General features: G+C 64.3%; 53 protein-coding genes (2 of these 53 cut by a window edge). 27 read left to right on the top strand and 26 right to left on the bottom strand.

Annotation, left to right across the window (positions count from 1 at the left end; genetic code table 11):
- Positions 1-873: the 3' portion of an acyl-CoA carboxylase subunit beta gene (locus tag HK108_RS00775; RefSeq protein WP_139470250.1), read on the top strand. It extends 708 nt beyond the left edge of the window; the window shows 873 of its 1,581 coding nt (coding positions 709-1,581); its start codon lies off the left edge, out of view; it ends in the stop codon at positions 871-873.
- Positions 870-1,250: a hypothetical protein gene (locus HK108_RS00770; protein WP_229663885.1), complete on the top strand. Its 381-nt coding sequence runs from the start codon at positions 870-872 to the stop codon at positions 1,248-1,250. Before HK108_RS00775 ends, HK108_RS00770 begins: the two co-directional genes overlap by 4 nt.
- Positions 1,251-1,296: 46 nt before the next feature.
- Here HK108_RS00770 and HK108_RS00765 read toward each other — a convergent pair whose 3' ends face one another.
- From HK108_RS00765 to HK108_RS00755, 3 genes are all read right to left on the bottom strand, one after another.
- Positions 1,297-1,992: a TetR/AcrR family transcriptional regulator gene (locus HK108_RS00765; RefSeq protein ID WP_181270368.1), complete on the bottom strand. Its 696-nt coding sequence runs from the start codon at positions 1,990-1,992 to the stop codon at positions 1,297-1,299.
- A 60-nt stretch (positions 1,993-2,052) separates the two neighbouring features.
- Positions 2,053-2,850 carry a nitrilase-related carbon-nitrogen hydrolase gene (locus tag HK108_RS00760; protein WP_181270367.1) on the bottom strand — a complete coding sequence of 266 codons (798 nt, stop codon included), beginning with the start codon at positions 2,848-2,850 and terminating at the stop codon, positions 2,053-2,055.
- Positions 2,851-2,960: 110 nt separating this feature from the next.
- Entirely contained in the window at positions 2,961-4,157 is a 1,197-nt protein-coding gene (locus HK108_RS00755) for an MFS transporter (RefSeq protein WP_139907453.1), read from the bottom strand.
- A gap of 118 nt (positions 4,158-4,275) precedes the next feature.
- Between HK108_RS00755 and HK108_RS00750 the strand changes: the two genes are divergently transcribed.
- Positions 4,276-5,949: a DUF885 domain-containing protein gene (locus tag HK108_RS00750; protein ID WP_181270366.1), complete on the top strand. Its 1,674-nt coding sequence runs from the start codon at positions 4,276-4,278 to the stop codon at positions 5,947-5,949.
- A gap of 13 nt (positions 5,950-5,962) precedes the next feature.
- Positions 5,963-6,742, top strand: a complete 780-nt coding sequence (locus HK108_RS00745; RefSeq protein ID WP_172168825.1) for a GntR family transcriptional regulator — start codon at positions 5,963-5,965, stop codon at positions 6,740-6,742.
- On the opposite strand, the gene HK108_RS00740 is transcribed toward HK108_RS00745, so the two are convergent.
- The 6 genes from HK108_RS00740 to HK108_RS00715 all read right to left on the bottom strand — a co-directional run bounded on the left by HK108_RS00740 (position 6,628) and on the right by HK108_RS00715 (position 15,069).
- Positions 6,628-7,458 carry an aspartate/glutamate racemase family protein gene (locus tag HK108_RS00740; RefSeq protein ID WP_139469562.1) on the bottom strand — a complete coding sequence of 277 codons (831 nt, stop codon included), beginning with the start codon at positions 7,456-7,458 and terminating at the stop codon, positions 6,628-6,630. The genes HK108_RS00745 and HK108_RS00740 overlap by 115 nt on opposite strands.
- 13 nt (positions 7,459-7,471) lie before the next feature.
- A complete protein-coding gene (locus HK108_RS00735; RefSeq protein WP_181270365.1) occupies positions 7,472-8,989 on the bottom strand; it encodes an NCS1 family nucleobase:cation symporter-1 in 1,518 nt (505 codons plus the stop codon).
- A 333-nt stretch (positions 8,990-9,322) separates the two neighbouring features.
- Positions 9,323-10,813 (bottom strand): MFS transporter, encoded by a 1,491-nt coding sequence (locus HK108_RS00730; protein WP_229663884.1) that lies wholly within the window; start codon positions 10,811-10,813, stop codon positions 9,323-9,325.
- Positions 10,814-10,926: 113 nt separating this feature from the next.
- Positions 10,927-12,210 (bottom strand): MFS transporter, encoded by a 1,284-nt coding sequence (locus tag HK108_RS00725; RefSeq protein WP_181270363.1) that lies wholly within the window; start codon positions 12,208-12,210, stop codon positions 10,927-10,929.
- Between the two features lie 89 nt (positions 12,211-12,299).
- A complete protein-coding gene (locus tag HK108_RS00720; protein ID WP_139469566.1) occupies positions 12,300-13,679 on the bottom strand; it encodes an LLM class flavin-dependent oxidoreductase in 1,380 nt (459 codons plus the stop codon).
- Positions 13,680-13,737: 58 nt separating this feature from the next.
- Positions 13,738-15,069: an MFS transporter gene (locus HK108_RS00715; RefSeq protein WP_181270362.1), complete on the bottom strand. Its 1,332-nt coding sequence runs from the start codon at positions 15,067-15,069 to the stop codon at positions 13,738-13,740.
- A 312-nt stretch (positions 15,070-15,381) separates the two neighbouring features.
- Between HK108_RS00715 and HK108_RS00710 the strand changes: the two genes are divergently transcribed.
- The 3 genes from HK108_RS00710 (at position 15,382) to HK108_RS00700 (ending at position 17,831) form a co-directional block, all read left to right on the top strand.
- On the top strand, positions 15,382-15,912 hold the full coding sequence (locus tag HK108_RS00710; protein WP_181270361.1) for a flavin reductase family protein: 531 nt from the start codon (positions 15,382-15,384) through the stop codon (positions 15,910-15,912).
- 61 nt (positions 15,913-15,973) lie between these two features.
- Entirely contained in the window at positions 15,974-17,050 is a 1,077-nt protein-coding gene (locus HK108_RS00705; protein WP_181270360.1) for an Rv2578c family radical SAM protein, read from the top strand.
- A gap of 46 nt (positions 17,051-17,096) precedes the next feature.
- Entirely contained in the window at positions 17,097-17,831 is a 735-nt protein-coding gene (locus tag HK108_RS00700) for a DsbA family oxidoreductase (protein WP_181270359.1), read from the top strand.
- A gap of 108 nt (positions 17,832-17,939) precedes the next feature.
- Here HK108_RS00700 and HK108_RS00695 read toward each other — a convergent pair whose 3' ends face one another.
- Positions 17,940-18,596, bottom strand: coding sequence for a TetR/AcrR family transcriptional regulator (locus tag HK108_RS00695; protein WP_139469571.1), 657 nt, complete (start codon positions 18,594-18,596; stop codon positions 17,940-17,942).
- Positions 18,597-18,729: 133 nt separating this feature from the next.
- Between HK108_RS00695 and HK108_RS00690 the strand changes: the two genes are divergently transcribed.
- Together HK108_RS00690 and HK108_RS00685 are read left to right on the top strand one after the other, a co-directional pair.
- On the top strand, positions 18,730-21,138 hold the full coding sequence (locus tag HK108_RS00690; protein ID WP_181270358.1) for an ABC transporter permease: 2,409 nt from the start codon (positions 18,730-18,732) through the stop codon (positions 21,136-21,138).
- A 93-nt stretch (positions 21,139-21,231) separates the two neighbouring features.
- Positions 21,232-21,978 carry an MgtC/SapB family protein gene (locus tag HK108_RS00685; RefSeq protein WP_229663883.1) on the top strand — a complete coding sequence of 249 codons (747 nt, stop codon included), beginning with the start codon at positions 21,232-21,234 and terminating at the stop codon, positions 21,976-21,978.
- A 13-nt stretch (positions 21,979-21,991) separates the two neighbouring features.
- On the opposite strand, the gene HK108_RS00680 is transcribed toward HK108_RS00685, so the two are convergent.
- Positions 21,992-22,561, bottom strand: coding sequence for a TetR/AcrR family transcriptional regulator (locus tag HK108_RS00680; protein WP_139469574.1), 570 nt, complete (start codon positions 22,559-22,561; stop codon positions 21,992-21,994).
- 125 nt (positions 22,562-22,686) lie between these two features.
- Here HK108_RS00680 and HK108_RS00675 point away from each other — a divergent pair, with 125 nt between their 5' ends.
- Positions 22,687-23,871 carry an ABC transporter permease gene (locus tag HK108_RS00675; RefSeq protein ID WP_181270356.1) on the top strand — a complete coding sequence of 395 codons (1,185 nt, stop codon included), beginning with the start codon at positions 22,687-22,689 and terminating at the stop codon, positions 23,869-23,871.
- A gap of 105 nt (positions 23,872-23,976) precedes the next feature.
- Positions 23,977-24,804: an MBL fold metallo-hydrolase gene (locus tag HK108_RS00670; RefSeq protein ID WP_181270355.1), complete on the top strand. Its 828-nt coding sequence runs from the start codon at positions 23,977-23,979 to the stop codon at positions 24,802-24,804.
- Positions 24,805-24,850: 46 nt separating this feature from the next.
- On the opposite strand, the gene HK108_RS00665 is transcribed toward HK108_RS00670, so the two are convergent.
- The 5 genes from HK108_RS00665 to HK108_RS00645 form a co-directional block, all read right to left on the bottom strand.
- Complete coding sequence (locus HK108_RS00665; protein WP_229663882.1) at positions 24,851-26,026, bottom strand: fatty acid desaturase family protein; 1,176 nt, start codon at positions 26,024-26,026, stop codon at positions 24,851-24,853.
- A gap of 103 nt (positions 26,027-26,129) precedes the next feature.
- A complete protein-coding gene (locus HK108_RS00660) occupies positions 26,130-26,780 on the bottom strand; it encodes a response regulator (RefSeq protein ID WP_139469577.1) in 651 nt (216 codons plus the stop codon).
- A complete protein-coding gene (locus HK108_RS00655) occupies positions 26,777-28,057 on the bottom strand; it encodes a sensor histidine kinase (RefSeq protein ID WP_181270354.1) in 1,281 nt (426 codons plus the stop codon). The genes HK108_RS00660 and HK108_RS00655 overlap by 4 nt, the downstream gene beginning before the upstream one ends.
- Before the next feature lie 145 nt (positions 28,058-28,202).
- Complete coding sequence (locus HK108_RS00650; RefSeq protein WP_229663881.1) at positions 28,203-29,576, bottom strand: purine-cytosine permease family protein; 1,374 nt, start codon at positions 29,574-29,576, stop codon at positions 28,203-28,205.
- Positions 29,573-30,052 carry a YybH family protein gene (locus tag HK108_RS00645; RefSeq protein ID WP_181270353.1) on the bottom strand — a complete coding sequence of 160 codons (480 nt, stop codon included), beginning with the start codon at positions 30,050-30,052 and terminating at the stop codon, positions 29,573-29,575. Before HK108_RS00645 ends, HK108_RS00650 begins: the two co-directional genes overlap by 4 nt.
- Positions 30,053-30,363: 311 nt before the next feature.
- Between HK108_RS00645 and HK108_RS00640 the strand changes: the two genes are divergently transcribed.
- Positions 30,364-31,629, top strand: coding sequence for an SLC13 family permease (locus HK108_RS00640; RefSeq protein ID WP_181270352.1), 1,266 nt, complete (start codon positions 30,364-30,366; stop codon positions 31,627-31,629).
- Between the two features lie 28 nt (positions 31,630-31,657).
- Here the strand turns inward: HK108_RS00640 and scpC are convergent, their stop codons facing one another.
- Positions 31,658-33,163 (bottom strand): succinyl-CoA:acetate CoA-transferase ScpC, encoded by a 1,506-nt coding sequence (gene scpC, locus HK108_RS00635; protein WP_181270351.1) that lies wholly within the window; start codon positions 33,161-33,163, stop codon positions 31,658-31,660.
- A gap of 10 nt (positions 33,164-33,173) precedes the next feature.
- Entirely contained in the window at positions 33,174-34,523 is a 1,350-nt protein-coding gene (locus tag HK108_RS00630) for an MFS transporter (protein ID WP_181270350.1), read from the bottom strand.
- 178 nt (positions 34,524-34,701) lie between these two features.
- On the opposite strand from HK108_RS00630, the gene HK108_RS00625 reads away from it, so the two are divergent.
- Complete coding sequence (locus HK108_RS00625) at positions 34,702-35,634, top strand: LysR family transcriptional regulator (protein WP_181270349.1); 933 nt, start codon at positions 34,702-34,704, stop codon at positions 35,632-35,634.
- A 2-nt stretch (positions 35,635-35,636) separates the two neighbouring features.
- On the opposite strand, the gene HK108_RS00620 is transcribed toward HK108_RS00625, so the two are convergent.
- Positions 35,637-36,647, bottom strand: coding sequence for a formylglycine-generating enzyme family protein (locus HK108_RS00620; protein WP_373284063.1), 1,011 nt, complete (start codon positions 36,645-36,647; stop codon positions 35,637-35,639).
- A gap of 103 nt (positions 36,648-36,750) precedes the next feature.
- Entirely contained in the window at positions 36,751-36,894 is a 144-nt protein-coding gene (locus HK108_RS00615; protein ID WP_167443931.1) for a GPGG-motif small membrane protein, read from the bottom strand.
- Between the two features lie 219 nt (positions 36,895-37,113).
- Here HK108_RS00615 and HK108_RS00610 point away from each other — a divergent pair, with 219 nt between their 5' ends.
- Positions 37,114-37,857, top strand: a complete 744-nt coding sequence (locus HK108_RS00610; protein ID WP_181270348.1) for a 3-keto-5-aminohexanoate cleavage protein — start codon at positions 37,114-37,116, stop codon at positions 37,855-37,857.
- Positions 37,858-37,901: 44 nt separating this feature from the next.
- Entirely contained in the window at positions 37,902-38,690 is a 789-nt protein-coding gene (locus HK108_RS00605; RefSeq protein WP_181270347.1) for a fructosamine kinase family protein, read from the top strand.
- 2 nt (positions 38,691-38,692) lie between these two features.
- Here the strand turns inward: HK108_RS00605 and HK108_RS00600 are convergent, their stop codons facing one another.
- On the bottom strand, positions 38,693-39,496 hold the full coding sequence (locus tag HK108_RS00600; RefSeq protein ID WP_181270346.1) for a DUF4352 domain-containing protein: 804 nt from the start codon (positions 39,494-39,496) through the stop codon (positions 38,693-38,695).
- A gap of 159 nt (positions 39,497-39,655) precedes the next feature.
- Between HK108_RS00600 and HK108_RS19030 the strand changes: the two genes are divergently transcribed.
- From HK108_RS19030 to HK108_RS00585, 3 genes are all read left to right on the top strand, one after another.
- Positions 39,656-41,077 (top strand): sensor histidine kinase, encoded by a 1,422-nt coding sequence (locus HK108_RS19030; protein ID WP_229663879.1) that lies wholly within the window; start codon positions 39,656-39,658, stop codon positions 41,075-41,077.
- A gap of 171 nt (positions 41,078-41,248) precedes the next feature.
- Complete coding sequence (locus HK108_RS00590; protein WP_181270345.1) at positions 41,249-41,914, top strand: response regulator; 666 nt, start codon at positions 41,249-41,251, stop codon at positions 41,912-41,914.
- A gap of 108 nt (positions 41,915-42,022) precedes the next feature.
- A complete protein-coding gene (locus HK108_RS00585; protein ID WP_229663878.1) occupies positions 42,023-42,757 on the top strand; it encodes a phosphatase PAP2 family protein in 735 nt (244 codons plus the stop codon).
- Positions 42,758-42,833: 76 nt separating this feature from the next.
- On the opposite strand, the gene HK108_RS00580 is transcribed toward HK108_RS00585, so the two are convergent.
- Positions 42,834-44,690, bottom strand: a complete 1,857-nt coding sequence (locus HK108_RS00580; RefSeq protein ID WP_229663877.1) for an acyl-CoA dehydrogenase — start codon at positions 44,688-44,690, stop codon at positions 42,834-42,836.
- 174 nt (positions 44,691-44,864) lie between these two features.
- On the opposite strand from HK108_RS00580, the gene HK108_RS00575 reads away from it, so the two are divergent.
- From HK108_RS00575 to rraA, 5 genes are all read left to right on the top strand, one after another.
- Positions 44,865-45,092 (top strand): hypothetical protein, encoded by a 228-nt coding sequence (locus HK108_RS00575; RefSeq protein ID WP_172168744.1) that lies wholly within the window; start codon positions 44,865-44,867, stop codon positions 45,090-45,092.
- Positions 45,093-45,260: 168 nt separating this feature from the next.
- Positions 45,261-46,580: a dicarboxylate/amino acid:cation symporter gene (locus tag HK108_RS00570; RefSeq protein ID WP_181270344.1), complete on the top strand. Its 1,320-nt coding sequence runs from the start codon at positions 45,261-45,263 to the stop codon at positions 46,578-46,580.
- A 202-nt stretch (positions 46,581-46,782) separates the two neighbouring features.
- On the top strand, positions 46,783-47,223 hold the full coding sequence (locus HK108_RS00565) for a hypothetical protein (RefSeq protein ID WP_181270343.1): 441 nt from the start codon (positions 46,783-46,785) through the stop codon (positions 47,221-47,223).
- A gap of 83 nt (positions 47,224-47,306) precedes the next feature.
- Positions 47,307-48,329 carry a D-cysteine desulfhydrase family protein gene (locus tag HK108_RS00560; protein WP_181270342.1) on the top strand — a complete coding sequence of 341 codons (1,023 nt, stop codon included), beginning with the start codon at positions 47,307-47,309 and terminating at the stop codon, positions 48,327-48,329.
- A 38-nt stretch (positions 48,330-48,367) separates the two neighbouring features.
- Positions 48,368-48,835, top strand: a complete 468-nt coding sequence (gene rraA / locus HK108_RS00555; protein WP_101545050.1) for a ribonuclease E activity regulator RraA — start codon at positions 48,368-48,370, stop codon at positions 48,833-48,835.
- A gap of 12 nt (positions 48,836-48,847) precedes the next feature.
- Here rraA and HK108_RS00550 read toward each other — a convergent pair whose 3' ends face one another.
- Positions 48,848-49,363: a hypothetical protein gene (locus HK108_RS00550; RefSeq protein WP_181270341.1), complete on the bottom strand. Its 516-nt coding sequence runs from the start codon at positions 49,361-49,363 to the stop codon at positions 48,848-48,850.
- 181 nt (positions 49,364-49,544) lie between these two features.
- Here HK108_RS00550 and HK108_RS00545 point away from each other — a divergent pair, with 181 nt between their 5' ends.
- Complete coding sequence (locus HK108_RS00545) at positions 49,545-50,504, top strand: VOC family protein (RefSeq protein ID WP_139907418.1); 960 nt, start codon at positions 49,545-49,547, stop codon at positions 50,502-50,504.
- Positions 50,505-50,596: 92 nt separating this feature from the next.
- Here the strand turns inward: HK108_RS00545 and HK108_RS00540 are convergent, their stop codons facing one another.
- Positions 50,597-52,687, bottom strand: a complete 2,091-nt coding sequence (locus HK108_RS00540; protein WP_181270625.1) for a heavy metal translocating P-type ATPase — start codon at positions 52,685-52,687, stop codon at positions 50,597-50,599.
- A gap of 172 nt (positions 52,688-52,859) precedes the next feature.
- On the opposite strand from HK108_RS00540, the gene HK108_RS00535 reads away from it, so the two are divergent.
- Complete coding sequence (locus tag HK108_RS00535) at positions 52,860-53,921, top strand: 2,3-butanediol dehydrogenase (RefSeq protein ID WP_181270340.1); 1,062 nt, start codon at positions 52,860-52,862, stop codon at positions 53,919-53,921.
- Between the two features lie 123 nt (positions 53,922-54,044).
- Here HK108_RS00535 and HK108_RS00530 read toward each other — a convergent pair whose 3' ends face one another.
- Complete coding sequence (locus HK108_RS00530) at positions 54,045-54,758, bottom strand: CPBP family intramembrane glutamic endopeptidase (protein ID WP_181270339.1); 714 nt, start codon at positions 54,756-54,758, stop codon at positions 54,045-54,047.
- Between the two features lie 77 nt (positions 54,759-54,835).
- Complete coding sequence (locus HK108_RS00525) at positions 54,836-55,672, bottom strand: MerR family transcriptional regulator (protein ID WP_181270338.1); 837 nt, start codon at positions 55,670-55,672, stop codon at positions 54,836-54,838.
- Positions 55,673-55,981: 309 nt separating this feature from the next.
- On the opposite strand from HK108_RS00525, the gene HK108_RS00520 reads away from it, so the two are divergent.
- Complete coding sequence (locus HK108_RS00520; protein WP_180345667.1) at positions 55,982-57,427, top strand: GntP family permease; 1,446 nt, start codon at positions 55,982-55,984, stop codon at positions 57,425-57,427.
- Positions 57,424-57,671, top strand: partial view of a four-carbon acid sugar kinase family protein gene (locus tag HK108_RS00515; protein WP_229663876.1) — the 5' end (the start) only. Its footprint extends 1,159 nt past the window's final position; the window shows 248 of its 1,407 coding nt (coding positions 1-248); the start codon lies at positions 57,424-57,426; its stop codon lies off the right edge, out of view. The genes HK108_RS00520 and HK108_RS00515 overlap by 4 nt, the downstream gene beginning before the upstream one ends.

Raw genomic sequence — 57,671 nt, 5'->3', positions numbered from 1 at the left:
GAGGACGATGCGCTCAACTATGTGCGCGATCTGCTTTCGTTCCTGCCGCAGAACAACCTCGACCCGGCCGATGCCGACGAGTTCGAGTCCGATCTGTCGGTGACTCCCGAGGACGAGGCGCTGGATACGCTCATGCCGGATTCGCCTTCGCAGCCCTACGACATCCTCGACGTCGTCACCACGATCCTCGACGACGGCGATTTCCTGCAGGTCTCCGAGCTCTTCGCTCCGAACGTCGTCACCGGGTTCGGCCGCGTCGAAGGTGTGAGCGTCGGCGTCATCGCCAACCAGCCCATGCAGCTGGCCGGCACCCTCGACATCGACGCCTCGGAGAAGGCCGCACGCTTCGTGCGCCTCTGCGATGCCTTCAACCTGCCGATCCTCACCTTCGTCGATGTGCCCGGGTTCCTGCCGGGCACCGACCAGGAGTACGGCGGCATCATCCGCCGCGGCGCCAAGCTCATCTACGCCTACGGCGAGGCCACCGTTCCGCTCGTCACCCTCATCACCCGCAAGGCCTACGGCGGCGCGTACTGCGTGATGGGGTCGAAGCAGCTCGGTGCCGATATCAATCTCGCCTGGCCGAGCGCGCAGATCGCGGTCATGGGTGCCCAGGGCGCGGCGAACATCGTCTATCGCCGTAAGCTCAAGGCCGTCGAAGAGGCCGGTGAGGACGTCGAAGCGGCGCGTGCCGAACTCATTCAGGACTACGAGGATGCGCTGCTCAACCCGTACCTGGCCGCCGAGGAAGGCTACATCGACGCCGTCATCAAGCCGAGCGAGACCCGCAGCCGGATCGTGCGTTCCCTGCGTGCGCTGAAGAACAAGCACGTCGACGCTCCCGCGCGCAAGCACGGTAACATCCCCCTATGAGCGATGATCTGCAGACCGACGCCGAGGCGAACCTGCCCGGCGAAGTCGACGCCGAGGTGACCGGCCCCGGCGAGGACGCGGCCGCCGAGGAGGGCGCGGCCACAGCCTCAGACGGGGCGCTGCGGGTGCCCTCCGTGGAGGGACGCTCACAGGTGCGCGCCGATGACGGCGAACCGATCAGCGACGAGATGGCCAGTGCGGCGGCTGTGGCCGCGGTCGTGGCGATCCGTCAGGTGGCGATCGCCTATGCGGCCCAGCAGGCCAGCGCGGAGGCCGAGTCCGAAACCCGCAAGGGCGATCGGGCGGGTTTCCGGGCTCCACGCCGCAATGTGCGCAAGCGCCTCCCCCAGACCTGGGACCAGCACCTGGGTCGCTGAGGCCCCGCCGGCCCCGGCCCTCGACGGACTCACGTCTGCTGTTTCTCTAGTCGGCTTCTTCGCGGAAGAGCGCACGCAGTTCGTCGAAGAGTCTGTCGATCACTGGTCCCGGATCTCCGTCGACTCGTCGCATCCGGGTGAACGTCGCCTTGAGCGCCATCATCGCCAAGGCGGCGACGGCTTCGGCTCGCGGGGAGACTTCGATATCGTCGTCGGCATAGTCACCGGAGTGAGCCCCCATGACGTCCACCGGCGCCGAGGAGGTCCCGTCGAGTCGGCGTTGGATGATCTGCCGGAAGAGCCGTTCGTTGTTGCCCATCCGCGACACCTGCAGCGGTATCAGCGACGGGTCCTTTTTCAGCATGAGATGGTACTGGTGCATATCGTCGCGCTTCTCCATCCGAGTGGCGACGATGAATGCGAGCAGATGTTCGAGGTCGGCGACGAGACGCCCGTGGGGTCCCCCGGCTTCGAATTCCTCGATGGCCGGTTGGTCCTCTTCGTCGAAGACGGTGTCCGCGCGACCGAGCAGCGCCTCGTCCTTCGATGAGTAATAGTTGAAGAAGGTTCGTCGGGAGACTCCGCAGCGCTCACAGATGTCTTCGACGGTGACGTTGTGATAGCCCTTCTCCAGGGCCAGGTCGATGGCGGCACGGCGAAGAGCCTGCCCGCGTTCACGCTTCTTGCGTTCGCGCAGTCCCTCGACCGGCGGTGACGCTTGGACCTCTGAACCAGAACTCATGGGAACAGTATTGCAGTCGCTGCATTTTCACCGGAAATGCGTTGAGCGCCCGTCTCGAGCTCAGTACCCGAGTTTCGCGTTCGTGAGCACCGGAACCGTCTCCGCTGCGGTATCGGCGGCGCTGAGGTCGATCTCGACGATCTCGAGTCGTTCGGCACCGTCGAGTGAGTTCAGCACCTTCCCGAGGGGGTCGGAGACCAGACTGTGGCCGACCCCGGTCGGCCCCTTCTTCGGAACCGGGACGCCGGTCACTTCGGGATCGGCTTGGCCGAGGGCGGCGATGAACATATTCGAGTCCAGGGCACGGGCGCGGGCGAGGATCTCCCACTGTTCGGCCTTGCGCGGTCCCGCACCCCAGGAGGCGGCGACGACGGTCAGGCGTGCGCCCCGCCGACTGAGTTCGGCGAAGAGCTTCGGGAACCGGATGTCGTAGCACAGGGCCAGGCCGATGTCCTCGCCGTCGATGGTGAAGAGCACCGGCGACTCTCCCGCCTCGACGTTGTCGGACTCCTTGAATCCGAAGGCGTCGTAGAGGTGGATCTTCGCATAGTCGCTGCGCCGGCCGTCAGGGGAATAGACGGCGAGCAGGTTGATGACCTTGTCATCCGTGGCCGCGAATTCGCCGACGACGACGGTGATTCCGGTCTCGGCGGCGAGCTCGCTCAGCGCGGCCCGCCACGACTCGGAGTGCTCCTCGGCGATGGTGCGCAGGCCGGATCCGAACGCCGACATCGTCGCTTCGGGGAAGACGACGAACCGTGCGCCTGCCGCGGCGGCCCGGCGGGAATAGAAACGGACCTTCTCAAGGTTGTCGGCCACCTCGGTGGTGGTGTTGATCTGAGCGAGCGCGAACTTCATTCTCATCCTCCAGTCGTTCCCTCCACCCTATCTCCCCAATTACTACCTGACGGGGGCCCAGCAACCTGGCGCGAGGTTGCTGGGCCCCCGTCAGGTAGCAATTAGCGGGATCAGGTGAGGTATTCGCGGCCGGGGCGACCGCCTCGGCGACGTCCGTGCACCCACACGTACACGCCGATGGCGACCACGACGAGCCCGGCACAGACCAAGAACATTCCGTTTCCGCCGGTGAACGGGTAGAGGAATCCGAGGACGACCGGGCCGATGCCGGACCCTGCGTCGAGGAGGAGGAAGAACGACGCCGTGGCCACGGGAACGCGGCTCATCGGCACGGATTTGACGGTGATTGCCTGCATGCACGGCATGAGGGAGCCGAAGCCGAGGCCGATGAGCACTCCGGCGAGGACGATCCCCGTCATCGTCGGCCACAGCGCCAGCAGGACATTGCCGGCGATATCGGCGATGAAGACGGGGAAGATCACCGCATTGTCGCCGAAGGTGTCCTGCAGCCGACCCACGAACAGACGGGCGAACAGGGAGGCCACGGCGAAGGCGACGAAGAACAGGGACGCGGCGGAGGCGACGCCGTGTTCGGCCGCATAGCCGGCGAGGAACACCAGCGCCGCCGCGTAGGCGATGCCGGCCAGAAGCATGACCGAGCCGATCCGCAGCCCGTCCCGATCGACGAGGGTGCCGAGTTTGAGATGCCATTTCGTGCGCCGCTGATAGTCGCTGATCTCCTGCAGGGGCAGCCGGATGAGGAAACAGCAGATGAGGGCGAGGACGGACATGAACGCCGAGGCGACGAAGAGCATGACGAAGTCGAACTCGCGGGGCAGAATGACGCCGAGGTACGGTCCGAGCGCCGTCGACAGGGTCGTCGCCGTGCCGAAGTATCCTGTGCCCTCTCCCCGGCGGGAGGCCGGGATGATGCTCTGGATGGCCGTCATGATCGCCGTGTTCCCGGCACCGAAGGCGATTCCGTGGACGATGCGCAGCGTAAGGAGCAGAGTGAGGTCGCCGGCGAAGATATAGGCCAGGGAGGCGAGCACGGAGACCGCCATGGTGATGATGAGCAGTTTGCGCCTGCCGATGAAGTCGAGATACTTCCCGGTGAGCACGCGAGCGACCACGGCACCGACGACGAACGATGAGGATGCGAAGCCGGCTGCGGCCTCGCCGGCGGAGAACCGCGCCACCGCGTACCCGGCCATCGACGTCATGAGCAGGTAGAAGACCATCGACATCGAGAGGTTGAGCCCGATTCCGACGATGAAGTCCTTCGTCCACAGCTTCGCTCGTGCCACTGGAGATCGGTCTCACTTTCTGCTGCCTGCGGGGAACAGTGACACATTAGCGGGTTCGCGACGATTGCGTGGTCCGGTCCACCGCGGATGTGACCCAGCTCGCGATAGGGTGGTCATCATGACTGTGAAGAGAACCTCCTCCGCCGTCGATGCGGTCGCTGAAGACTACGTCGATGACATGCTCGCCCTCTCCCCCTCTCTCGCCCTCTACCTCGGACTCGACGGTGCACAGGGCTTCGACGACTTCTCGCCGGCCGGACTCTCCGCGCTCAATGACGTCACCGTCCGGACGCTGGCTCGCCTCGATGATGTCGCGGACTCCTCCGACCTCGACGATGTCGACCTCGTGACCATCGATGCGATGCGTGATCGCCTCGGCGTCGACCGGGACTACTTCGCCGCCGGGATCAAGCACGCCAGCCTCAATGTCATCGAATCGCCGCTGCAGCAGGTCCGCGACGCCTTCGACCTCATGCCCACGGAGACCGTGGCCGATTGGGAGACGGTCTCGACCACCCTGGCTGCCGTGCCCGGCTCGCTGGCCGGATACCAGGAGTCCCTGGCGATGGCGCGTGACAACGGTCGCGTCGCCGCCCGTATCCAGGTCGAGAAGGTCATCGAACAGGCTCGCGCCCTGGCCGAGCCCGGCAGCAACTTCGATCGTCTCGTCGCCGGTGCCGATGTTCCCGACGCTCTGCGTTCGGATCTCGACACCCACGCCGAGGCGGCCCGCAAGTCCGCCTCGGACCTGGCCGAATTCCTCGGCGAACAGGTGCTGCCCGCCGCCGGTGACGACGAAGCGTGCGGTCGCGAAGCATACGCGCTGTATTCCCGGGACTTCCTCGGTGCCGAGGTCGACTTCGATGAAACCTATGCCTGGGGTCTCGAAGAACTCGAACGCATCGATGCCGAGCAACGCGAAGTGGCAGAAAAGATCATGCCCGGCGCCGACCTGTTCGAGGTCATGGACGCTCTCAACAACGACCCGCAGCGGACCCTGCACGGCACCGAAGCGCTGCGGAACTGGATGCAGGGTGTGGCCGATGAGGCGATCCGCGAACTCGGCAAGTCCCATTTCGACATTCCCGAACCCGTGCGCACGATCGAATGCATGATCGCGCCTTCGGCCACCGGCGGAATCTACTACACCGGCCCGACCGACGATTTCTCCCGACCCGGCCGCATGTGGTGGTCGGTGCCCGAAGGCGTCACGGACTTCGCCACCTGGCAGGAGAAGACCACCGTCTACCACGAGGGTGTGCCCGGCCACCATCTCCAAGTCGGTCAGGCCACCTATGTCTCCGACACCCTCAACCGCTGGCGCCGCCTCATGTGCTGGGTATCCGGCCACGGTGAGGGGTGGGCGCTGTACGCGGAGAAGCTCATGGCCGATCTCGGGTTCCTCGACGATCCCGGCGACTATCTCGGCATGCTCGATTCGCAGCGGCTGCGTGCCGCCCGTGTCGTCCTCGACATCGGCTTCCACCTCGGCCTCGAGGCACCTGAGAGCCTCGGCGGCGGGATCTGGAACCGGGAGAAGGCGTGGCAGTTCCTCACCGACAATGTGGCCATGGACCGGTCGTTCCTGGCCTTCGAGCTCGACCGCTACCTCGGCTGGCCCGGGCAGGCACCGAGCTACAAGATCGGTCAGCGACTGTGGGAGCAGTACCGTGACGAGGCGAAGGCTGCGGCGGGTGCCGATTTCGATCTCAAGGACTTCCACACCCGGGCGCTGGGTCTCGGCTCGGTCGGGCTCGATACTCTGGGCCGTGCCATGAAGCGCTCACAGTGAGGTGAGGGACCGGATGAAGTCTGCCGAGAGTCCCCAGTCGGAGACCATGCGGGTCACCGAGGCGCTGCGCAATGAGATCATCGAAGGCCACCGTCGACCGGGTTCACGGCTCGTCGAACGCAACCTCGCCACCGAGCTCGGCGTCTCACGGGTGCCCATCCGCGAGGCGCTGAAGAAGCTCGCCTCGGAAGGGCTGGTGACGAACCGGCCCAACACCTGGTCGACGGTCAGGGAGTTCTCCCCCAGCGACATCGCCGACCTCAACGAGGTGCGCACGGTCTTCGACGTCCTCTCGTTCGAACTCGCCGCTCAGCGCCATACCCGCGAGGGCCTGGCCCGACTGGAGGCCACGATGCTCAAGGGCAGAGAACTCGCCGATGCCGGGGACGTCGCCGGTGCCCATCGCTGTGCCGCGGAATTCCACGCCATCGTCACCGAGCTCTCGGGCAATGAGCTCCTCGGCGAGATCGGTGCCCTGCTGGATTCACGGATGCGGTGGCAGCTGAGTCAGCATGATGACCTTGCCGTCGTCGCCACCGAGCATGCCGAGCTCTTCGACGCCATCGCCCGCCGGGATCAGACGTTGGCCGGGTCGCTGGCCGGTCGTCATCTGGGAACGAGTCAGGAGCAGCACGACAAGCATTCGAAGCGGTTGGCCGAGACCGGGCCCGAAAAAGCTCAGGCCGACCCTGCCGCCGCCGATCCCGCCGAACCTGCTGCGGCCGAGTCCGTCGCGGTGCCTGCCGCGGAGGATGCAGAGCCTGCCGCAGCGGATCCGGCCGACGTCGACTGACCGAGCGGCCAGCCGCTGAGCTTCTTCTCACGGGCAGGCGCATAGGTGCGCACCTTCGACGTGCTCAGCCCCAGACCGACGAGAGATTCGGCCACGCGCACGGCGGCAGCGACCCCGTCGACGACGGGCACGGCACAGCGCTCCGTGATCGTCGCCCCGAGCTCGGCCATCCCACCGCAGCCGAGCACGATGACCTCGGCACGGTCACGGTCGACCGCCTCGGCGGCCTGATCGGTGATCGCTTCGATCGCAGCCTGCGGATTCTCCTCGAGCTCGAGCACGGCCATTCCCGATGCCCGCACGGACACGCAGTGGGAGTCGAGACCGGCCAACAGCAGTCTGTCCTCGATGAGCGGGAGGGTCCGGTCGAGCGTGGTGACGACGGAATAGCGGCGGCCGAGGAACATCGCCAGGGCGGCCCCCGCCTCGGTGATGTCGACGACGGGCACGTCCAACAGCTCCTGCAGGCCCTCGCGGCCGTGCTCTCCGTACCCGGCCTGGATCACGGCGTCGAATTCGCCGGGATATTTCAGGACGGCGTCCATGACGCCGAGCGCCGCGAGATGGCTTTCGACGTTGCCTTCGCAGGATTCGGCTCCGAATTCGGGGGTCAGACCGATGATCTCGGTTCCCGCCGAGGCGGCCTGCCGTGCCACGCGGGCGATGCCCTCGGTCATGGACTCGGTCGTATTGACGTTGACGACGAGGATTCTCACGATTCGGCTCCGATCAGTGATGGGTCGGGACGGCGATCTCCTCACCGTCGACCTCACGGAAGGTGAAGTCGCGGCGGGCGATGACGAAGTAGATGAGCGCGGCGATCGCGGCCCCGGAGAACCAGGAGAACTCGGAGATGCCGGAGAACGCGGGCACGAGTGCGAAGACCAGTGAGATCGCCGAGGCGGGGATGAAGGCTCCGATGGCTCGCCAGTTGACTCCGCGGTGGTAGAAGTACTCACCGTCGCCGGCTTCGGTGTAGAGCTGAGGCACATTGACCTTCGTTCTGCGCACCACCCAGTAGTCGACCATGATCACACCGAACAGAGGTCCGAGCAGGGCACCGAGTCCGCCGAGGAAGTAGACGATGACCACCGGTGAGTCATACAGATTCCAGGGCAGGATGACGAAGCCGATGACGGCTGAGATGATGGCGGCGCTGCGGAAGTTCAGCTGGCGCGGGAACAGGTTCGTCAGCGCATAGGTCGGGGCGACGAAGTTCGCCATGAGGTTGACTGCGACGGTGAGCAGGAGCAGCGACAGGGACGCCAGCACGAGCAGGACCGGGCTGCCGATCGACTGGACGATATCGGCCGGTGAGGTGATGACGGTGCCGTCGATCTTGTACTGTGCGCCGGCCAGCGAGATGACGACGAGCCCGAAGACGAGCATGTTCACCGGGATGCCCCAGAAGTTGCCGACGACGATCGCGCCGCGCTTCTTCGCGGCCCTCGTGAAGTCGGAGAAGTTGAGCACGAAGGTGCCGTAGATGGACACCCACAATGCGCCTCCGCCGAAGATGTGCGCCCACATCTCCCAGCCGCTGAGCGCGTCGTCGGTCGACCACGCGATGGAGAAGTCGACGCGGATGAGCATCCAGACGGCCAGGGCGAGGAAGGTCACGAGGATGATCGGTCCGGCGATGGCTTCGTAGCGGCGGATCATCTCCATCCCGTAGCTGACGATGATGACTTGGATGACCCACAGCAGGGTGAAGGAGAACCAGCCGAGCCCGGAGAGTCCGAGGAATTCGGCATCGGCCCATGACTGCAGTCCGGGGAACATCGTCAGCAGCATGACGTTGAGGACGCTCGAGGCCAGGTAGGTCTGGATGCCGAACCAGGCGATGGCGACGATGCCCCGCACCGAGGCGGCCAGCTGGGCCCCGTGGATGCCGAAGGAGATCCGGCTCATCACGGGATAGGGCACGCCTGTCTTGTAGCCCATGAAACCGGAGAGGGTGAGCAGGAAGAACAGCAGGGCTGCACCGACGAGGAGGGCGACGAGGATCTGCCAGGCCCCGAGGCCGAGTGCGAAGAGTCCGAGTGCGAAGCCGTAGTTGCCCAGAGAGTGCACGTCGTTGGCCCACAGGGTGAAGACGCTGTAGGCCGTCCAACTGCGCCCCTCCTTGCGGGATGGGGCGAGATCGGCGTTGTAGAAGCGCGGACTGATGCGATGAGCCGCCAACTGTTCGGGGCTGGGCCCCAGGCGTGTGGGCACTGGTGCCTCCGCCGATTCGGTCTTCCTCATGCAGTCCACTCCTTGGATCCGGTCAGCGCCCAAACTGGGATACCAAAAAAGTAAACACAGCTCTGTGACACCGTTCATCTGACCGATTCAGAGTAACCCAGCTCACACCCCACTGGCAATGAGTCAGGCCGGGCGATTTCGCTGCAGCCTTACATATGCGACTCGCAACCGCATCCGGGTCGCTCGGGGACGCGGCCGGGGAACGGCCGAACGAGCATTTCACTCGATGGCATACCATTCATTCTCAATGTGACCGTTCCCGCTGGTCATGGCCGCTCGGGCACGTCCCATCTGAAGTGCACTGCTCTGGGCAGCCACCGCCGGTCGCGGGCCTCAGTCTTCGTGCTCGACGTCCTTGGCCGTCGGATCCCAGGCGACGATGCCGACGGCGATCGCACCCGCCAACGGTGCGCAGGCGACGATCCAGAACACACCGGTGCCCAGCGAGGCCGCAAGGATCGGGAACATGATGAGTGAGACGATCGAGAAGGCACGCAGGACCGACTGGTTGAAACCGATGCCGATACCGCGCAGACGGGTCGGATACGACAGGGTCGCATAGTTCATGAGGTTCGCTCCCGGTCCCCCGGCTTGAGCGAAGACGAACGCAGCGAGCATGGCCACCGCGACGAGGACGAGAGCCCCGTTCGGGATGCCCACGATCGCCAGCGTTCCCAGCGCCAGGGCTTGGATCACGAATCCGAACAGGGTGATCCTCCGGGTCCCGAAGCGGTTGACGATGCTCATGCCCAGGAGTCCCCCGAGCGTGCCGAAGCCCAGATTGATGACCAGTGAGGCGATGATCGTGATCAGCGGAGTCTGGTGGAAGAGCGTGGTGATGATGAGCGGGGTGCCGTAGGCGACGGCGTTGTAGCCGAACGTCGAGAACACGGAGACGCAGAGAGCGACGATCGTACGGACCCGGTAGCGCGGGGAGAAGAGTTCGGCGAACCCGGCCCACCGTCCGCCCTTGGCCGAACTGTCCGAGGCGTTCGCGGTCTCGCGTTCCCCCTCGGGAGCGAGTTCGACATTGAGGTTGTGATGGCTGCGCATGACTTCGACGGCGCCGCGCAGATCGCCCTGGTTGGCCAGCCATTCGGGTGATTCGGCAAGGTAGCGGCGACGAACGAGGAGGACGATGAGCGCGGGCACGGCACCGAAGCCGACGACGATGCGCCACAGAATGGCATGTTGGTCGTAGGGCAGGGTGATGAAGATGATGAGCACGATGACGTAGCCCATACCGGTGGCGAAGTACCAGGCCGGCGACCAGGCGTTGACCCGCTGCGAGCGGTTCCCTTTGCCTTTGAGCTTGGAGAATTCGGCGAGGAAGGCCATCGCCACCGGCAGGTCGAGACCGACGCCGATGCCCATGACGAAGCGGAAGGCGATGAGGACCCATTCGTTCGGTGCCACCGCGCAGCCGATGGCTGCGACGACGAAGAAGACCATATCGGCCATGAAGAGTCGGTACCGCCCGAACCGGTCGACGAGGTATCCGCCGAAGAGGGCGCCGATGACGGCACCGACCATGATCGAGGCGTTGACGAGTCCGGTCATGAAACCGTTGAGACCGAACTGCTCCTGAATGGCGGTGATGCCGAAGGCCAGGGAGGAGAAGTCATAGGCGTCCATGAAGATCCCGCCGAGCGCGAGGATGATCACCGCCGTCGTTTTCGTCCCCTGAGAGCCGAATTCAGCGAGGATCGAATGGATATCGGCCGCCGAGGAGACGATGCGCGGAGTCTGCGTTCCGGCCTGCCTGTTCTGAGCGGCCGCGGAGGGTGTCTGTGCCGAGTTCGCGGCGGGATCTGTCGAAGTCACAGTCGACAAGTATGGTGTCGCGGCGGCCATGCGCTGTCACCTGCCGTCACAGTTCGTCACGAACGCCGGTGCAGGCACAGCGCACCCAGGAACGCTGCACCCGGACTCACAGCTCAGTCGAGGCGGTGGCCGCGGCGCTCCGGAATGAGGAACATAGCGAGGAATTGGATGAGGTAGATGATCGGCAGCAGCGCCAGAGCGAAGCCGAAGCCGAGATGCCCTGCGAGAAGGGCGATGACGACCGGTGCCAGTCCCCCGATGGCACGGCCGATGTTGAAGATGACATTCTGCGCCGTCGCCCTGATCGCCGTGGGATAGAGCTCGGCAAGCAGCGCCCCATGGCCTCCCAGCATTCCGTTGGCGAAGGCGCCCATGAAGAATCCGCCGGCCAGCAGAGCGCTCGGATCGGTGAACTGGCTGTAGGCGAGGATGGTGACGATGGCTCCGGCCTGGAAGATCCAGAAGGCGGGACGTCGACCGAGGCGGTCGGCGACCTGGCCGAAGATGAGGATCCCGGCGAGCATTCCCATGACCGTCACCGCTGTCCACAGCGAACCCTTGGTGACTCCCAGATCCATCTGCTCGGACAGGTAGTTCGGCAGCCAGGTGATGATGCCGAAGTAGCCGAAGTTCTGCACGGTGGTGAGAATCGTCAGGGCCAGGGTGATCTTCACCGTGTCCCGATCCTTGAACAGCGCGGCGATCTTCGCACCGAAGGAGGTCGGCACTCCGTTCGTGTCGAGGTTCCCACGGGCGACTTCGGCCTCCGTCTCCTCGTGTTCCCGGGCCCGGACGAAGGTCTCCGGCTCCTCGACTCCGCGACGGATGACGAAGGCGAAGACTGCGGGAACGAGTCCGAAGACGAACAGTGCCCGCCAACCCCACAGGGCGATGACGGGAGCCGAGACGACGGCTGCGGCGAATACGCCGAGTTGGAACCCCACCCCCACCCATGATGTGGCCCGCGCTCGCTGGTCGGCACGCACCGCCTCGGCGGCCAGGGCCATGCCGATGCCGAACTCACCGCCGATTCCGATTCCGGCGATGAACCGGTAGGCCGCGAGATCCCAATACCCCTGTGCCAGCGCCGACAGTCCGGTGAACACCGCGAAGATGAGGACCGTCCAGGTGAGCACCCGTACCCGGCCGTGACGGTCGGCGAGGGCACCGAAGACGATTCCGCCGACCACTGCGCCGAGCAGAGTGATCGTCGACAGGGACCCGGCTGCGATGTCGCTGAGCCCGAATGAGGCGATGATGCCCGATAGGGCGAAGCTGAGAATGAGGAGGTCGAAGCCGTCGAGTCCGTAGCCGACAGCCGCGGCGACGAGAGCTCTGCGCCGGTATCCGCGATCGCCCGAATCATCAGTGGTGGTCAGCGGAGTCGATGCACTCATTCGCGGTCTCAGTTCGGTTCACGGATCGGAAAACGGCCGCAGACCATTATGCCCCACGGCCGTTCCCCGATTCGTCGGACCCCGTGTGATCAGACGCGGGCACCCTCGCCGAGGCGGAACCGGGCACCCGTGTGGTCCTCGGCCAGGCGGGGGCCGGCCCCGGTGAGCTGCTCGCGCACCGTAGCACCTGCGGTCGGTTCGGGCAGGAGTCCGCGGCGGCGCAGTTCGGGCGAGACGTACTTCGTGAAGCGTTCGGCATCGGCCGGGCGCACGGCCGCGGCGATGTTGAATCCGTCGATATCGGCTTCGGTCATCCACCGTTCGAACTCGTCGACGATCGTCTCCGGCGATCCGGTGATGACCGGTCCGCGTCCGCCGAGGGCGACGAACTCCGCGAGGTCCCGAATCGTCCAGGGTTTGTCTCCGGCCATGGTGGTGAAGGAGGCGAGCGCGGATTGGTTGGCTTCGGTCGAGACGTATTCGAGGGTGTCTTCGGGGTCAGCTCCCGAGAGGTCGACTCCGGTCCATCCGCCGAACAGGGACAGCGCGGATTCGGTGTCGACGTAGCGGCGATAGTCGGCCAGGCGAGCCTCGGCGGCTTCGTCAGTGTCGTCGACGATGACGGTGGCCAGAGCGAAGATCTTCACCGCGTCACGGGCGCGTCCGCGCTCTTCGAGTCCGTCACGGACCTTGTCGACCCAGCTGCGCAGGATCTCCGGGGTCGGTCCGGAGAAGAAGATCGCCTCGGCGTGGTCGAGCGCGAATTCCTGGCCGCGTTTGGATGCGCCGGCCTGGAAGAGCAGCGGGGTGCCCTGCGGTCCGGGGACGGCGAGCGCCTGACCGGGGACGGTGAAGAACTTGCCGTCGTGGCCGATGTCGTGGACCTCGTTCGGGTCGACGAAGACGTTGGCGTCGGCATCGGCTTTGAGTGCGTCCGGAGTGATCGAGCCCTCGAACAGCTTGTACATGACCTCCATGAACTCATCGGCCCGATCGTAGCGCTCATCGTGCGGGATCTGGCCCTTGAGCCCGAGGTTGCGGGCAGCGGAGTCGACATAGCTGGTGACGATGTTCCAGGCCACACGTCCGTTCGTGAAGTGATCGAGGGTGGTCAGGGTGCGGGCGAGCAGGTAGGGCTTCTCATAGGTCACCGAGGCGGTCACACCGAATCCCAGCGTCGTCGTGGCTGCGGCCATGGCGGGGACGGCGACGAGGGGGTCGAGCAGTGGGAACTGCACTCCCCCACGGTTCGTGACATCCGCGTTGCCGCCGTACACGTCATAGACGCCGAGGATGTCGGCGAGGAAGAGGGAGGAGAATCCGCCGTCCTCGAGGGTCTTGGCCAGGTCCGTCCAGAAGGACAGTTGGGTGAATTCGTCGACTCTCGATTCCGGGTGGCGCCACAGTCCGGGTGACTGGTGGACCGGGGTCATCATGTCGAAGGCGTTGAGCAGAATCGGTTTCGTCATAGGAGTCTCCTAATCATGGTGGTGCGATGGGTGCGGGCCGACGTATCGGCGGGTGTGTTCAGGCCGCGGTGCGCGCGAGCGCTCGGGCAGGATCTTTGGCGCCGATGGCGGCGATGAGCGAGAGGACGCACAGCAGGGTGAGGTAGCCGCAGATGAGCCACGGCGAGTGGCCGCCGGCGACGTAGAGCAGGGCCGCGACCATCGGCATGATTCCGCCGCCGATGACGGTGCCCAGCTGGTAGCCCATGTTCACACCCGAGTAGCGGACCTCGATGGGGAACTGTTCGGCGAACCAAGCCGCCTGGGGACCATAGACGGCATCGTGGGCGAGATTCATGCCGAGGATGACGACCAGGGGCAACAGTCCCAGCGGACCTGCGTCGAGGAAGGCGAAGAAGAACCAGCCGAATACTGCGATGCCGATGAGTCCGAAGATCGTCACGGGCTTGCGACCGATCCGGTCCGAGGCCCACCCCCAAGCCGGTCCGGTCACCAGTCCGACCGCCGAGGCGATCATGACGGCTGTGACCCCCGAGGTCGAATCGCCGCGATTCTCCGCCAGGTAGCTGAGCATGTAGACGGTGATGAGGTAGAAGACGCTGTTCTGTGCCAGGCGCAGTCCGATGGTGACGAGCAGGACCCGCGGATGAGCGGTCAGCACCTCCCGCAGCGGTGCTTTGGCGACCTTTCCGGAATCCTTGAGTTCCTGGAACTCAGGCGCATCGGAGACGCCGAGGCGGATCCACAGTCCCAGTGCCACGAGCAGCGCGGAGGCGAGGAAGGGGATGCGCCAGCCGAAGGCCTCGAACGCTTCATCACTCATCAGGTTCTGGACGAGGAAGAAGGAGCTGGTGGCCAACAGCATTCCCGCCGCAGATCCGATCTGGGTGAAGGATCCGAAGAGACCGCGTTTGCGGGCGGGTGCATGTTCGACGGACAGCAGAGCCGATCCGCCCCATTCGGCACCTGCCGACAGGCCTTGGACGATACGCAGAACGACGAGGGAGACAGCGGCCCACCAGCCGATGGCGTCGAAGTTCGGGACCAGGCCGATGAGCGTCGACGCCGTCCCCATGGACAGAAGGGAGACGACGAGCAGAGCCTTGCGACCGACACGGTCGCCGAGGTGGCCGGCGACGATTCCGCCCAAGGGCCGAGCGAAGAATCCGACGGCGAGAGTAGCGAAGGACGCGAGTCGGCTGCCGAGCTCACTGTCGGAGGGGAAGAACTGGACGTTGAAGATCAGGGCCGCGGCGGTGCCGTAGAGGTAGAAGTCGTACCATTCGATCGTCGTCCCGGCGAAGGCCGAGGCCAGCACCCGCTTCTTTCCGGACAGGAGCCGCTGCGGCGGGTCCTGGGTGCTCGGTGCGGTGACCGGCGTCTGCGTCATAGGGTTCTCCTCTGCGGCGGGGTTCGGGCGGCTCGCTGCCTGACGAGCGCATGATTCGCTGAGCAATCTATGCCCGAACCCCGTCACCGGCCGCACGCTTCCGTCACGCCCCGACTCTCAGCGTCATATGCGGTCATAAGTCGTCTTCATATGACCTCGGCCACGACATCGGCGCCTCCGCTTTGCAATGATCGACCTCAACGACCCCGACAGACGAACCCACACTCTTGGATTGCTCAACGGATCGGTGAGCGTCATCGCATCAACTGGCATCTGAGACACCGACGACCACACGAACGCAGAGGTGAAGGAATGACACTCTTGGCAGACCGCACCGCACAGTCACCGGCCCCGGTGACCCCCGCAACACCTGAGGCTCTCCGCGAGACCTTCTCCCATTTCCCCCAGGGGGTCGCCTTCATCGGCGCCGAAATCGATGCGGCGCCACTGGGCCTCGTCGCCTCCACCCTCACCGTCGGCGTTTCCCTCGACCCACCATTGGTCAGCGTCGCCGTCCAGAACACATCGACCACTTGGCCCACCCTGCGGCGAGCCCCCGAGCTGGGGATCTCACTGCTGGGCACTGACCAGGAGCACCTGGCCAGGCAGTTGGCAGCCAAGGACCGCAGTCGACGATTCACCGGCGTCAGCCCTGAGATCACTGCCGGAGGCGCACTGACGATCCCCGGCAGCTCAGCGTTCCTCTGGACCCGGCTCTACGATGAGGTCGCGGCCGGCGACCACACCGTGGCCCTGCTCGAGATCCTCGGCACTCGCAATGACGACGGACCCGAGGCCCTGGTCTTCCACCGCAGCGAGTTCAAGGGACTGCGCGTTTCCTGACCCCGTCTGAACGCAATGCCCCACGCTTGACTCGCATTCGAACTCGTGTTCGAATGCTGTCATGCGGTGGAACGAAGCGAGCGGCAGCACCGACCCCGGCACACCTGTCCTCTTCGGGACGAAGGGACTGGTCCGGTCGGTGCAGACGCCGGAATTCTCAGGAATCACCTTCCACGAGGTGCTGGCGAAGTCGGCGCTGAACAGGGTTCCCCAGTCCAGCTCGATGCCCTTCTCCTGGACCGTCAACCCCTACCGCGGCTGCTCACACGCCTGCGTGTACTGCTTCGCCAGGAACACTCACCGATACCTCGATCTCGATTCCGGGACCGACTTCGATCGCCAGGTCGTCGTCAAGATCAATATCGCCGATGTCCTCGCCGCCGAACTGGCACGCCCGAGTTGGGCGCGAGACCATGTCGCGCTCGGCACGAACACCGACCCCTATCAGCGCGCCGAAGGCCGCTACTCCCTCATGCCGGGGATCATCACCGCACTGGCCGAACAGTCGACTCCGATGTCGATTCTGACCAAGGGCACGCTGCTGCGACGAGATCTGCCTCTGCTGGCCCGCGTCGCCGAAGACGCTCCTGTTGAGATCAGCACGTCGATCGCCGTTCACGACGACGCTCTGCAGCAGAGCCTCGAACCCGGCACGCCGACGACGAAGGCCAGGCTGGCCACCGTGCGCGCGGCCGCCGAACTCGGGTTCGATGTCACCGTGTTCATGATGCCGATCATGCCGAAGCTCACCGACTCCCGTGACCACCTCGAATCCGCTCTTCGGGCGATCAGGGACGCCGGAGCCGCGCGAGTCGTCTACGGCGCACTGCACCTGCGTCCCGGCGCCCGCGAATGGTTCTTCGAATGGCTCGAACACAACCGCCCCGAGCTGCTCCCCCGCTATCGCAGGATGTACGCCGGCTCATCCTATGCCTCGAAAGACTATCGGCGCTGGCTCAGTGAGCGCATCAACCCCCTCATCGACCGATATGGGCTGCGCGGACGCAGCGATGACGACTACCCTGCGACCTCGCGGATGCGCGGTCGCCCAGAGTCGAGCCGAAACCGGCAGACGGTGGGCGTGCCAGCGGCTCCGACGCAGCAGCTCACCGCCCCATCGCAGCAGGCTCTGTTCTGAGCCGGACCTGCGGAATAACCATGAGATGGACACGGTTGGCAATGATATGAAGATTGAGATCTGGTCGGACATCGCCTGCCCCTGGTGCTATATCGGAAAACGTCGCTTCGAGGATGCCCTCGACGGCTTCGCTCACAAGGATGACGTCGACGTCCAATGGCGCAGCTTCCAGCTCGACCCGAGCCTGCCCGATCACTTCGACGGCACCGAAACCGAATACCTCAGTCAGATGAAGGGCATGCCCGCCGCTCAGGTGCGACAGATGTTCGACCATGTCACACAGCAGGCCGCCGGAGTCGGCCTGAACTACGACTTCGACTCGATCGTCGTGGCCAACAGCTTCACCGCCCACCGCTTCCTCCACTTCGCCAAGACCCACGGACTCATGTCCGAGGCCAAGGAGAGGCTGCTCTCGGGCCACTTCGAGAAGGGTCGCGACATCGGTGACGTCGACTACCTCGCCGAGGTGGGACGTGAGATCGGCCTCGATCCCGACGAGGTCCGCCGGATCCTCGCAACCGATGAATTCTCGGATGACGTACGGGCCGACATCAGTGAGGCCCGCTCGCTCGGCGCCAATGGAGTCCCGTTCTTCGTCATCGACCGCAAGTACGGGCTCTCCGGAGCCCAACCGGCGGAGGTCTTCTCTCAGGCACTCGAGACGGCCTGGGACGAGGGACAGAAGCTCACGGTGCTCGCCGGGACTCCGCAGTCAGCAGGCAAGGACGCGGCCGAGGACTTCGCCGACGGCGCGGTCTGCGGCCCCGACGGCTGCAACTGACCAAAACACCCCTATTGCTACCTGACGGCGGCCCAGCAACCTCGCGCGAGGTTGCTGGGCCGCCGTCAGGTAGTAATAACAGGAGATTCGGGCGGGGCTGTCAGCTGATCAGAGCAGGGGAACGCTCGGGTAGCGCACGGCACCGTCCGGGTCGGTCACCGGTGCCCCGAGCATTCCCGCCGCCGCATCGATGAGGAAGCGGCCGACCTGTTCCCAGCTGCCCTTATTGGCGTCTTCATTCATCTTCGCCTCCTGGTCGGCGCAGACGCCGACGACCATGCTCCCCAGCAGATAGGCGCGACCGCGCAGAACCCCTTCGGGGATCCCGTCGACCGCTCCGTTGATGAATCGCAGGTCATCGGGCAGGTCCGCGTCCCCGATCACCTCTTTGGCCACCTCGACGGCGGAGGGGACAGCCGAGATCTGAGACATGAACTGCGCCCGCCAGCTCGGCTTCGGAAGACTGTCGAGCAGCTCGATGAGCGGGCGCAGACGAGTCGTGACGAGCTCGTGGATGTTCGGCGTCTCGCCCAGCTGCTCCGTCAGCTCACGCCTGCGCCGAGCCATTTCGTCATGGTGGCGCTCGACGAGTGCGCGCAGCAGCCCCTCGCGGCCGCCGAAATGGTAAGCGATCGCCGAGTGATTCGCAGCCCCCGCGTGTTCGACGATGCGCCTGTTCGATACCGCATCGATCCCATTGCGCGCGAACAGCTCTTCGGCGGCGTCGAGCAGGGCATCCCGCGCCCGGTCACTCTGGATGGTCATTCCCTCATCTTTCCATTCGCTCTCGAAATCACAAGTTCTCGATTTCACAGTTTTAAGTCACGTGTCTTAAACTGGCGAAGTTCACCGTGGTCGACGAGGATCACACGATTTCCGATCCTTGAAGGGGACGACAATGTCCGATAGCCAACCGCGAACGAGAAAAGAGGCCCTCGAGTCCGAGCACCCGACATCGCACCCGGCTTCCGACTCCGAGGCCGGCTCGACTGCGACCACCGAGGACCAAGCAGCGGCCAAACGCGCGAAGGCCGAATTCATCGGCCGCACCGTTGCGATCTTCCTCATGCCGCTCATCTTCGTGGGCATGATGATCACGAGCTACCTGGGGACGATGCACTCCCCCGAAGCCAACGACATGCCCATCGTGGTGGCGGGGTCATCGGCCAAGGCCGATGATGTGGCATTTGCGATCAACGGCGCCGAACCCGACGCCTTCGAAATCGAGACGACCGATGATGTCTACGACGCCCGCCAGGACGTCTATGACAGGGAGGCCTCGGCGGCGATCATCGTCAAGGGCGATACCGCGACGATCGTCACCGCCAGCGGAGCCGGGATCCAACAGTCGACCACCGTCGAGCAGCTCGTGCGTCCCGCGCTCGCTGAAGACGGTTTCACGGTCAACACCGACGACATCGTCCCGTTGCCGGACAACGATCCGTCCGGGATGGCGGCGATGTTCCTCATGACTTCCATCGTCATGGCCGGCTACATGCCCTTCAGCGTTCTGCGGTCGAATTCGCCTGAACTGCTGAAGTTCAAACGCATCGTGCCGATCCTCGCCGGGTGGTCGGCTGCCATCGCCGGCCTCGTGTGGACCGTGGCCTGCCCGATCCTCGATGTCGTCGATGTCAAGGACACGGCGGCCGTCCTCGGCATCGCCTGGCTGGGCGTTTTCGCCATCTCCTCCGTCCAGCTCTTCATCACCCGCCTCGTCGGGGCACTGGGTGTGATTCTCGGGATCCTCTACCTCATGGTCCTCGGCATGCCGTCGTCGAATATGGCGATGCCGGTGTACAGCATGCCGAAGTTCTTCCGCTTCACCCACGAGTTCCTGCCGATGCCGGCGATCGGCGAGTCCCTGCGCTCCGTGCTCTACTTCGACGGCAACGGAGTCACCGGACACCTGTTCGTCCTCGCCCTCGGCGCGGTGGCCGGTCTGCTGCTGACGAAGGTCTACGACCACTTCTACGCCAAGCGCAATGAACACCCTGTGCCGCTGGATGTCAATGTGGCAGCGATCCACGGCGGCCGGAGGCCGGATACGAAGCTCATGCGCTACATCTCGCTGACCCTCTTCCCGCTGGCGATGGTGACCATGATGATCACGTTCATGCTCGGAGCGATGCATTCGCCGACGCCGAAGGACATGCCGGTCGCGGTCGTCGGGTCCTCGGTCGAACAGGCCGAAGACACGATCAAGCAGCTCGATGAGCAGATGGACGGAAAGTTCGAGTTCACCGCGCTCGATGACAAGGGCGAAGCCCGTCGGCTCGTGGAGAACCGCGATGAGGTCGCCGCGCTCGTCCTACCCAGCGAGAAGAATCCGGATTTCGAGCTCTTGGCCAACCAGGCCGGCAACAACGCTTCCTACCGTGTGGCCGTACAGGTCTTCGAACAGGTGGCTCAGGCGCAGGACTCCGATCTCACGGTCGACGACCTGAAGCCCTTGCCCGATCGGGACAAGAACGGCGTGGTTGTGATGTACGTGGCGATGGGATGGATCCTCGCCGGCTTCATGGTCGTCATCGTTGCCGCTAACGCCAACCCGTGGACCAGGCCGCTGAAGCGGATGCTGCCGATCATCGTCGTCTACGCACCGTTTATGTCGCTGGTCGTCGCGACCATCGCCGGTCCGATCACAGGAGCCGTCGACGGGCATTTCGCGGCGCTGTGGGGCGCCGGCATCATCGCCATCGCCTGCATCTCCATGTTCGCCATGGTCTTCGAAAGGCTCTTGGGCATGTTCGCGATCATCCCGGTCATCGGCACGCTCATGTTCGCCGGCGTGCCGTCGTCGAACGGAGCCCTCTCGCAGTATATGGTGCCGAAGTTCTTCGCCACATTGCACGATTTTCTGCCGATGGCCGCCTCGGTCGAGACCATCCGCTCGATCCTGTATTTCGACGGCGATGTCGTGACCGAACATCTGCAGGTCCTCGGCCTGTGGGGACTGGTGTCGCTGGCTCTCGTCTTCCTCATCGATGGCATCAAACCGCCGCGCACGGCCCATGATTTCGGCAATCTCCACCTCGAACGCGAGCGAGAGATCGCCAAGGAACAGCGGAAGCAGGCATTGGCGTTGGGCATGTCCCCGGATCATGCGAAGTCCGACGCCGAGGCGGCCGATCAGGACTCCGCGCCCGGCCAGGAGTCGTACCAGACCGTTCAAGGATCCATCGTCGACGACGGCACCGACGCGCAGGAGTCGGATCGCCGAGCCCCGACAGCCGGCGACGGCCAGGCCCGCAGCCGCAGACCTCACGAGGAGTCAATCCCCTCCACAGTCTGGCCTGCTACCTGAGGGCGGCCCAGCAACCTCGCGCGAGGTTGCTGGGCCGCCGTCAGGTAGTAATTGGGGGTTGTTCGTTGGGTGTGGGGCTATGGTGAAGGCACTATGGTCAACTCCGCGTCGCTTGAGAACATCATGAGCAGCACCGGCCTGTTGGAAGCCGGCCTGCTGCTGGCCAGCTTCGTCCTGTGCTCCCTCATCGGCTTCGAGCGGCAGTTCAGGCAGAAGGCCGCCGGGTACCGCACCCACGTGCTCGTGGGCATCGGCACCTGCGCTTTCACTCTGATCTCCGCGTATGGATTCGCCGGAGTGCTCGAGAACGACGTCCGCCTCGACCCTTCACGAATCTCCGCGCAGATCGTCTCCGGAATCGGCTTCCTCGGCGCCGGAGTCATCTTCAAAGGACGCAACATGGTCCGCGGACTCACCACCGCCGCAACGATCTGGGTCACCGCGGCCGTCGGAATGGCCTGCGGTGCGGGAATGCTGCCCTTGGCCGCCATGCTCACTGCTCTGCACCTGTTCACGCTGTTCGTCATCGCGCCTCTCATCCGCAGGATCCCCAACAGCGACCATCGCAAACTCCTGCGCATCACCTACCACGACGGGGCCGGTGTCCTCCGCGAGATCCTCGCTCTGGCCGGCCGAATGGGTTTTGCGAATACCATCGTCGATTCGCGCCGCTTCGAGTCCCCCGACGAGACGCGGATGGTGCAGGTCGATGTGAGGTTCGACGGAAAGCGGCCTCTGCACCTGCTCGTCGCCCCGCTCATGGAACTGAGCGGCGTCGAAACGGTGAGCATGCGCGAAGACCGCGTCCACTCGGTCGATGACGACGGCGATTCCGTATGAGCAGCCGACGAACTCAGAAATCGACGCTGGAGATCACTGCTTCGATTCCGGCCCGGACCCGCAGCCGGGAGGATTCGCCGAAGACGGTCGACTGGACGACGGCCCCCTGGATCATTGCCAGCAGCCCGGGCACCATTGCCGCGGCACGAGCCCGCGCGCCTTCAGCGTCCGCTCCCCGCTGATCCTGCAGATAGGCAGCAAGATAAACGGTGAATTCTTCGATGAGCGTCTCGAAGACCCCACCGGCGAAACTCGCGAACTCCTTGTCGTAGGAAGACTCCCCCCAGACCTGAACCATGACCGAGGCGAACGGATTGTCGATGAGCAGGGAATCGATGAGCTCGACGAACACCTCGGCAGGAGCTGTCACCTCACTTCCGGACTTGGCCGCCTCGAGCACCGCCATGCGCGGCTCCATCACCCGGCGGGCGACGTCGATCATCAGGTCGGCCTTCGACGCATAGTAGACATAGACCGCTCCGGCCGACAGCCCCGCTTCCTTGACGATGTCGGCCATGGACGCACCGGCGAACCCTCTGCGCGCGAAACAGGCCAGCGCCGCATCCTGAATCCTGGCACGCATCGCACTCCTGTGCTCCTCGGTGACCTTCGGCACATCTCCCCCAAAAAAATGAATGACCATTCTTGATATATCCTAGCGGATGGATTCATAATGAACGAGTATTCGTTTTCGATGATTGGACAGACATGCCGACCCAGATACTCAGCAGAGAAGACAAGGCCGACCACTCGGCGGTGAGCGAGACACCGGAGAAGGCGGCGCAGGCCGCTCCCCCGCAGTTCGGACGCGCGATCCTCGTCGCCGTCCTCGCCGCCGCCGTCGTCAGCCTCGTCATGCTCGCCTTCAGCTGGCCGACCGTGACCTCGGACCCCAAAGACCTGCCGATCGCAGCGGTCGGAGACGAAGAGCAGATCGACCAGATCGCTGAGAACGCCCCGGACGGCATGCTCGATCTCAAGACCGTCGACTCACGCGCCGAGGCGGTGAACCTCATCGAACAGCGAGAGGTCTACGGCGCCTTCGTCCTCGAGGACGAACCGGAGATCCTCATCGCCAAGGCCGCCTCCCCTGCTGTCGCGCAGCAGCTCAGCGGAATCGGCACCCAGATGCAGCACAACATCGACCAACAGGCGATCTCGGGCCTCCAGGAAGGCACGAAGAAGATGCAGGAGCAGATGCAGAAGGCTCTCGAGGCCGCTGCCTCCGGTCAGGCCCCGCCGCAGGGCAACCCGGCCGGAGACGGCGCCGATCCGGCCGCCTCGGCGACGGAGGTTCCGCAGGTGAAGATCACCGACGTCGTGCCGCTCTCCGACGACGATCCCTCCGGTGCGGGACTGGCCATCGCCGGTCTGCCGTTGACCCTTGGCGGCATCGTCGGCGGTGTGCTCACCAGCATGGGCATCCGCTCACGGCGGATGCGCCTGGTCGGCACCATCGTCTACGGAGTCGTCGGAGGACTGGCACTGGCCCTGATCATGCAGACCTGGTTCGGGATCCTGCAGGGGAACTTCGCGATCAATGCCCTGGCGATCGGCTTGTCGATCGCGGCCACGGTCGGCCTGATCAACGGCTTCGTCTCCCTCATCGGACCTGCCGGCATCGCGTTCGGTGCAGTGCTCACGATGCTCATCGGCAATCCGATCGCCTCGCTCAATCAGCCGAAGGAGTTCCTCGCCGGCTCCTGGGGCGATATCGGTCAGTTCTTCGTGCCCGGAGCGGCGGGCACGCTGCTGCGCGATCTCTCCTACTTCCCTGACGCGCCGTCGGCTCTCCAGTGGTGGGTGCTCAGCGCCTGGCTCGTCGTCGGCATCGCGCTCATCCTCGTCGGCCACGTCCTCGCCCACAGGAAGGCGCACACGGCCGCCCACTGACAAGCTGCCGCGTCGTTGGACTCCCATCGATCCTGGTCTTCACTTCATGTGAGGACTAGGCTCGGTGGGAGTCTGTGGTTTCCTCTGTGGAACCGAGAGGATGACATGGTGGCATTTTCCGATGTGACGATCTGCCGCACCTGCGGGGTGGAGACGACGACGCCTCCACCACAGCTGTGTCCGATCTGCGAGGACGATCGGCAATGGGTTCCTGCCTCCGGCCAACAGTGGACGACTCGGGCAGACCTCGAATCCGAGGGCCACCGCATCGCCACCACGGAGAGGGAACCCGATCTCTTCGCCATCCGCGTCGAACCGAAGCTCGGGATCGGGCAGACCTGCTATCTCGTGTGCACCGATTCCGGCAATGTGCTCTTCGATGTTCCCGCCTATATCGACGCCGAGGCGGTCGCGGCGATCCGGGACCTCGGCGGAGTTGCGGCGATCGCCGCCAGCCACCCGCACATGTTCGGCACCCAGTTGGAATGGAGTGCCGCATTCGATGGAGCTCCCGTCTTCGTGTGCCGGGCCGACCTCGAATGGGTGCAGCGGACCGGCCGGGCCGTCTGCCCCTATTTCCACGAGGCGGAGCCGGTGCCTGGGGTGAGGCTCCGGAGGACGGGAGGTCATTTCCCCGGCAGTGCGGTGGCAGTCTGGACGGGCGCCGACGGCGCCGGGGTCATGCTCAGCGGCGATTCGATCGGTCCGGTGGCGCGATCGGGGTGGGTGACGTTCATGCGCAGCTTCCCGAACTATCTGCCGTTGTCGGCCACGGTCGTCAGGCGCATCGCCGCTTCGGTGATCGATCTCGACTTCGACCGCATGTACGGCAACTTCGGTCAGTCGATCGGTTCCGGGGCACACTCTGCAGTGCAGACCTCAGCAGAACGCTATGCCGAATGGGTCTCCGGCGACCACGATCACCTCACCTGAGTTTCCCCCGACGGTCCCTCGGTGCGAACCGAATAAGGCCCGCCGGTCAGCGCGACCGGAACTGCGCGGTGACGGGGCAGTCGAAGGGGTCTGCTTCGCCGAGGCCCACCCGGTTGAGGTAGGCGATGATGATCTTGTAGGACTCGAGCAGAGTCGTCTCGGTGTAGGTGATGTCCTTCTGGCGGCAGTATTCGCGGACCATCGGCTGCACCCGGTGCAGGTTGACGCTCGGCATGCTGGGGAACAGGTGGTGTTCGATCTGATAGTTCAGACCGCCCATGAGGAATCCCATGAAGCGACCGCCGGAGATATTGCGTGACATCAGCGTCTGACGGCGCAGGAAGTCGATCTTCACATCTTTGGGAACGATCGGCTGTCCTTTGTGGTTGGGGGCGAATGATCCGCCCATATGCACGCCGAAGACGGCGAGCTGGACGAGGAAGAAGACGCTGCCGATGAGAGGACCTGCCGCCCAGATGGCGAGCGCGGGGAACCCGATGAGGCGGATTCCGATGAAGACGCCTTCGATCCAACGGCGTTTGATCGACGACTGTCCCCGGACGATGGCTTTGACGGATTCGACGTGCAGCTGGAGGCCGGCCAGGGTCAGCAGCGGCAGGAAGAACCAGCCCTGACGTGCGGCGAACCATTTGGCCAGGCCTGTGCGTTCACGTGCATCCTCGGGAGTGAAGACGAGGGCGCCAGGAGCGATGTCTCCGTCGACTCCGGCCTTGTTCGGATTGGCGTGGTGAAGCGCATTGTGCTTCTTCAGCCACCATCCGTAGCTCAGTCCGATGAAGAGGTTGCCGATGATCGTCGACACCCACTCCCCCACTTTTCCGCTGGTGAAGATCTGCCGGTGTGCTGCGTCATGGGCGACATAGGCGGTCTGGGTGAACAGTGCACCGAAGACGACTGCGGTCGCCATCTGCCACCAGCTCTCACCGATGAGGAAGAGCATGGCGAAGGATGCGACGTAGCCGAGTCCGAGGAGGACGAAGCGCAGGGTGTTCCAGCCCGGCCGTCTGGCCAGCAGGCCCGCTTCTTTGACCTGCGCCATCAGCGCGCTGAAGTCGCTGGTGAATTCCTGTTCGGCGGTTCCCCTCTTCGCTCGCCTGCGTTCGAGCACTGCGGCCCGCGTGGCCCGATCCGGTGCCGGAGTCGACAGTTCGGTCGCAGTTGGGGAAGACGGTTCGGAAGTCATGAGGTCAGACGGGTTCATGGTTCCCACCGTATGGATGCCCGCGCCGTTTTTCGTCACCCCTGGGAGCCGTTCTTCACCCCCTACTCGGGTAGGGGGTCCGAGGTGAGGACAGGTGCAGAACTCAGCTGTTGGGGACGATGAGACCTGATTCGTAGGCGGCGATGACTGCTTGGGCGCGATCTCGGGCATCGAGTTTGTATAGGATCCGGGAGACGTGGGTCTTCACGGTCTGCACTGCGATGTGCAGACTCGCCGCGATCTCCGTGTTGGACGCTCCGCGGGCGACTTGGATGAGGATCTCGCGTTCTCGGTCGGTGAGTTCGGGCAGCGCTGTGCGGTTGGGCTTCTGTCCTCCGGTGGCGAAGTGTTCGATGACCCGTTTCGTCACGCTCGGTGCCAGGAGCGCTTCGCCTCCGGCGACGATGCGGACCGCCTCGGCGAGTTCACTGGGCGGGGCATCCTTGAGGAGGAAACCGCTGGCCCCGGCGCGGATGGCATCGAAGACATAGTCGTCGATGTCGAAGGTGGTGAGCATGATGATCCGGGTCTCGGCATTCGCGGCGACGATCGTGCGGGTTGCTTCGATTCCGTCCATCAGCGGCATTCGGACGTCCATGAGGACGATATCGGGGCCAAGGTCGGCGACGAGCTCGACGCAGTGTGCACCGTCTTCGGCCTGTCCGATGACCTCGATATCTGCATGAGCGCTCAGCAGCGCGGCGAAGCCGGCGCGGACCATCGCTTGGTCATCGGCGATGACGATCCTGATCATGGGGTCTCCTTGTCCGTGGCCGAAGTGTCCGTGCCCGGTGTGTCGGCGCTCGGTTCACCGTCGTCGGTCGAGCGTTCGCGGGGCGAAAGCGGCAGCACTGCTTCGACTTCGAAGCCTCCGTCGGCAGTGGCTCCGCTGCGGATCTCCCCACCGACGGAGGCTGCCCGTTCGCGCATGCCGATCAGTCCCTGCCGGCTGTGCTTCTCGTGTTTCGCGGCCTCGCCGGGACCGTCGCCGTGGTCATTGGTGACGCTGATCCAGACGGCTGAGCTGCCACCGCGGATACGGATGGCGATGGCGGAGTTGCGGGCGTGGCGGATCGCGTTGCTCAGGGCTTCTTGGATGATGCGGTAGCCGGCGAGTCCGGTGCTGTCGCGCATGAGGTGGTCGATCGGTTCGCCGCTGCGTTCGACGGTGACCTGCACTCCGGCCTGTCGGGCCTTCTCGATGAGCGGGTCGATCTCGGAGAACTTCGGCTGCGGCGCCAGTTCGCCTCCGCCTTCATCGTTGCGCAGGACGCTGAGCAGTCCGCGCATCTCGGTCAGCGCTGTGCGGGCTGAGGTGGAGATGTCTTCGAACTCTTTGGCCACTTCTGAGTCGATCCCGGCATGGCGGAACGGTGCGCTGGAGGCTTGGATGTTGATGATCGACATGCTGTGGGCGACGATGTCGTGGAGTTCCCTGGCGATGCGGGCCTTCTCCTCGATGGTCACGCGTTTGGAGTGCTCCTCCGCGGTGTTCTCCTTCTCCTGGACCAGTTGGGAGCGGATGAGCTGCCATTGCTGGATGATGACCGCGGCGAGGTAGACGCCTCCGGCGATGCAGGAGTAGATGAGGATGTTGACGATGGCACCGTCAGTACGGGTGTCTGCGACGAGCAGATGAGTGATGAGCACCGCGGCCGCCGAACCTGCGATGCTGCCGAGCAGTGCGGCCAGGGCCACTCCCCAGTGGGCGCGGAGGCCGATGATGAGGATGATGACGATCTGAGTGATCATCATCGGAACCATCCACGGCCACGGCACACCCGACACGAGCGGCCCCAGCAGCGGCAGCACAGTGCAGGCGGCGATCGACATGATCGTTCCGAAGAGCGGTCGCAGCATGGACAGCGGCATGGACCCGACATGGACGATGGTGACCACGAAGGCCAATGCGACGGGGGCCTCGTTGACCGAGACGGCGATCGACGATTCCACCGCGAGCATGACGATGGCAAGCACGATCACCGCGACCCAGGCCAGCGCCTCGGGGTTGAGTCGACGGTTCGGGGGCATGAACCTGTCGAAGACTACCATCACAGACACCCGGTTCCCTTCTGTGATTCCGGCCGACCGTTGCGATCATAGCGCCTGTGCTGCTTCATCAACTGTGAACGGCACATAGTGGTCAGTTCCCGGCCCGGAACCGAGAACTCCCCGTTCAGCTTCCGCGGATCCCGTCGGCCAGGTGCGCATGCCGAGTTCCCGCGAACTTCGCTCGGCTGCCCCAGGACAGCACGAGGTAGAGCACGAAGGAGATGGCGAAGGACGGGATCGTCGCTCCGATCGGGCTGGGATAGGCGTAGGTGAGCACATAGGACGCCAACGCCCCGAGGACCCACACCCCGACGGCCACCCAGTTGACTCCGCGGGTGTAGGAGTAGAGGCCGCCGGAGTCCTTGAGGATGTCGGGTGAGTAGGCACCGCGTTTGATGATGTAGTAGTCGACGATGAGGATGGCGAAGACGGGGACGAAGAACGCCCCGATCATCGTGAGGAAGTCGGTGTACTGATCGAGCAGGGCCAGCCAGGTCGATCCGATGATCGAGATCGCGCCGAGGATGAGGGCCGTCGGCAGGAACTTCAGCTTCGTCCTGCTCTGTGCGCCGACGACGGAGTTGACCATTCCGTAGACAACCATCGTGTTCGTGGCCATGACGGAGAGGAAGATGACGATGGCCAGCGCCCATCCGAATTCCGCGGCTAGGGCCGTCGGGTCGAATTCGGCCGGGTCTCCCCCGTCGAGCAGGATGAAGCTGAACGCGGTGAGACCCAGCAGCATCGCCAGCACGGTCGAGGTCAGGTAGCCCAGACCCGATCCGACGATTCCGGCCTTCTGAGTCCCGGCCAAACGGTTGAGGTCGCCGGAGAGCACGGTCCAGGAGACGGCTGTGGAGATGACGATATCGAGTGCGAGGACCGGAGTGAACTCGAGCTCCGGCAGGCTCTCGATTCCTGCGTATTCTCCGGGTGAGTGTCCCGTGAACGCGATGACGAAGACATAGGCCATGACCAGCAGGATGAGAAGAGCGAACCAGGGTTCGGCCTTCTCGATCCCTTCGTGGCCGAGGATCGCCAGTCCGACGACGAGCGCCTGGCAGAGCACGGAGAAGAGTATCGGGTTGGAGAATCCCGTCGTCTGGGCGACGACGTAGTTGACGCTGATTCCCGCCAACATGGCCTGCACCCAGCTCCATCCCATGAGGATGATGACGTTGGCGGCGACCGGCAGGAAGCTGCCCTTGGCGCCGAAGGCACCGCGGGTGATGGCCATGGTCGCCAGGCCCGTGCGGGTGCCGATGTTGCCGATGAGCGTGAGCACGATGGTGCCGATGAGCGTGCCGACGATGATGACGATGACCGCTGTGGTGAAGTCGACGCCGGGGACGAACAGGGTTCCGGTCAACAGGGTCGTGACGACTAGGTTCGCGGCCAGCCAGATCATGAACATCCGTCCCCCGCTCAGGGTTCCGCGGATGACTCCGGAATCGTGGCCGGATTCCAATCGCTGTTCCAAACGGCGGTACCAGTTCACTGCGCGCCCTCCTCGGCGCCGGGCTTGTTTTCGGCGGCACTGGGACCAGCCGCCGACGAGCCGTCGGCAGGGTCCGGGACCGTGGAGAGGTGTTCGTGGATGGCGATGAGTTCACCGTCACCGAGGCGGCGGAAGACGATCGATTCGCGTTCCCGGTATGATTCCCGCCCGTCTGCGGTGTTCACGGTCGTATCAACGGTGTGGGAGAACACGGCTCCGCCGGGGAAGGTCTGGACGAGCTGGTCCGATGAGGCGCAGGCGGCCACTGACAAGCCGTCGGCCAACCACGAAGCCCACTCCCTTTCATATTCCGCACGAGTGTTCAGGCGTCGCGCTTCGGGGTGGAAGACGAACGAGGCGTCCTCGGCGAATCGGGAGAAATACGACTGAGTGTCCGTGGCGGCGAAGGCATCGACGATCGCCGAGGCGGCCGTGAGCACATCGGATTCGCTGGGCTCCGGTGTGGATTCGTTCATGATCGACGGCGACCTTTCGCAGACTGAGAAACGGAGGATGCCGCGCTGAGTCCAGACGACTCTCGTGCGGCCCGATGAAGCTGAATGACACACTAACGAGTCTGTGATCGTCCGCACTATCCGCGATGGACGAATTCTGCCCTCAGTTATACGAAGCGGCGAATCGGCAACTGAGTCCTTCCGCTGAACGTCGCTGTGAGTTCATATGCCGAATGGACCTGATCGCACCAGGTGACATGCATTAATTTGAGTCGCATGCCCATGTGCCGCCGGACATTCCGCGGCTGACGTTCGAAGGAGAAGCTGAACCCATGAGTGCAGAACTGATCTGCGTAATCGTCCTCGGACTGATGTTCGTCATCGGAACCTGGCGGGACATCAATATGGGCCTGCTCGGCTTCATCGCGGCCGCGGGCGTCGGCGGCCTCGTCCTGCACCAGATGCCCGAAGAGTTCCTCGCAGGATTTCCCGTCGACCTCTTCCTTACGCTCGTCGGCCTGACCTACCTCTTCGGCTTCGCCCAGAACAACGGCGCGATCGAAGTGATCGTCCGCTGGTGCGTGAAGCTCGTCGGCGGGCGCATCGGACTCATGCCCTGGATCTTCTTCGCGCTGACAGCTGTCCTCATCTCGCTCGGGGCGCTCTTCGCCGTGGCCATCATCGCGCCGCTGGCACTGTCGTTCGCGCGGCGTCATGGGATCAATCAGTTCATGGTCGGTCTGCTCGTCGTCCACGGCGCCCTGGCCGGCGCGTTCTCGCCCATCAGCGTCTACGGCATCTTCATCAACGACTATCTGACGAAGAACGGCCTCACCCCTGCGCCGCTGACCTTGTTCCTCGCCCCGTTCATCTTCAATACCGTCTTCGCGGTCGTTGTCTGGTTCGTCCTCCGTCGCCGGCCAGGACTGCGCGCGGAGGCAGATGGGGCTCACCCCCACCCAGGGTCCGAATCCGACGGCGGAACGACCATCCGTCTCACACGCTCTCAGATCCCGACCCTGATCGGGCTCATCGCGATGGCGCTGTCCGTGATCATCTTCAGCTGGGATGTGGGCCTGGTGACCATCACGATCTCGGTAGTGCTCGCCGCCATCGACCCGGCCGCAGGCAAGGCCGCGCTGTCGAAGGTCTCATGGTCGATCGTCATCCTCATCTGCGGAGTGCTCACCTACATCGCCGTGCTGCAGGAGGCCGGAACCGTCGAATGGGTCTCGGCCGGCATCTCAGCGATCGGCGTCCCCCTGCTGGCGGCGCTGCTGCTGTTCTACATGTCCGGCCTGATCTCCGCGCTGGCGTCGTCCTTAGCGATCATCGGTGTCGTCATCGCCCTGGCGGTGCCGTTCCTCGAGTCGGGCGACGTGCATGTCGGAGGGTTCGTCGCGGCGCTGGCGATCGCCGCGACCATCGTCGACATCAGTCCGTTCTCGACCAACGGCGCGATGCTCCTGGCCAATGTCCATCCGAGCATCCGCGACCGCTACTACAGACAGATGATCGGCTACGCCGGCCTCATGTGCCTCATCGGGCCAGGACTCGCCTGGGTGGTCGCCGCGGTGCCGACCGTGATAAGCGGCTGAACCGGCGGGGTCGGGGCCCCGCTGCCGCTCACATGTGCCCGGTCGTGATGAACTTCTCGTGCCAGGACAGAGCCTCGGCGAGGATGTGCGGGGTATGCCGACCGGTCGGGTTCGCCGCGATCGCACGTTCGAGGTAGTCGGTGAGACGGTCCCGGTAGTCCGGGTGGGCGCAGTTGTCGATGATCTTCCGTGCCCTGGCCACCGGCGGCAGTCCGCGCAGATCGGCCAGGCCCCGTTCGGTGACCAAGATCTGAGTGTCGTGTTCGGTGTGGTCGATATGGCTGGCGAACGGCACGATCGCAGAGATCGCTCCCGCTTTGGCCTGCGAATTCGACACGAAGAAGTTGAGGTAGGCGTTGCGGGCGAAGTCACCGGAGCCGCCGATGCCGTTGATGATCGACGAACCGGTCACATGCGTGGAGTTGACGTTGCCGTAGATATCGGCCTCGACCATTCCGTTGATGGCGATGATGCCGAGTCGGCGGATGGCTTCTGGGTGGTTCGACATCTCCTGGGTGCGCAGCAGGATCCTGCCCTTGTACGACTCGATCCGGTCATTGAAGTCCGCTGCCCGTTCGGCCGAGAGTGAGAACGCCGTCGCCGACACCGAGGTGAGCTTTCCGCTGTCGATGAGGTCGAGCATTCCGTCCTGGATGACTTCCGTATAGGCGGTCAGTCCCGCGAACTCGCTGTCGGCGAGATTGCCCATCACCGCATTGGCGACATTGCCGACGCCTGACTGCAGCGGCAGCAGCTCCGGCGGCAGCCGATCTGCGGCGATCTCATGGCGGAGGAAATCAACGAGGTGGCCGGCAATCTCCTTCGAGTCCTCGTCGGCAGGTTTGAACGGCAGGTTCCGGTCCGGAGCGTTCGTCTCCACCACGGCGACGACCTTCGCCGGGTCGACACGCAGATAGGGGTCACCGATGCGCTGCATCGGCTCGAGCAGTTGGATCGGCAGCCGCTCGGGCGGACGCCGGGTTCCGTAGTAGACATCGTGGAAGCCTTCGTAGCCGCGCGGATGCCAGTCGTTGACCTCGAGGATGACCTTGTCGGCCAGGTCGAGCCATGTCTTCGAGTTCCCGACGGAACTGCCGGGAACCAGCAGACCGTTGGGCAGGATCGCCGCGACTTCGACGACGGCGACGTCGAGGTTGCCGTAGAAGCCGAACCACGCCTGCTGAGCCGAATGGCTGAGGTGAGTGTCGACATACGCGGTGTCACCGGAATTGATCGAGGCCCGCATCGCCGGATCGGATTGGAACGGCAGCCGTTTGCTCACCGCGTTCGCTTCGGCGAGTACCCCGTCGAGTTCCGGCGCGGTCGATGCTCCCGTCCACAGTTCGATCCGGAAGTCCTCACCACGGTCGTGGGCGGCCTGAGCACGTGTGGCCACCGCCCCCGGCACTGCCTTCGGGTACCCGGAACCGGTGAAGCCGCTCATCGCCACACGTTGGCCATTGTCGATATGGCGGGCCGCCTCCTCAGCGGTGACGGTCTTCGTGCTCAGTTCGGGGCAGGTGATTCTCGACATGACTCGCAGTCTATCGGGCGGCCGAGTGCCCGGCCGAGGCGGTCCCGCTGTCGCGGCCGGAGCCGCCGTATCCGCTGTCGAAACGTTCGGCGTCGACGTCGCCGAGAGCAGATGCGGGTTCGGCATCCGGTACCGCAACCGCAGCCTTCGACTGCCGAATCACCGTCTGGGAGAGACTCGGAACCGGAATCGTGACGATCGTCGCCAGCAGCAGGGCCAAGGTGAAGATCATCGTGCCGATGACCAGCGGCATACTCAGCGCCAGCACTCCGACGACGACAGCCGGAGCACCGGCCCCGGCATAGAAGGCGAGATAGAGTGCCGCGGAGATGCCGGCTCGGTTCTTCGGCGGAGTGAGCACGTCGATCTCCCGATTGGCTCCCCAGTAACTCAGCCCGTGCCCGATGCCAGTGGCCACGGCCGCGAACACCATGATGACCTTCACCGCCGCGGGACTGATCTCGGGCAGATTCGATGACAGCAGGAGTGCTGCCCCGAGCCCCATGAGCGTCAGCCCCAGGGTCTGAGCCGCCCGCGGTTGGAACTTCGGGGCTATCAGTTGGCTCGCGGCCGAGACGACGAGAACCGAGCCGACGATGAGGCCGGAGGTCAGGGTGCCCGAGCTCGGAATGATCGACTGCGCCATCGAAGGCAGCAGAGCAAGGAAGAGGCCGAGCGCCGTCCAGCCGATGAATCCGGTCAGAGCGGCGATGTTGAAGCTAGTGCGCATGGCGCCGGGCACTGACGGCCAGGTCGGCCTCCACCGCTGCCGAGTGATCGGCCGCTGCAGCGGCATCATCGCGATGAGAACCATGACGATGACGATCAGGAACACCATGACGAGGAACGGCAGAGCGAGCGGCGCCGTCGACAGCGATGACACGACGCCTGCAAGTATCGGGCCGAGTCCGGACCCCAAGACGAACGAGATCGTCGCCAGAGTCGACCCCAACCAGACTCGCCGCGCCGGTGAGGCCTCGACCATGAGAGCGATTCCGGCGCCGGTGCCCAGCCCGAGTCCGATGCCGACCAGGGCCCTACCTATGAACAGACCGGCGATTCCCGCCGTCTCGATCCCGAAGACCGCAGTGCCGAAGCCGACCAGGGCGATCGCCGCCAGCAGCACCGGCTTGCGGCCGAACGCATCAGCAGCCGAGCCGAACAGCAGCAGCGACGGCAGACAGCTGAAGACATAGGTCGCATAGAGCGAAGTCATCATGGACTCCGACATCCCGTGGGCCTCTTGCAGCAGCGGATACAGAGGGCTGGCCATGTTCGCGGCTGCCGAGAGAATGAGCAGAACCAACGCGCCGAACCACAGCTGTCGCCTCGTCCCTCTGATACGTGCGTTCTCGGCCAAACGGAACCTCCGTCTCTTCGCGTCGTCATCTGTTCCCTCGGTGACTGCGGCTGCGTCTCCGAGTCTGCTCTGCGACCTCCTGGTGATTATTCGCATCGCCCTGTCGATTCCATGATGGAGCCACGAGAGTATTGTTGTCTATCGTAAGAAACCCCACGAAACCATTCGATAGGAGCACATGATCGACAGTCGGCTCACCATGTTGAGCATGATCCAGCGACACGGCACGGTCACTGCCGCGGCACACTCACTGCGCTACTCGCCGTCGACGGTGTCCCACCAGGTCAAACAGCTCGCTGCCGAGCTCGGAGTGACACTGCTCGAACAGCACGGGCGCAATGTCAGGCTCACCCCGGCTGCCGAGGCGCTGCTGCGCCATGTCGATGTGATGTCGGCGGAGTGGGAGATGGCGCTGGCCGATCTCGGTCGCTACTCCGAGACTGTGTCCGGCTCGTTGGGACTGTGCGGTTTCTCCACCGCCGCCAGTCTGCTGCTGCCGCCGACGATGCGGGCTCTCAACCGGCAGTTCCCGCATATGCAGACTCAGACGATCGAAGCCGAACCCGGCGAATGCTACGACTACCTGCTCTCCGGAGATGCCGATATCGGCATCGTCGTCGCGGCTCCCGACATCCCCGCCGGCGGTGATGATCGGTTCAGCCACCACGTCCTCATCGACGACCCGCTCGACCTCATGGTTCCCCTTGACCACCCGTTGGCGGACCGCGCACAGGTCACGATCGCCGACACCGTCGATGAGATATGGATTCTGGGCAGGCCGGGCACGGGCTACCACCAGCTCGTCATGGCCAGCTGTGCGGCGGCCGGGTTCGCACCCCGCATCGGGCATTTCGCCGATGACTGGAACACGGGAACCGCCCTCGTCCACGGCGGCTTCGGAGTATGTGTGGCGTCTAGGATGTCGCGCTCGCAGGATCTTCATCCGGTGCGCCGAATCCCCATCAGCGGTGACAATGCCCCGTCACGGCACATCACGGCCGTGACCCGGACCGGAGCGGATGCCCGTGAGACTGTGGCGTTCGCTCTCAAGACGCTGTCGGTCGAGACGGAGTGTCTGATGAGCCGCCTCGGTGCGGAGCTCCGGGACTGAGCTCAGTGTGCTTTTCGGACGGCTCGGAATCCGATGTTCGACGCCGATGAGTCCGGAGTGTTCGAGGAGCGGGCGGCCACCCGGTAGCGATTGCAGTAGGAGTCGTGGCACAGGAACGATCCTCCGCGCATGATCCGCTTGTCTCCGATGTCGGGGCCCTGGGGATCGGACTGCGGGGAATGCTGGTAGTAGTCGCGGGTGAACCAGTCGGCGCACCATTCCCATACATTGCCGACGGTGTTGAACAGGCCAAGCCCATTGGGCGCGAAGTGTCGGGCCGGTGCGGTGCCGATGAAGCCGTCGTCGAGGGTGTTCGTACGCGGGAACTCGCCCTGCCAGATATTGCAGTTCCATTCCCCGTCGGTCAGCAGCCGATTGCCCCACGGATAGCGGCGGCCCTTGAGGCCCCCGCGAGCGGCGAGCTCCCATTCGGCTTCGCTCGGCAGCCGTGTCCCGGACCACGCGCAATAGGCCTGGGCGTCGTCCCAGCTGATGTGGACGACAGGATGGTCTCTTCGGTTGTCGATGGTCGATCCCGGACCTTCGGGTGCGGCCCAGTTCGCCCCGGAGACTTCGACCCACCAGGGCACGCCTGGAGCCTGACCGAGGATGTGAGCTTCTGCTCCCGGATTGGTCTCCAAGAGCATGGCGAAGACCGCTGAGGTCCCCAGACGCTCCGCGGTGGTGACGAACCCCGTGTCAGCGACGAACCGGGCGAAATCATCATTCGTCACGCTTGTCGTCGCGATCTCGAATTCGGTGAGGTTCACGCGGTGACGTGGCCCCTCACCGTCGGCGGGATGCCCGTCGCCGAAGGGATCGCCCATGTCGAAGGTGCCGCCGGCGGTGACGAAGTCGAAGCTGAACTCGGGCTCCGACTCCGAATTCACGGCAGGATCAGCACCAGGGTGCGAAACATGACTGTCCACCGCCTCGGCGCGGCTGGTCGCCGGGGCGCAGCACGAATGGCCGTTCTGCGCCCCGGCAGTACTCAGGTCTCCGGTCTCTGTCACGCGTGGGCGCCCCTTTTCTCTCCGGGTCTGTCTCGATGCTGGGCAGACTCTGGGATCACCCTATGACCTCAGCCAGGGCAGGGGACAGTCCGGGACCTGACGGTCAGGTGAAGAGGCTGACTCCGCCCGGCCCCACGAGGCAGCCGACGACGATGAGGACGATTCCCCACAGCAGCTGTTTGCGGAAGATCGCAAAGATGCCGGAGATGACGAGGATCGCTGCGATGATCCAGAGGACGAAAGCCATTTGAGCTCCTATTACCATGTGAGACACCTCGGTCGAGGATGGTTCATCCTTGCACGACATCTGCCGTCATTCGGGCTCATTCCGAACAACACGCCGCACCGAACCCCATCATGATCGGGGCGTGCCCGCGCGGTGTCTTCGCAGTGATTCGAGGCTGACTTCTCACGGTCTTGCAGAAGGGACCTGTACTCGCCGTCACGAATGCGAGACAGTGGACAGATGAACGGATCAGCTTCGCACGAACCGCTGCTGCATGCCGCCCTCAACGGTGATCGCGACCACCCGGCGACTCCGCGGACACCGCAGTCCATCGCCGCCGAGGCGGCCGCCGCCGTGGCAGCAGGTGCTCAGGTCATCCACCTCCACCCCTTCGATGCGACCGGCCGGCAGACCTTTCATGCCGAACCGGTCTCGGCCACGATTCGTGAGGTGCGTGCCGCGTGCCCGGGCATTCCGATCTCTTTGAGCACCGCGGCCGAAATCGAACCCGATCCGCAGGTCCGTCTCACGCTCATCTCCGAATGGGCCGAGCTGCCTGACTTCGTCAGTGCCAATCAAGGTGAGTCGGGAATTCGCGAAGTGTGCGAACTGCTCATCGAGCGCGGTGTTCGAGTCGAGGCAGGTCTGCTCAGCCTCGACGATGCAGCGGCATTCGTCGATTCCGGGCTGGCCGACCGATGCGCACGTGTGCTCGTCGAACCCACTGTGACCGATCCGGATCATGCCTTGGCTGAGGCCGCCGCGATCGAGCGGGTCCTTGCCGATGCGGGCATCGAACTGCCGCAGGTCCACCATGGGGAGGGCATCGCCTCCTGGGTCGTCAATGCCCGAGCCATCAGGCGCGGCCACGGCATCCGCACCGGTTTGGAGGACACTCCGGTCCTCATCGACGGCACTCGGGCAACCGGCAATGGCGACCTCGTTTCGGTTGCCGCCGGTCTCCTCGCCGAGCTCGGGAACTGACCCGAGGTCTGACGGACAACGGTTCCCCCGGCTAACCTGTGGCCATGACTGATTTCCTCAAACTGCGGAAGTCCGCCCCGGACGGCTTCTTCGCCGCCGAGGCCGCCGGGCTGAGGTGGCTGGCCGAACCAGATGTGGTCCCGGTCGTCGAAGTGCTCGAACACGGGCCGGATTTTCTGCGGCTGCACCGTCTCCGGGAGACCGGTCCCGACGCCGAGGCGGCCGCTGCCTTCGGTCGTGCCCTCGCCGGGCTCCACGATGCGGGTGCTCCCGGTTTCGGTTGGTCACCGGCCCCGCAGTCATTCTTCGGCCCCCTCGACAGTCCCTTCGAGGTGCCTGCCGAGCCCGTCGACGATTTCACCGACTATTGGGTCGGGCAGCGCTTACGACCCCTGACCTCTGCGGTTGCCGGGGATCTCAGAGGTGAGGACCGGGCGACGGTCGCCTCGGCGATCGATGCCATCGCGTCTGGCGCCTTCGCCGGCATCTGCGGTGAGGGTGCAGAGACGCCGGCCCGCGTCCACGGCGATCTGTGGGCGGGGAATCTTATGTGGACACCGACTGGGGTGACGCTCATCGATCCGGCCGCCCACGGCGGTCACCGACTGGAAGACCTCGCGTTGCTCGCCCTTTTCGGTGCCCCGTTTCTCGAGGAGATCTTCTCCGGCTACGAACAGGCCCACCCGATGCCGGACGGTTGGCAGGAGGACCTGCCGGCGCACAGCTTCTTCGCTCTGCTCGCTCATATCCGTCTGTTCGGGCGCGGATTCCTCGGGCAGACGGTCAGCGCCGCCCGGTCGATCATCGCCCGGGCGGAACAGCTGCACCGGTGAGGTCACTTCAAGGAGATCTCCACCGGGTCGGAGAACAGTCCGCCGGCGAAGGTCAGCTTGTTCGGGTCGGCGTCTTCGGGCACGTCGAAGACGAGGACACCCTCGGCGGTGTTTCCGGGGTTGATCTCTTCGAGGAAGAGGATGTTGTTCTCGGCCGCATAGATACCGGCTTCTGAGTCCGCAGAGTAGGTGTTGCCGGACTCATCACCGAGTTTGATGTCGTCTTCGAAGAAGAAGTTCGGATCCGATCCGGTGTTCTTCACCGACAGTTCGATCTGGACGAACTGTCCCTGTGCCTTGGCGTTGAGGAATTCGTCGCCGACCTGTGAGACACCGTCCTCGACCTCTGCGACGGTGATCTCCCAGTCATCGGCGGCCACGGTGTCTCCGATACCGTACGAAGCCTCCTCGGCGGGTTTGTCGGCGGCCTCCTTCTTCTTCGTGGACTCCCCCGACTGCTGAGCGTCGGACGTGCCGCCCTTCGCAGTGTTGGTGTCGTCTCCCCCGCCTCCGATCGCGCTGGCAACGGCGATGATGACGATGACGACGAGCAGCCAGAACCACCAGCGCTTCAGCAACGGCTTCTTCCGCTTCGGCGGCTTCTGGCCGTAGGGCTGCTGCGGGTAGCCGCCGGCTCCGTAGGCAGGTGCGTTCTGTGCTGGTGCCCACTGTTGGGGGTCGAAGTTATGAGCTGGCTGCTGCTGGTGGTTGCTGTGAGGGGGCTGGTGCTGCGGGGACCATTGGTGCTGAGGCTGTGGTGACTGCGGCTGCTGCGGGGTGTTCTGGGGATTCCGCGAATGGGACATGACGCTCCTTCGAAGCTGGTTCTGGCTGACTGCTCCAGCTTCGTCCCGTCCGCGCCCCGGCGCGTCCGCAATCGGGCTGGACCGCACCAGCCGATCGGTTGATCCCGTCCAGCTGAAAGGTGGACTACGTGTGTCAGCCCCCGCGGTTACGATTCTCTTGTGTCAGTACAATCCGCCCCTCGCCGCAGAATCCCGCGCGGCGTGCGCATCGCCGGCAGCATCCTCGTCGGCGTCATTCTCTACCTCTTCGGGTTCTTCACCTCGTCAATGGCGGTGACGGCGAATGCCTGGGCATTCTCCGACGGGGAACTCAACGACACCGGACTCGTCGCCGTCCTGCTGCTGTTCCTCGTATGGGGACTCGTCTTCCTCCGTCACCGATGGCCGTGGGTGCCCTTCGTCGCCGGAGGACTGCTCACCGCGGGTTGGGGCGATGCGCTGATGCTGCTCATTGCGGTCTTCCACCTCGTCGTCCGAGCACCCCGGCGGCAGGCGATCACCGCCTCGGCGGTGGGCACCGGACTGATCGCGTTCTCCACGGTGAGGATGTGTCTGGCACCGGCTGAGCACAATCCCTTCAGCATCTTCTTCCTGCCCGATCCGGCTCAGGTCACCGGGCTCGAGGCGACCATTCCGCCGGAGGATGCGCACCTGGCGATCAGAATCATCACGGTCGCTGCCGGAGTCATCGGACTGTGTACGGCGCTGGGAGTCGGTGCGCTTCTGCGTCGGACTCGGAAGATGAGGGCGGTCGAGTCGATCGCCGAACGCGAAGCTCTGCGCAATGAGTCGCTCACGGCCGAGATCGCGCGGCAGTCGGAGCGAGAGCTCTTGGCACGCGAGCTTCACGACACGCTCTCCCACCGACTGTCGGTGATATCTCTGCATACCGGTGCCCTTGAGGTCGGGGCACGCACCGACCCCGAGGTCGCTGCGACGGCGTCTGCCCTGCGGGAGGAGGCCCGTGCGTCCATGGAGGATCTGCGTCATCTGGTGGGTGGTGTGAGGCGCGGAGATCTGGCCCGTCCGCGGCCTGGCCATGGCATCTCGTCGCCTCCGAGCCGTGCGACGATGTCAGCGATTCCCGAGCTCATCTCCTCTGTGGCCTCCACCGGTACGGTCATCCGCCCCCTCGTCGTCATCCAGGACGTGGACTCGTGCCCGCCTGCGCTCGACCGTGCGGCCTTTCGCATTGTTCAGGAGGCTCTGACCAACGCGATGAAGCATGCACCGAACGTGCCCGTGACGGTGGACGTCGCCGTCTCGGCAGCTCGCGGAATCCAGATCGCGGTGAGCAATCCGCTTCCGCGTGGTTCAGCCCCGGTCGATGTTCCGCCTCGCCCCCGATACGCACCGGGTTCGGCGCGAGAACCCGGCGCCGGTGCGCCCGCTCAGAAGTGGGGGCCGCCCGGGACGAGTCCGGTGCCGCACGGAGCGCACTTGGCGTCGACCGGGTCGGGATCCGGGATTGTCGGCATCCGGGAGCGCGCCGAGATGTTCGGCGGAGACGCGTCGATCGGGGTGATCGGCAATGAGTTCCACGTCCAGGTGAGCTTCCGGTCCTTCTCTCCTCCGAACTGATTCGCAGCCTGTCCGGACTGTTTCCGATCCTGTCCGGACTGTTTCCGATCCTGTCCGGACTGTTTCGCATTCTGCCGGAACGTCTGCCGACAACGGCCGAAAGAGCCATGTGGAACAGCGACTTCAGCGCTGCGACAAGTTGTGACAGCAGCCTCGGGTATTGTGACATTCATGAACCAAGCCGCCCCGATCCGAGTCATGGTCGTCGATGACGATCCCATGGTCATCACCGGGATCAGGGGGATACTCCAGGCGGCCGACGGCATCGACGTCGTCGCCTCGGCGTTGAGCGGGGAAGAGTCCGTCGAGCAGGCAGGTCTGCATTTTCCCGATGTCGTGCTCATGGACATACGGATGCCCGGAATCGGCGGGATCGAAGCTACTCAGCGTCTGCTCAACAGTGTACGACCGCCGAAGGTGGTGTCTCTGACGAGCATGAGCAGCGACGATCACCTCTTCAGGGCGCTCGAGGCGGGGGCCGCCGGATACCTCCTCAAGGACATCGGCCCTGTGGATCTCGCTGCTGCGGTCCGCAAGGTCCACGCAGGTGAGCCCATTCTCGCCCCGCAGTCGATGCGGCAGGTCATCGCCAAGGTCAGGTCGAACTCCGACCATCGACTGCAGAGGGAGGCCGTTGAGTTGCTGGCCGGACTCACCGATCGCGAGCGGCAGATCGCCGAGTTCGTGGCCGACGGTCTGTCGAATCAGGAGATCGCCGAGGAGACGTTCATGAGCCTGGCTACGGTCAAGACTCACCTCAATCGAATCAACGTCAAGCTGGACACGAACAATCGCGTGCGCATCGCCACGATGGTCGTTCGCGCCCGCGGGCACTGATTCCGATAGATCGACCGGCGCGACTTTCAGAGAATCCTCGCAAGAATTCACCGTTTCTTTATCCCCCACAGCAGAAGTGATTGTCGACTCCGTCTAAAATCGACTCTGATGGTTGCTGAACCCTATGTCGAATCCGAGAAGCTGATCAGCAACCCCTCAGATCGCAGTCAGTGGACAGAACGAGCACAGGGGTTGCTGTCCTGGGCAACCTCAATCTGGGTCTTGGCGATCGCTTTCATCGTCGTCACATTCGCCGCAGCCGGCCCGCTGCGAGTCTGGGACTACAAGCTCAATCGACGGTGGCTCTATCTCTTCGAACCCGATCTCGTCTGGTTCGTTCAGCACATCCTCGACCCCATCGCAGGCCAGGCAGTCTGTCTTCCCGTCTTGGCGATCACCGCGATCGTGCTGTCGCGCAAACGTCGGTCCTGGCGACCGATCGTCTTCGCGATCGCTGTCGAAGCGGCCTTCTACCTCGGCATCGGTTCACTCAAGGTCCTCCTCGCTCGACCGGCGACCACCCTGCACGATCCGCGGTTCTTCCAAGGCGGTCTCATCGAAATCGGCGGCCGCGGAATCAGCTATCCGTCCGGGCACGCGGCCGAAGCCGTGCTCATCTACGGCGCGGTCGCCTACCTCATTGCCACTTACGGCAAGGTCTCCACCAGAACCGTGCGCCTATTGTGCTGGGGCGTCGCAGCGGTCAGCGTGAATTCCGTGGTCGTGTCCTTCGCTCTCGGCTGGCATTGGGCCACTGACCTGATCGGCGGCCTGCTCATCGGCGGAGTGTTCCTCCGGCTGCTCATCATCGCCGACAGACGAAGACCCGACTGCAGCGTCTGAGCCTCAACAGACAGATACCCGCCATCCGCATGTGAAGACAGATGACGGGTATCCAACTGTCAGTTCTTGAACGAACTCACAGCCAGGAGTCGTCGAGGTCTGTGAATGTCGTCGCCCTGCTCTCCACAAGATCGAACCATGGTCCGGTCTGCGGCAGTTCGTGAGCAAAGAAATATCGCGCCGCGGCGATCTTTCCCCAGAGGAAAGCAGAGTCGCCACGTTCACCGACGGTCGCCTCGGCAGCCATTCCCTGCTGCAGCCACAGCCACGCCACCACCGTATGGCCCACTGCTTCCAAATAGGTCCACGCATTGTCGAGGGCCACCGCTGGATCCCCGCTCGACCACACTGCGGCGGTGACGGATTCGATGCGATCGACGGCTGACGTCAGCGCCGCGGTCTCAGCGGACCATTCGGAGCGGTCGGCCGCCTCGGCGAGGGTCTCCCGCATCTGCTCCAGCAACACCTGCAGACCGGCCCCACCCTTCATGACGACCTTACGGCCGAGCAGATCCTTGGCCTGGATGCCGTGCGTGCCCTCGTGGATCGGGTTGAGCCGATTGTCGCGGTAGAGCTGTTCGACACCGTGATCGCGAGTGTATCCCGCTCCGCCGAGCACCTGAATGGCGTGGTCGTTGGCTTTCAGGCACCACACACTCGGCCAGGTCTTGACGATCGGGGTGAGCACATCGAGCAGCAGTGCCGCACGATCCCGCTCGACTTCGGAATCAGCAGTTTCGGATTCGTCGAGCAGACGCGCGGCATAGAGGATGAGCCCGAGCCCGCCCTCGACGTAGCTCTTCGACGACAGCAGCATGCGCCGGACATCGGAGTGCTCCGCGATCGGGATCGGCTCACCACCGGATCCCTTCGCACCGTCGGGACGACCCTGACGGCGATCGCGGGCATAGCGGAGGGCATCGAGGTACCCGTGGTACCCCAGTCCGACCGCACCTGCTCCGACACCGATGCGAGCCTCGTTCATCATGTGGAACATACAGGCCAGACCCTTGCCCCGCTCCCCCACGAGGTAGCCCACAGCACCAGCCGAACCGGCCGGAGTGTGCGTGCCCTCACCGAAGTTGAGCAGAGTGTTCGTCGTTCCGCGCCACCCCATCTTGTGATTGAGCCCGGACAGAACGACATCATTGCGTTCGCCGAGGCTGCCATCGTCGTTGACGAGGTACTTCGGGACGAGGAAAAGGCTCAGACCCTTGACACCTGGCTGGTCACCCTCGGCACGGGCCAGGACGAGGTGGACGATGTTCTCCGAGAGTTCGTGGTCACCGCCGGAGATCCACATCTTCGTGCCGTGGACGCGGAACGCATCGTCGCCGCCTTGGGGATCCGGAACGGCTTTCGTCGAGACATCTCCCAGCGAGGAGCCGACCTCGGGTTCGGACAGGCACATTGTGCCGAAGAAGCGGCCGTCGAGCTCGGGCACAACGTACTTCTCGATCTGTTCTTCAGTACCGTACTCGAGCAGCAGATTGGCATTGGCCATAGTCAGCATCGGGTAGCTGGCGGTGCCGATATTAGCCGCCTGGAACCAGGCGAAGCAGGCCTTCGCGACCGTCTGCGGCAACTGAATTCCGCCGACGCTCTCATCCATCGTCGCAGACAGCAGGCCGATGCCGGCGAACTGGTCGAGCGCAGACTTGATCTCAGGAATCAGCGTCACCTCGGTGCCGTCGAACCTCGGTTCGTTGAGGTCGGACTTTCGTGCATGGGTCGCGAACCGCTCCTTGGCAAGCTCCTCGCTGGCTTCGAGCACGGAGTCGAAGACCTCACGCGAATGGTCGGAGAAGCGAGGTCGGTCGCAGAGTTGGTCGACCTTGAGCCAGTCGTAGAGTTGGAACTCGATGTCCTTGGCGGAGAGGATGGATTCTGTCGCAGTCGTCAAGACGCCATTGCCTTTGCTCTGTTCAGTCACGAGACCAAACTAGAGCTAAACGTTCGTTAAGTAAAGCGATTCGCCCTCTCACAGTGCAAAGGTTTGGCTATTGATCAGTTGTGAGGTCCGCCAAACGCTCCTCATCCCTGGGTTTAGGCTCCCGCGAGAGCTATAATTCTCTCTACAATCTGCGTGGGAATGGGGCGAAGGATCATGACCGCAGAAACGCATCGATCATCGAAGTTGGCAGAGACGATCGAAAAGTTCTCGAAGGCGTTCAAGAGCGCCAACATCGGCCAGGGGCAGAAGGTCGGCTACCTAGAGGACAGCTCCGAAGAACGGCTGCAAGCCACGGCCGAACACGAGGGAGTGAAGCTCTACCGCAATCCCGACGGCTCTCATCTCGCTGTCGACGAATCCCACTCGAGCTACGACGACTGATCATCGATCAGCCTGAGAGCTGATTCGTCGGCTCGAGCGAACATCAGCAGCCCGGTACACGGCCATCCGCGTGCCGGGTTCTGCTGTGCCCCAGGTAGGATCGCCAGGGCCCTGATGCCACGCCGACAAGTCGGCGGAACAACGATGCTGAAATGAAAGGCAGAGCCTATGCCCTCCCCCACTGCCTCGCCGGCGCAGACGTCTGATTCGAAGCCGCAACCATCGAGTTTCCTGCGGATCCTCCGCAACTACCGCTTCCCGCTCTTCATCCTGGCAGGAGTGGCCATTGGCGCGATCATCGGCCTCGTCTTCGGGGAACGTGCCACCGTCATCAAACCGTTCGGCACGCTGTTCATCAACATGATGTTCACTCTCGTCGTGCCGCTCGTGTTCTTCTCCATCGCCTCCGCGGTCGCGGGAATGCCCTCGGCCGCGCGACTGGGCAAGATCATGGGCAGCATGCTCGGAGTCTTCGCCGTCACCGGCATCATCGCCTCCATCGTCATGGTCGCCGCGCTGCGCATCTTCAACGCCACGGACGGCGTCCAGGTGGAGATGCAGGAGCCGGAGAACGTCGAGGACGTCGGGTCCATCGGAGACCAGCTCGTCCAGACCGTCGTCGTCGACGACTTCTCGAAGATCCTGTCCGCCGAGCACATGCTCGCCCTCATCGTCTTCGCCGTCATCGTCGGCTTCGCCACCAGCAGGATCGGCGACGCGGGCAAGCCGTTCGCCCAGTTCCTCAACTCCGGCACCGAGGTGTTCCTCAAGTTCACCTCGATCGTGATGTACTACGCCCCGATCGGCCTCGGTGCCTACTTCGCCGCTCTCATCGGTGACCTCGGCTCCCAGCTCGTCGGGGACTATGTTCGCGCTTTCCTCGTTTACTACCCGGTGGCGATCGCCTACTTCATCCTCGCGTTCACGTTCTACTCCTTCCTCGCCGGTGGCCGCCGAGGCGTGTCTCGGTTCTGGGGCAATATCCTCGAGCCCACGGCGATCTCCTTGGGCACATCCTCCTCGGTGGCGGCGATCCCGGCGAACCTGCGTGCCGGAGAGAAGATCGGAGTCCCCCGCGACATCCGGGAGACGATCGTGCCGATCGGTGCCACGATCCACATGGAAGGATCGAGCCTGTCCGCGATCCTCAAGATCGCCTTCCTCTTTGCCGTGTTCCAGCGCGACTTCTTCACCCTGGAGAACATCCTGATCGCCATAGCCGTGGCTCTTCTGGCCGGAATGGTCATGGCAGGCATCCCGTCAGGAGGCTTCATCGGCGAGCTGATGATCATCACCCTCTACGGCTTCCCGGCCGCAGCACTGCCGATCATCCAGATCATCGGAACCGTCATCGATCCCCCGGCCACCACCGTCAACTCCGTCGGCGATCAGGCGAGTTCGATGATGGTCGCCCGCATCCTCGACGGTAAGGACTGGATGGACAAGGCCGACGAGGATGATCACGATTCGGTTCCGTATGCTCAGTGAATCTGTCACACTCCCGAGCTCGCAGATTCGGTCAAGGCTCCTTCTGGCCGAATGTCTCGGAGATGTCATAGGAACGCAATAGAACTTCCGCATTTGCGACTCAGCGTCTCAGCTTCTGTTCAGATTCAGGCAAACGGCTCTCACCTGGGCTGACGATACTCAATTCCAGCAATGTTCCTGATCTGCAAGAGGAGATGTCACCATGCCCGCCTTCATCAGCACTCACGCCGCAAAGTGGGGCGTCGCCGCATTAGCCGGCCTCGCTTCCCTGGGTCTCGCAGTCGGTCCGGCAGCCGCCTCCGCCGATTCCGCGCCCGCATCCAGTGCCGCTCAGGCACCCCAGAGTTCGGGACACCCGAAGAGTGCTGTCAAGTACGCGGACAGATTGATCACCGCCTACGGCATCGGTGATGCCGTGGTCGTGGATCAGCTCGCCACGAAGAACGTCGTCGCTGCCCTCGCCGAGCACAACGACGGGCACGCCAAACGTTGGCATCGCACGTCAGCCGATTCCGGCAAGGGATACACCTGGGTGTCCTACACGAACCTGGACACACATGAGGTCATGAATCTGACAGTGAGAAACGCGATCGCCGCGGACAAGGGCGGCGACGCCGTCCGTGAGGTCGAGTTCGTCGGCTGAGGACGACCTGATGACATCCCGTTGACCAGATTCTGGTCGGCGTCTTGCCAGCAGGACTGAGCAGCTCGGTAGACTCGGGAACCATGGTCGCCCTGAATGAAGTCCCACGCCGCCGCTACACCGCGGGGCCGACGCCTCTCCAACATCTGCGGCGTCTGTCAGCCGAGCTCGGCGGACCGCGGATCTGGATCAAACGCGATGACCAACTGGGGCTGACTCAGGGCGGGAACAAGACGCGCAAGCTAGAGTTCCTCATCGCCGATGCCCTGGAACAGGGCGCGGACACGCTCATCACCGTCGGCGGGGTGCAGTCCAATCACTGTCGACTGACCTTGTCAGCTGCACGCGTCGAGGGTCTCGACTGTCATCTCATCGTCGAAGAGGACCTCGGACCTGACGACACCGCCCTCGGACCGGCAGGGTCGAACCCGCCGCAGTACACGGGCAATTTCCTGCTCTTCGACCTCCTCGGCGCCGATTCGGTCACGGTGCTCGGCCACGGGGCCGACCTCCTCGGCGAGGCTGAAGAACTGGCTGAGAAGCTGCGCGGCGAGGGCAGGAAGCCTTACGTCATCCCGGTGGGCGGGTCGAATCCGATCGGTGCGCTCGGGTACGTCGACTGTGCCGTTGAGATGCTCGACCAATTCGCCGAGGCGGGGCTGGATTCGCCCACGATCGTCACGCCCAGCGGTTCGGCCGGAATGCAGGCCGGACTCGTCGTCGGCCTCCACAGAGCAGGAAGCGATGCTCCGGTCATCGGCATCAACGTCAGCCGGACACAGGCGGAGCAGGAGCCGAAGATCGTCGACCTCGTCGATTCCACGGCGCACTTCCTCGATCTGCCCCCGGTCCCTCGCGACGCCACAGTGGGACTCGGCGACTATGTCGGGACGGGATACGCTCTGCCGACTCCCGAGATGGTCGAGGCCGTGCGTCTCTTCGCCCGCACCGAGGGCATCGTCCTCGACCCGGTCTACACCGGCAAGGCAGCGGCCGGCCTCATCGACCTCATCAGATCCGGCCGTTTCTCTTCCGAGGACGAGGTCACCTTCATCCACTCCGGCGGAGTCCCCGGACTCTACGCCCGTACCCAAGCGTTTGCCTGAGCACCACTCAGCTCCCACCACCGACGGAAGGCACCCAGATGACAGTTTCGACAGCAGACCTGTGGGACGAACGCGGCGACGAGCTCTATTCGATCGCTCTGAACTTCGGCGATTTCGGAGCCAAAACGTCATTCTCCGGACCGGCCCGCACCATCCGCTGCTACCAGGACAACGGACTGGTCAAGCAGACCCTCAACCAGCCCGGCGACGGCGCCGTGCTCGTCATCGACGGTGACGGATCGATCGCCACCGCCCTCATGGGTGACATGATCGCCGAGGCAGGAGTTCGAAACGGCTGGAACGGCGTCGTCATCAACGGTGCCGTCCGTGACCGTGAGGCGCTGGCCGAGATGGAGTTCGGCATCAAGGCTCTGGCCAGCAACCCGCGCAAGAGCGCGAAAGACGGTGCCGGTGAGATCGACGTGACCGTGGAGATCGGCGGCGCGACGATCCGCCCGGGAGCGATGGTCTTCGCCGACGCCGACGGCGTTGCAGTCGAGAAGTAGGGCGGCAGAGACTCAGCGGTGAATGGTGTCGAAGCTCTGTTCGGCTGAGTCCCAGATATCGGCAACAGCGATCTGACCATCAGCGGTGAGCTCTTCGACAGTCGACCGGTCGTAGAGGTACGCCCACTCCCCTGCCGACACGACTCCGGTGACCACGAGGATGTCATAGTCGAAACCTGCCCGTGACGTCGCCTGGACGATGAACGCCGTGGCTTCCAAGTCTTTGACTCTGTCCTCGGTCGAGGCGAAGTGGACATGAAGGCGTTCGGGTTCGGTCTCCTGGTTGAAGTCGGGGTTCGTCTCGGATTCGAGACTCACCTCGACGCCGTCCAAGGACTGCGCCACATAATCCGAGAGCTCGTCGAGGGAATCGAAGCCCTGCTCCACGACATCCAGAGTCGCCGTCGGCGTCGTTTCGGATTCCGACGATGAGCCGGAATCGGAGCCGCAGCCGCTGAGAGAGATGAGTGCGGCGGTCAGGAGCCCAGCGACGGCGAGAGCAGGGGCGGACCTCGATTCGAACCTCATGGCACCAGCCTATCGGCGGACACGCGTTGGTACCGCATCGCCTCGGTCGCACCGTGGGCGCTCCGGTGGGATCCGGGGCGCCTCGGTGCAGATCGGGAATAGATCCATCTCCCAGTTAGTTGAATCTTCAATCATATTGACCTACACTGGCAACAACAGCCGATCCGCTCAGGAGAACAGCATGCCCACCACTCCCATTCAGGCGCCAAAGCCCACCGATCTGCAGACGCCCGTCGTCGATGAGAAGCGACTCAGCGCTGCCACCGGAATGGACGCCGTGACGCTGCGCGTCGGCGATCTCGAGAAGATGTCGAACTACTACTCGAACGCCCTCGCCATGGAGCCCCTCGAGGAGACCTCCCGCGACGGTGAGGTCCACCGCGTGCTCGGCCGCGGCACCACTCCCCTGGTCAAGCTCGTCGCAACCCCGGGCCTGCCCGGCGTCGACCCCAAGCAGGCCGGCTTGTTCCACACCGCGTTCCTGTTCGACACCAAGGAAGCCCTGGCAGCCACGGTCGCCCACGCCGCGCAGAACACCAACAGCACCTTCGTCGGCTCCAGCGATCACCTGGTCAGTCAGGCCTTCTACTTCACCGACCCCGAAGGCAACGGCATCGAGCTCTACATCGACCGAGCCCGCTCGGAATGGACTCACTCACTCGACGGTGAGGTCCAGATGGATACGCTCTACCTCGATCCGAACCGCTTCCTCGAACGCCACCTCAACCAGGACGTCCTCGCGAACACTGCCGCCGAACCCGGCATCGTCGGCCACGTCCACCTGCAGGTCGGCAATATCCCGCAGGCCCGCGAGTTCTACGTCGACGCCCTCGGCTTCGAACCCTCACTGTCGTCGATGCCCGGAGTCCTCTTCGCAGCGGCCGGCGGCTACCACCACCACGTGGCCATGAACACCTGGAACAGCCGCGGTGCCGGCCCCCGGGCGGCCAGCCTCGGCCTCGGGGATGTGGCGATCACCGTTCCCGGGCGCGAGGATCTGGATGCACTGGTCGCGCGTCTGCGTGCGCACAGCCTCGATTTCGCCGATGACGGACGTTCGGTGCGAGTCGTCGACCCGTGGGGCACGCAGGTCACTCTGGCCACCGGAACCAGCTCCATCGACGAGACGCTGGCGCGCTGACACTCCGCCGGTGCGAAGAGCTCCGCCGGTCAGAACACGCTGAGGCGGGTGATGCTCAACGGCATCACCCGCCTCAGTCGTCTCCGCCGACATCAGCTCTTGAAATGCACTCGCTCGACAGCCGCCTGCGGATGAAGGTCGAGTCGACGCAGCAGCTGAGCGTTGAGGGCGACGACGATCGTCGAGATCGACATCAGGATCGCGCCCACGCTCATCGGCAGAACGAACCCGATGGGAGCGAGGATTCCTGCCGCCAACGGCACCGACAGCAGGTTGTATCCGGCCGCCCACCACAGGTTCTGCTTCATCTTCCGGTAAGCAGCGCGAGAGAGCTCGACGATCGAGAGCACTGAACGCGGATCGTCGGAGGCGAGGATGACTCCGGCAGAAGCGATGGCCACGTCGGTTCCCGCGCCGATGGCGATGCCGACATCGGCCTGCGCCAGAGCGGGCGCATCGTTGACCCCGTCACCGACCATCGCCACGCGACGCCCCTCCCCCTGCAGTTCGGAGACCTTCGCCGCCTTGTCAGCGGGATGGACACCGGCGTAGACACGGTCGATGCCGAGCTCGGAGGCAACGGACTGCGCGACCGCCTCGGCGTCTCCGGTGATCATCACGACCTGCGCACCGATGGCATGGAGCGCATCGACGGCATCGCGCGATTCCGGGCGGATCTCATCGGCCAACCGCAGGGCACCGACAACGGCACCGTCGACGAGCACATGGAGGATGATGGCGCCTTCGGCCCTCCACGCTTCCGCGACCTTCGCCTCGGGGGCGTCGTGCGCCTCGAGCAGCCTGGGTCCACCGACCTCGACCGTTTCGCCTGCGATGACGGCTCTGACACCGACCGCAGGTGACGAGGAGAAGTCGGATGCACTCGGCACGTCGATCCCTCGATCAGCGGCTGCCTTGACGATGGCGGTGGCCAACGGGTGTTCGCTGTCGGCTTCGGCCGCGGCGGCCAGACCGAGCAATTCATCCTCGGTCCGCGCGGCCCCGTCGCTCGGTACAGCCTCGATGCCGGTGACTGTCGGCTCACCTTTCGTCAGGGTGCCGGTCTTGTCGAAGAGCACGGAATCGACCGTGCGCATCGTCTCGAGTGCGAGCCGGTCCTTGACGAGGACACCGGCACGGGCCGCGCGCTCGGTGGCGATGGAGACGACCAGAGGAATGGCCAGGCCCAGGGCGTGAGGACAAGCGATGACGAGCACGGTGATCGTGCGCACGACCGCCGAGTCAGGCATACCGATGAGCGACCAGACGACCGCGGTGATCACGGCAGCGCCGAGAGCGAACCAGAACAGCCAAGCCGAGGCCTTGTCGGCGATGCGCTGCGCACGCGACGAAGAGTTCTGAGCATCGGAGACCAGCTTCTGGATTCCCGCCAGCGTTGTGTCGTCACCGATCGCGGTGATCTCGACCCGGAGCCCGGAATCCGTGGCGACGGTGCCAGCCACAACGCCAGCGCCTTCGCCCCGTCGGACCGTGGCGGACTCTCCGGTGACCATTGACTCGTCCATATGGGCCGAACCGTCGATGATCCGACCGTCGGCGGGAACCGAGGAGCCGGGACGAACGAGGACGATGTCACCGACGACAAGCTCGCCCGGAGCGATGGCCACCGTCTCCCCATCGACGATCTTCTCCGCCTCATCGGGCAGCAGTGCGGCGAGACTGTCCAGCGCCGAGGTGGTCTGCGCCAGTGAGCGCATCTCCATCCAGTGACCGGCGAGCATGATCACGACCAACAGGGCCAGCTCCCACCAGAAGTCGAGCTGCGGGTCGAGCAGGCCCAACGACGAGCCCCAGGAGGAGATGAAGGCGACCGTGATCGCCAAAGCGATGAGCAGCATCATGCCGGGGCTGCGCCCCTTGATCTCGTCGAGCCCGCCGGTCAGGAAGGGTTTGCCGCCCCAGACGTACATGACGGTGCCGAGGATCGGCGCGAGCCATCGGAGTGCACCGAGGATGCCGGTTTCGGGAACCTCATAACCGACGAGGTGGCCGAACATCGGGCTGAACGCGACGACAGGCAAGGCGATGACGAGCATAATCCATAACAGGCGACGGAACTGCGCGACGTGATCGCCGTGACCCGCATGCCCTGCGTGCCCGCCGTGGCCCGAATGTCCGGAATGTCCCTCGTGACCAGAATGTCCCGGTTCATCGGGCCGCATATGCCGATGATTCTGCTGGTTGTCCATACCCCGAAGATATACCCCCTAGGGGTATAAATCAACGGTGAGTCCCCTCACGTGCAATCCCATGCAACCCTGGCTCTCATGTCGCAGGCGCTCTAGCGTCGAAGAACGCCGAACGGCTCATACAGGCCTCACGAAAGGACTCAACATGAGAGCAGCACGGTTCCACGCACGCAAAGACATCCGGATCGACGATATTCCAGAGCCCGAACTGCTACCGGGCACAGTCACCATCGACGTGGCATGGTGCGGGATCTGCGGAACTGATCTCCACGAATACCTCGAGGGGCCGATCTTCGTCCCACCGGCGGGCCACCCCCACCCGATCTCTGGCGAATCCGCGCCGGTGACTATGGGACATGAGTTCTCCGGCACGATCACCGAACTCGGTGACGGAGTCAGCGATCTGGAGGTCGGCCAGAACGTCGTCGTCGAGCCCTACATCATCGCCGACGACGTCGACACCGGCCCCGGCCAGAGCTATCAACTGTCCGAGAACATGAACTTCATCGGTCTCGGCGGCCGCGGTGGCGGGCTATCGGAGAAGATCGTCGTCCAGCGTCGCTGGGTGCACCCCATCGGCGACATTCCACTCGATCAAGCTGCACTGATCGAACCGTTGTCAGTCGCACACCACGCAGTTGTGCGATCTGATGCTGGAGCTGGCCAGATCGCCGTCGTCGGCGGCGCGGGTCCGATCGGCCTCCTCACCGCCGCCGTCCTCAAAGCCAAGGGGCTGACCGTCTACGTTTCCGAACTCTCTGAGGCGCGGAAGGAGATGGCACTGTCGACTGGCGTTGCCGATGAAGTTCTCGATCCGCGAGAATCCGATGTCGCAGAAGCAGTTCGCGAGCGCACGGATGGACGAGGAGCCGACGTGGGATTCGAATGCTCGTCCGTTCCCGCGGTTCTGGACATGCTCATCGACGCCACTCGCCCCGGAGGCGTCATCGTCAACGTCTCCATTTGGGGACATAAGCCCGAAGTGGATATGCCGAAGCTGGTCCTCAAAGAGATCGATCTCAGAGGAACGATCGGCTACTCCGGTGACCACCCCGAGACGATCCGACTCGCAGCCGACGGAACCATCGATCTTTCGGCATTCATCACCGCACGCATCGGCCTTGATGAGCTCATCTCGGGCGGCTTCGACGAACTCATCAACAACAACGAGCAACACGTGAAGATCATCGTCGATCCGCGCGCCTGAACTCCCAGCCTAGAGAGCACCAGCCCGACATAAGAAGGAGGCCGGTAAGGATCCTCCGCCGACACCCGGCCCCTGCCGGACTCTCGAGTCCGGCAGGGGCACCGCCTTTGTAGCGACACTCTTTCAGCCCAGGAAAGCGGCAAGAACAACGGGAACGAACGCCGCGCAGGCATTGTTGAAGCCATGAGAGACGACTCCCGGCCAGACCGATCCGGTCCGGTGGAACAGAATCCCATTGATGATTCCGACGATGAACGCAACGGGAAGGACGGGGTTGATTCCGTGAGCGAGGGCGAAGATCGCCGCGCTGACGATGATTCCGACCCACGGCCCGAAACGCAGCAGCCCCGATGTGAGCACACCACGGAAGAAGAACTCCTCCCCGAGCGGCGTCAGTATCGAGCCCATGATCACGGTGCCGATGACCGCGAGCACTCCCCCGGCGGCAGCAGCTTGATAGTCGCCCTGCACGTTCTCAATTCCGCCGTTGACCGAATAGGCGATCAGCGAGACGATCGCGCCGAGGATCCAGCAGACCACGCCGAGTCCGGCGCCGAGGAGAAGCGACTTCCAGGATGCCTTGCGCAGCCCGAAGGCGGCGAGTCCGCGGCGCTTGATCACATAGGCGGCGGCGAATGCGGCCAGTCCCATGACCCCGGACAGCGCAAGCTGAATGACGCCGCCCAGCTCGGAGAGACCATCCGGAATCATCTTGAGGATGAGGAAGACCGCACCGAATCCGAGCACATAGGCGATGAGGCCGACGATCATCTCCGACCAGCCGGGGCGGTCGGCCCGGTTGGGCGATTGAACTGAAGTGTCGATCTGGAGTTGCATGACTCGGTCCTTCCGTAGAGCTCCGAACTGCTTGACACCCTCAGCAAAAACTGTGCCCTAAGGGCAGGGTCAAGGGTTCAGTCAGAAGTTTCTTCGGATTCGGCCGGTGCTCGATCCTCACCCGCCGTCCCATTGATCTCCTCGACCCGCACCAGCACGTCGATCTGGGCGCGATTGTAGAGCTGCACCATGGCCTCACCGATCGCCTGCTGCAACCGTCTGCGCCTCCTACGCGGAACGTCGTCGAGGAGATCCGCCCAACCGTACTTCTCGCCGATGGCCTTGACCTGCGGAGCATATCGTCGAGCCAGGTTGTCTCTCACTTCTGCAGAGGCATTCGGGGAGATCGATTGAAACTCCCGCGATGCCTCGGTCGATTTCACTTCGGCGAGCATCGCGCGCAGTGACGCCACCGACTTCGCGTCAAGGACCTGGGAATAGACGAGGAGCAGTCCTCGATCCGCTTCTGTGAGGGTGCCGCGCACCTCTCCGAACCCGCTCGGCAGATCCATGGCAGTGCCGTGATCGAGAATGGCCGCGATGCCCTCGCGCATCTGCTGCCGACGAGAGATGTCAGCTGCCAGCTCCGCATCCAGCGCCCTCAACGCCGAGTGCATCTCTCCCACCTCTTCGGCCCGCCCGCCGTCGCGAACGACCGCACCGTCGCCCTGACCACTTCGACCCCGAGCGTCGACCATGAGACCGGGCTCGAAGTCGCGGATCTGGCTGAGCGAGAAGCCGAGTTCGCTCAGCCGCCTGATCTGCAGCAGCCGCACAAGGTGCTCGGCACGGTACTGCTTGTAGCCGTTCGCGGCGCGTTCCGGCTCGGCCAGCAGCCCGCGATCGTGATAGTGCCTCACCGTCTTGACCGTCGTACCGGCCAGATCCGCCAAATCACGAGTACTCCATGCCATCGGCGACGGTCTCCTCCCGACTACCCGACTGCGCGGAGCCCGAACGGTTCGATGCCAGAGCGCCGCGACGCAGTCCCGCGCCCTCGTGACGAAGCCTATCCGGACCGTACCCCTCAGCGCATTCACCGAGCCGAGACGAACGCACCGAGATTCAACATTGCATAAATGCGCAGTTATGACACATACTTGCTCATACTGTTCAACTTCGATGCTGATCGTCGACTGCCCAACGGGCATCGCACATCAGGTCGAAGCCAATGAGAACCACACGCCCTGGCTCCCTGAGCCGGCCTCACTGCGGAGGACCATATGGACCTGCAACTCATCCTGGCGCTGGTCGCCGGAATCGCGACGATCGTCGTCATCGTGCTCGCGACCCGGCTCGACGCCTTCATCGCCCTGCTCCTGGCAGCGATCGTCACCGGCATCGTCGCCGGCCAGGACCTGCTCTCGATCGTCGACTCCATCACCACGGGCTTCGGCGACACCCTGGCCAGCATCGGCATCGTCATCGGACTCGGTGTCGGCATCGGCAAGATCCTCGAAGTCTCCGGTGCCGCCGACTCCCTTGCCCGCGCCTTCCTGCGCGCCTTCGGCAAAGGCCGTGAGCCCTGGGCAATGGGCACCGTCGGCTCCCTCGTCTCCATCCCCGTCTTCTGCGACTCCGGATACGTCATCATGAACCCGCTGGCCCGCTCGATCGCCCGCGTGAAGAAGGGCGGCTATGTCACCCTCGCCCTGGCTCTCGGCTGCGGAATGACGCTGACCCACCATATGGTGCCGCCGACGCCCGGTCCGCTGGCAGCCACCGGCATCCTCGGCGCCGATATCGGTGCAGTCATCCTCGCCGGTCTCGTGTTCACCGTCGTCCTTCTGCCCGTAGTCGTCGTCTACGCTCGCTGGATCGGACCGAAGCTCGAACCCGTCCTCAACGCCCAGGTCAAGCATGATGTCTACGCCGAGGCGGTCGCCGAAACCGCATCAGGTTCCGCCGGAGGCACCGTCCTCACCGCCGAAGGCGGAGACGCGACGGGACCCGATTCCGCTCCCGATTCGTCGAAAAAGCCGGGCGCCTTCCTCGGTTTCCTTCCGCTCATCGTCCCGCTCCTGCTCATCGTCGCCAACACCGTGAGCACCGCGATCGACAAGAACGCTCAGGGCGAACTTGCCGGAGACGCCTACGAGCCCTCCGCCTGGGTCGCACCTCTGGCCTTCCTCGGTAACCCCGTCGTCGCTCTGATCATCGGCCTCGTCCTCGCCGTCTACACGTTGCTGCCCCGCGTCACCCCACGCAACCAGGTGCAGAGTTGGCTGGCCGACGGCGCCGCCTCAGCCGGACTCATCCTGCTCATCACCGGCGCCGGGGGAAGCTTCGGACTGGTGCTGCGCGAGTCGGGCGTCGGTGATGCCCTCGCCGAGGCGATCGCCTCGATCAGCCTGCCGGCCCTCCTCGTCCCGTTCCTCATCGCCTCGCTCGTGCGTCTGGCTCAGGGATCGGGCACGGTCGCGATGATCACCGCCGCCTCGGTGACGGCTCCGCTCATCGCCCCGCTGGGACTCGACCCGCTGGTGGCCGTGATGGCCTGCACCGCCGGTTCGATGGTCTTCTCCTACTTCAACGACTCCTACTTCTGGGTCGTCACCCGGTTCACCGGCCTCGACGGAATCAATGCCATCAAGGGCTGGTCGGGAATCACCACCGCCGTGTGGATCTGTTCCCTTCCGCTGCTGTTCGTGCTCGACTTGGTCGTATGAGCGCCTCCCGAATGTCCGACTCCGAAACGACCGCAGCCGCCTCGGCCCAGGCGAGTCCGCGCATCCTCATCGTCGCCGACGACCTCACCGGCGGAAATGCGTGCGGAGCCCTGTTCGCCGAGGCGGGGCTGCGGACGATCACCGTCACCGATACCAGGCCGGCCGGCAACCTCGACATCAGCGGACTGCTCGATGACTTCGACGCGGTGGTCGTCAACACCGACTCCCGGCACCTGCCCGCACG

Source organism: Brevibacterium sediminis, from assembly GCF_013623905.1.
In the GTDB taxonomy this organism is placed as follows: domain Bacteria; phylum Actinomycetota; class Actinomycetes; order Actinomycetales; family Brevibacteriaceae; genus Brevibacterium; species Brevibacterium sediminis.
This window is presented reverse-complemented; position numbering and strand designations above follow the sequence as displayed.

Excerpts from the sequence above, each read along its gene's own strand:
- HK108_RS00685 (WP_229663883.1), top strand. The coding sequence starts at position 21,232 with ATGGTCAACTCCGCGTCGCTTGAGAACATCATGAGCAGCACCGGCCTG.
- HK108_RS00585 (WP_229663878.1), top strand. The coding sequence starts at position 42,023 with ATGGTTGCTGAACCCTATGTCGAATCCGAGAAGCTGATCAGCAACCCC.
- HK108_RS00520 (WP_180345667.1), top strand. The coding sequence starts at position 55,982 with ATGGACCTGCAACTCATCCTGGCGCTGGTCGCCGGAATCGCGACGATC.
- HK108_RS00770 (WP_229663885.1), top strand. The coding sequence starts at position 870 with ATGAGCGATGATCTGCAGACCGACGCCGAGGCGAACCTGCCCGGCGAA.
- HK108_RS00540 (WP_181270625.1), bottom strand. The coding sequence starts at position 52,687 with ATGCGGCCCGATGAACCGGGACATTCTGGTCACGAGGGACATTCCGGA.
- HK108_RS00545 (WP_139907418.1), top strand. The coding sequence starts at position 49,545 with ATGCCCACCACTCCCATTCAGGCGCCAAAGCCCACCGATCTGCAGACG.
- HK108_RS00715 (WP_181270362.1), bottom strand. The coding sequence starts at position 15,069 with ATGACGCAGACGCCGGTCACCGCACCGAGCACCCAGGACCCGCCGCAG.
- HK108_RS00735 (WP_181270365.1), bottom strand. The coding sequence starts at position 8,989 with ATGAGGAAGACCGAATCGGCGGAGGCACCAGTGCCCACACGCCTGGGG.
- HK108_RS00665 (WP_229663882.1), bottom strand. The coding sequence starts at position 26,026 with ATGAACCCGTCTGACCTCATGACTTCCGAACCGTCTTCCCCAACTGCG.
- HK108_RS00590 (WP_181270345.1), top strand. The coding sequence starts at position 41,249 with ATGAACCAAGCCGCCCCGATCCGAGTCATGGTCGTCGATGACGATCCC.
- HK108_RS00550 (WP_181270341.1), bottom strand. The coding sequence starts at position 49,363 with ATGAGGTTCGAATCGAGGTCCGCCCCTGCTCTCGCCGTCGCTGGGCTC.
- HK108_RS00690 (WP_181270358.1), top strand. The coding sequence starts at position 18,730 with ATGTCCGATAGCCAACCGCGAACGAGAAAAGAGGCCCTCGAGTCCGAG.
- rraA (WP_101545050.1), top strand. The coding sequence starts at position 48,368 with ATGACAGTTTCGACAGCAGACCTGTGGGACGAACGCGGCGACGAGCTC.
- HK108_RS00750 (WP_181270366.1), top strand. The coding sequence starts at position 4,276 with ATGACTGTGAAGAGAACCTCCTCCGCCGTCGATGCGGTCGCTGAAGAC.
- HK108_RS00725 (WP_181270363.1), bottom strand. The coding sequence starts at position 12,210 with ATGAGTGCATCGACTCCGCTGACCACCACTGATGATTCGGGCGATCGC.
- HK108_RS00600 (WP_181270346.1), bottom strand. The coding sequence starts at position 39,496 with ATGTCCCATTCGCGGAATCCCCAGAACACCCCGCAGCAGCCGCAGTCA.
- HK108_RS00645 (WP_181270353.1), bottom strand. The coding sequence starts at position 30,052 with ATGAACGAATCCACACCGGAGCCCAGCGAATCCGATGTGCTCACGGCC.
- HK108_RS00530 (WP_181270339.1), bottom strand. The coding sequence starts at position 54,758 with ATGCAACTCCAGATCGACACTTCAGTTCAATCGCCCAACCGGGCCGAC.
- HK108_RS00760 (WP_181270367.1), bottom strand. The coding sequence starts at position 2,850 with ATGAAGTTCGCGCTCGCTCAGATCAACACCACCACCGAGGTGGCCGAC.
- HK108_RS00570 (WP_181270344.1), top strand. The coding sequence starts at position 45,261 with ATGCCCTCCCCCACTGCCTCGCCGGCGCAGACGTCTGATTCGAAGCCG.
- HK108_RS00640 (WP_181270352.1), top strand. The coding sequence starts at position 30,364 with ATGAGTGCAGAACTGATCTGCGTAATCGTCCTCGGACTGATGTTCGTC.
- HK108_RS00615 (WP_167443931.1), bottom strand. The coding sequence starts at position 36,894 with ATGGCTTTCGTCCTCTGGATCATCGCAGCGATCCTCGTCATCTCCGGC.
- scpC (WP_181270351.1), bottom strand. The coding sequence starts at position 33,163 with ATGTCGAGAATCACCTGCCCCGAACTGAGCACGAAGACCGTCACCGCT.
- HK108_RS00535 (WP_181270340.1), top strand. The coding sequence starts at position 52,860 with ATGAGAGCAGCACGGTTCCACGCACGCAAAGACATCCGGATCGACGAT.
- HK108_RS00670 (WP_181270355.1), top strand. The coding sequence starts at position 23,977 with ATGGTGGCATTTTCCGATGTGACGATCTGCCGCACCTGCGGGGTGGAG.
- HK108_RS00765 (WP_181270368.1), bottom strand. The coding sequence starts at position 1,992 with ATGAGTTCTGGTTCAGAGGTCCAAGCGTCACCGCCGGTCGAGGGACTG.
- HK108_RS00565 (WP_181270343.1), top strand. The coding sequence starts at position 46,783 with ATGCCCGCCTTCATCAGCACTCACGCCGCAAAGTGGGGCGTCGCCGCA.
- HK108_RS00700 (WP_181270359.1), top strand. The coding sequence starts at position 17,097 with ATGAAGATTGAGATCTGGTCGGACATCGCCTGCCCCTGGTGCTATATC.
- HK108_RS00625 (WP_181270349.1), top strand. The coding sequence starts at position 34,702 with ATGATCGACAGTCGGCTCACCATGTTGAGCATGATCCAGCGACACGGC.
- HK108_RS00655 (WP_181270354.1), bottom strand. The coding sequence starts at position 28,057 with ATGCCCCCGAACCGTCGACTCAACCCCGAGGCGCTGGCCTGGGTCGCG.
- HK108_RS00745 (WP_172168825.1), top strand. The coding sequence starts at position 5,963 with ATGAAGTCTGCCGAGAGTCCCCAGTCGGAGACCATGCGGGTCACCGAG.
- HK108_RS00575 (WP_172168744.1), top strand. The coding sequence starts at position 44,865 with ATGACCGCAGAAACGCATCGATCATCGAAGTTGGCAGAGACGATCGAA.
- HK108_RS00675 (WP_181270356.1), top strand. The coding sequence starts at position 22,687 with ATGCCGACCCAGATACTCAGCAGAGAAGACAAGGCCGACCACTCGGCG.
- HK108_RS00560 (WP_181270342.1), top strand. The coding sequence starts at position 47,307 with ATGGTCGCCCTGAATGAAGTCCCACGCCGCCGCTACACCGCGGGGCCG.
- HK108_RS00710 (WP_181270361.1), top strand. The coding sequence starts at position 15,382 with ATGACACTCTTGGCAGACCGCACCGCACAGTCACCGGCCCCGGTGACC.
- HK108_RS00660 (WP_139469577.1), bottom strand. The coding sequence starts at position 26,780 with ATGATCAGGATCGTCATCGCCGATGACCAAGCGATGGTCCGCGCCGGC.
- HK108_RS00720 (WP_139469566.1), bottom strand. The coding sequence starts at position 13,679 with ATGACGAAACCGATTCTGCTCAACGCCTTCGACATGATGACCCCGGTC.
- HK108_RS00695 (WP_139469571.1), bottom strand. The coding sequence starts at position 18,596 with ATGACCATCCAGAGTGACCGGGCGCGGGATGCCCTGCTCGACGCCGCC.
- HK108_RS00525 (WP_181270338.1), bottom strand. The coding sequence starts at position 55,672 with ATGGCATGGAGTACTCGTGATTTGGCGGATCTGGCCGGTACGACGGTC.
- HK108_RS00610 (WP_181270348.1), top strand. The coding sequence starts at position 37,114 with ATGAACGGATCAGCTTCGCACGAACCGCTGCTGCATGCCGCCCTCAAC.
- HK108_RS00705 (WP_181270360.1), top strand. The coding sequence starts at position 15,974 with ATGCGGTGGAACGAAGCGAGCGGCAGCACCGACCCCGGCACACCTGTC.
- HK108_RS00605 (WP_181270347.1), top strand. The coding sequence starts at position 37,902 with ATGACTGATTTCCTCAAACTGCGGAAGTCCGCCCCGGACGGCTTCTTC.
- HK108_RS00680 (WP_139469574.1), bottom strand. The coding sequence starts at position 22,561 with ATGCGTGCCAGGATTCAGGATGCGGCGCTGGCCTGTTTCGCGCGCAGA.